The organism is Caldithrix sp. (assembly GCF_056497305.1).
In genome coordinates, this window is the sequence record NZ_JBSMDE010000202.1 from 1 (window position 1) to 46,699 (window position 46,699).

Here is a 46,699-nt window from a genome sequence, read left to right on the forward strand (position 1 = left end):
CTGTTTTAATCACAATTATATTTCGCGCAGATTTAGCAGATATTCGCAGAAATAATTTAAACCAATTCTTCAACACGTCCTCCCTAAAACAGCATAAAAATTTTCGCATCCCGCTGTGGCGGGATTAAATCTTTTGAAGGAAGTATTCTAAGCCAGCAAAGCCGCACCCAAAAACTTCTTTAAATAATGACAGGCCGATGCCGCAGAACCCTTTAACTCTTACACTCTTAACTTTTCCCCTCCAACAGCGGAAGTCTTTTCACGAATTAGCCCTCACCCCCTCGGTCCCCCTCTCCCAGAATAAAAATCAGGGAGAGGGGGAAGACTTGCGTGGGAAATTTTCTTAATTGTCTGGCAGCTACAACCGGTTGGAGCGCAGCGAAAATCCCGATCTTCGGGGACAGGCCCGTCTGTACACCGTACAGGCAAAGCATTCACAAAATAGGCAAATATTGAAAAAACATCTTAATATGTTATAGCATAACTCAGCAAAGCGGTACAATTTGCTCCCCCTTCCCTTTATTAAAAGAAGGGAAGGGGGCCGGGGGGGTTAGGATCTTCAGCACAAAAATTTTCGCACGCTAAAGCATTTTATCTTTTGAAAGAAGTATTCTAAAAAGGAGAGAAACGAAAGGTCTTACAACTTAAAATGAATTTTTGCCATAACAAACCAATCCTTGGGAAATACTTTTCAAGTACAGCCTGGGCGGAAAAAGGGGAAAGTGATCAATATTCGTGCTTTTTAAAAATTTATGCGTCCAAAGTGTTTAAAAAGTAGTCATACCCCTCGACCAATGCAATAAAAGGAGGTTGGGTATGGCGGCTAAGATTCTGCTCATCGACAATGAAGAGTCTACCATTCAATTGTTCGTGCAGGTTGCCCGAGCGTTCAATATCGATTACCAGATACTTTACAATTGGGGTAGAACATCGTCTATTACAAGAAAAAAGGATATTAAAGTCATTTTTGTAAATGTTGAGCTTAACTTCATAGATTTACAATTACTCATGAAATATTTCTATGAAGAGGAGGCGGACGAACAGATAGCCATATTTTTTCTTTTCTCCAAATCCTTTAATAAAAATTATCTTGCTGCGCGGCGATTTCCTCACCAGGGAGAATTAAAAAAACCATTGAGCGCTCAAGACCTTTTTAAAGCTCTGAAATCATCTATTGATCTGGATAACCGTATTGCCTATCCGGAAGGCGAGTTCAGAAAAAAAATACAAGCGTTCAGAGCGTATTATCTCACGACCAAAGAACTGGTTAATAAACTGGAGGCCTATTTTGAGTGAGTCGCAGGGAAATAAGGCAAAGCTTCGTTTGTTCTCATTAATGGGCGGAAAGATTATTTTTGCTGAAAAATTAATGGGAACACCTACCAAAGGGGCGCTGATCAAAGCCTTAAAAAATGCCGGAATGGTGAGTGGTTATCTGCCTGACTCCTTCCCTTTGCTGAGCAGAATCGATGTAACTCAGGTACCCGTTGCCCGGGCTTTTTTTCAGGATGAGCCCCCTTATTTTGATGTGTATTTTGGAATCGATGCTTTTGCCCAAGACATTTTGCAGGCCATTTTGGAGGGAAAGCCTTTTAATAGTTTTGAAGAAAAATTTTTCGTAAAACGAAACGCCACCCTGCTTTCTGTTAAAGAGCCCTTTGTAAAAGTGCTAAAATATCCCAATGGCCGGATTGAAAAGCAGGAAAAACTGGATTTTAATAAACTGGATATTTTCTGCGCCAGGAACAGTGTGGTGATCGATGATTCCATCGTCTCATTAATCGATGGTAGCGCCCACCAGACCAGAGACGGGCGAGTCTTCGTGTATCCGGTGTTAACGGTGAAAGGCGTTGGAGAAATTCATGGCAAGGTAAGTGAAGAAATTGCAGTCAGAGTCGCTGAGGATATTCACAGCCACTCCTATCTGGAAAGCCCTTCCAATGTGTTTGTTGTGGGGGCCATTCATTCCTCCTATATCAAAGCCGGGGGTAATATTCAGGCTCTGGAAGGAATCGACAACACAAAAGAGGTCAGTACAAGCAAGATCATTGCACAGGGTAAAATAATCGCCCCATTTATTAAAAAATATGAGGTTCATGCCAGAGACAAAGTGTTAATCAGTGAGGGCATCCACCATTCTCTGGTCATCTCCCATGATGAAGTCTGGGCTAATTTTATTGATAATTCAGAAATCCGTTGTCGCAAAGGTTTGGTAACCAATAATATCAAAGGAAGTTCGCGTATTTTTTTAGGCCCTTCCTATGTTAAAGATGATGAGATTAAATGGTTTGTCTCTCAAATTGAACAATTTGAAAAAAAGATGCATGCTAAAGAATTTGTGATTAAGGAAGTAAAGGATCGTCTGGAAAAGGAAAAGCAAACGTTATTGGGATATTTTTTACGTCTGAAAGAAGCGGGCAAAAAACGAATTATGCTGGATAGCTCCATTATTCGTCTTTTTGAATCGTTGAAATTGACGTTTGAGAACTACGGCAAAGCCATTGATGATTATGAAAAATTATTCGAGAGTTATCTGGCTAATAAGGCATATCTGATCTCTTGCCAGAGGAGTTATGTCCAGCAAACGCCATCGTTCATAAAAGTGTTGGGTAAAATTGAACCTGGTGTGCTGATTGCCACCCCTGGCCATGTGGTAAAAGTTTCCAGACCTCTGGAACATGTTTTGATTACAGTAGACCCTATTACAGAGCGTTTACGCTTTACCAATGATTTTTCGGCATTTAAAAAGAACGAACAGCAATATTCCTCAAAATTTCAGTTGAATATGGCCGAATCATTGCAGGAAAGTTCATAAACTGTGGAGTGTTCTGGAATGGAATTAAGCAACCCTGAAGACAGAGAGATACTCCTCGATTTTGTTCAGGAAGGTCTGGAAGGCTTAGAGAAAGCCGAAGCTGTTTTGCTGTTCCTGGAGCCTTTGGCCACCAATAATCAGCCTGTGAGTTCGGAATTAATCGATGATCTGTTCCGTGTTTTTCATTCCATTAAGGGTAGTGCCGGCTTTTTAGGATTGAAAATCATCAGTGAACTGACCCACTCCTTAGAATCCTTACTGGACAAATTGCGAAAAGGAGAGATAAGACTCACTAAAACGATGACCGATCTGTTTTTTGAAGCTTGTGATGAGCTGCATGCCCTCTTTAAATATTTAAACCGAACTCTCTCTGAAGACGGCTATCAGGGGAACAATCAGACTGTTTTAACCCGGATTAATGACATGCTAAAGAGTGAGGAAGCTCAGGCGGCCCAACCGACACAACCGGCAGAAAAGCCAGACCAGGAATCACCCATTACCGACGAATTGATTGAACAATTTATTGTAGAAGCAACCGAATTATTGGAAAATCTGGAACAGGAGCTTTTAAAACTGGAGAAAGATGCTAATAATGAGCACAGCCTGCAAAAGGCTTTTAGAGCTTTGCATAATTTGAAGAGTAATGCCGGTTTTTTGAATTTTAAAGATATGGCCGAGGTGGCCCATCAGGCTGAAACGGTGCTCGACCTGGCCCGCAATAAAGAACTCACTCTTTCGACCCGCCAGATCTCGTTAATATTAAAAATTATCGATTTTTTACGCGCTGCGGTTAACAATCTGCTCGATGGCAAACCGCCCGTCATTCCTGGTAAATTGGCTTTAATCGATCTGTTGAGAGAAATGGTACCGCGAAAAGAGGTTGGACAAACGACGGCCGAAAAAGAACAGCCTGCCGGGAAATCCACTTTGGACGAGCTAGAGGAGAAACTGTCGCGCCAGAGTTCAGCAAAGGCTACGACCGAGATGGTACGCGTAAATGTCCAGAAATTGGATAAGCTCATTGATCTGGTGGGCGAAATTGTGATTGCCGAAACCATGCTGTCCATGCATCCTCTGATAAAAACCTCGGAAAATGAATCTTTAGATAAGGCCCTTACTTATCTGCGAAAAAATATCCGGGAATTACAGGACCTGTCGGCTTCCATGCGCATGGTGCCATTAAAAGGACTCTTTTCAAAAATGCGCCGATTAGTGCGCGATATCTCTGTTAAAAGAGATAAAGAAGCAGAGCTGGAAATTGTTGGGGCTGAAAATGAAGTCGATCGTTCCATTATTGAAAATCTTTCCGATCCTTTAATTCATATCTTGCGCAATGCGATAGATCATGGAATTGAGACGCCGGAGGAACGCAAAGCGAAGGGAAAACCTATTACAGGACATATTGTGCTCAGTGCCCAGCAGGTGGGCGGGGAAATCTGGATTGAAGTGAAAGATGATGGGCGTGGACTGGATAAGAAAAAAATTCTAAAAAAGGCTTCAGAGCGTCATTTGCTCCCGGAAGGTCACACCCAACTTTCGGATTATGAAATTTACAACCTGATCTTTAAGCCGGGCTTCTCTACGGCAGATCGGGTAACCAATATTTCCGGCAGGGGGGTGGGCATGGATGTGGTAAAACAGAATGTGGAAAAAATCAGAGGCCATATTTCCCTTGAGTCAAAGGAGGGACAGGGTACGACTATCAAGCTTAAGATTCCTTTAACAACAGCCATTATCGATGGTATGTTGATGCGTGTAAAAGACACCTTCTACGCCATTCCCATGCTGGATATTCGGGAATCTTTACATGTCCAGAAGGATCAGGTCATCGATTTAGTCGATGGGCAGGAGGTGATCAGAGTTCGGGATGAGCTTATTCCAGTTATTCGATTAGATCGCTTACACAATTTGAGTACAGAGTGGATGCCCATAGATGAGGGAATCGTGGTTGTAACCCAAATGGAAAAACAAGCCATTGGCTTTTGGGTTCACGAAGTGGTAGGCGAGCAGCAGTTAGTGCTAAAACCCGTACCCAAATATCTGGGAAAGCTGCAGGGAATTTCTGGATGCGCCATATTGGGAGAAGGAGATATCTGTCTGGTGCTGGATTTAAAAACAATAACGCAAATGATACGCAAAGGAAGTATTTAAAGGAGAAAGGAAATGGCGGCAGAGGATGTACTCGATGAAGTAGAAACTCAGAAAAATAAATATCTCTGTTTTAACTTAGGTTCTGGTGAGTACGCTATTCCAATTCGTTACGTGGTTGAGATCATTAACATTCAACCTATCACCAGAGTGCCGGATGTACCCGACTATGTCAAGGGCGTCGTTAACTTGCGGGGCAAAGTAATTCCTGTGGTTGATGTCAGGGTACGTTTTGCTCTAAGGCAAAGGGAATACGATGAGCGAACCTGCATCATCGTTGTTTATTTGAATGATATTCAAGTGGGATTAATTGTAGACGCCGTTACCGAGGTGTTGAATATCGATAGTCAGCAAATTGAAAGGCCGCCCGAGGTTGGAAGGAAGCGTAGCCGGTTTATTGAGGGACTGGCCAAATTCGATTCGGCGGTTAAGATGATTGTCAATATGAATACCATTTTGTATGACGAAACCTCGGATGAAGAGTCGGTAGGATTACAGCTGGGCCAAAGTGAACAATAGGTTTTTAAAACAAGGAAGTTGTATGGTCAACCAACAAAATAGAAAAGAGTTTAATGAAAATCAGAATCAACTGTCACCTGGGGAACGTGGCCAGGATGAATATTTCGGTTCAGTTGGTCTTTTGGGAGATGATCTTCTATTCCATCAGCCTGAAAGGCTGTGTTGCAGAACTCATAGGAAACAGATGAAGAAATAAGCAAATTCCAGGAGGATTTCCATGAAAAAGAGTATGTTCATAGGTCTAATCATTTTTGTTTCATGGCAGTTCAGTTGGGCCGGGGCCGTTAGCTGGAATCAATATTTTTATGCCATTCGGCAAATTTTCCCTGAGGCCAAACAAATTGCATTGCTCATTAATGAGAGCTTAATCGCCAGTGAGAAAAAACCGATTGCCCGGGCGGCTAAGGCTTTTAATCTGAAAGTCAAATTATTTCCCATTAAAGATACGCGTCAATTGGGGAGCCAGCTCAAATTAGTTGATGATGAGAGTGTTCTTCTTGTTGCTGATGATCCATTATTTATGGAAAAGAGTAGTATGATCTATATTTTATCAAAAGCAAAAAAGAAGAACATTTCTGTGGTTTCCTGCTCTAAACAATATGCCGAAGCTGGCGCATTTTTAACGTTGCTCAAGGACGCGCAGAAGAAATTACACATGGTTGTCAATTTGAAATTCCAACCGCAATTCGCTGCTAAATTCACGCCCGAATTACAGCAAAAACTGGGCATAAGTGAAATCATCAAGTAAAAACAGGGAAGGATACAGTCATGTGGTATTCAAAACTGAGCCTCAAGAATAAATTAATCGTTTTGCTAATTCCCATGCTGTTGGTGATGATTCTTGCCGGAGTTGTGCTTATCCGGAAAATTACTTCTATGGCCTTAGAGCAAAACATGGAGGCTTCACATAAAATAATTGTCAATCTGGCCGTGGAAGCTGTTAAGACTGGACTGGAATTTGGAGATCAGGAATTGATTAAAGAATCGTTAAGTGGATTTGTCAATAATGCTCAAATATCCTTTGTTCGCGTAGTCAACGACAAAGGAGACATTTTTTTCAGTTATGGCCGGGAAAATACCGAAGGCGTTAATCGCTCAACAAATGCCGATATCTGGTATGGACAGGAAGCCTTATTCATGGAAGCGCCCATTGTCAGCAAAGGCAAACCGCTGGGCAAAGTGATCGTTGGACAATCACTGGAAAGTAAGTACAAAGCGCTGCGTTTTGCTACAAACATTCTGATCCTGTTATCATTGTTGGGCATAGGGGCCATCGTTTTGTTTGTCATTAAAATTACCCGGCGGCTCACCATCCCTCTAAAACAATTGAAGAGGCAGGCCCTTAAATTATCAGAAGGTCAATTAGACGTGGCCATCAAGTATCCCTATGATGATGAACTGGGAGCTCTGGTTCAGGCTTTTAATACGATGTCGCAAGCCATTTGGCGCAAGGTAGAAAATGCCCGACAACTGGCCGCAGGCAACATGGATGAAGAGATTGACGTGCTATCTGAACAGGATGAATTGGGCAAAGCCTTAAAGGAAGTGAAGAGCAGTCTGCAAATTATGATTCAGGAATTGAATGCCTTGATCCAGGAGCAGCAAAAAGGACATATTCAGGCGCGTTGTCGTGCCGATCAGTTGTCTGGTGTTTACGCTCAGGTTTTAACAAACCTGAATCAGGCATTGGATGTAGTTGTGGAACCGATTACGCAAACCATCGATATCCTGAACGAATATGCGCGGGGTAATCTGCAAACCATCATGCAAGAATTGCCCGGGCAATTGAGTGGTCTGACCCGCGCCATTTCCGAAATTCATTCCAATCTTACAACCCTGGTGGAAGAAGGAATTAAGCAGGTAGAAGAAGCCAAGAATGGCAATTTGCAATATCGTAGCGATGCCAGTCGGTTGCAGGGTGTGTATCGTGAAATTTTAACGGGATTTAATCAAACGCTGGAGACCATGACTTCGCCGGTCAATGAAATTAAACAGGCTCTAAAAAAGCTGGCAGAAGGCGATTTGCGCATAGAAATTGATGCCGAGCATCCCGGAGAATTTGGCGTAATGGAAAAGGCGCTAAATCAGACGGTAAAGGCCCTCCATGAAGTTCTGCAAGCCATTGTGATTTCCGTGGAGCAAATCCAGGGCGGAGCCAATCAGGTGGCCGATTCCAGTCAGGCTGTTTCGCAGGGGGCAACCGAGCAGGCCAGTGCTCTTCAGGAAACCGCGGCTTCGATTGAGGAAATTGCCTCTCAGGCCCGTCAGAACTCAGAGCACGCAGCCCGGGCCAATCAAATTTCCTCGGAAGCCCAAAAATACGCAGAACACGGCAATTTGCAACTGGAAGAGATGTTAAAAGCCATGGGGGAAATTGAAACTTCTTCCAACCAGATTTCTAAAGTCATTAAAGTCATCGATGAGATCGCTTTTCAAACCAATTTACTGGCTTTGAATGCTGCGGTCGAGGCTGCACGAGCCGGGGTTCATGGTAAAGGTTTTGCCGTGGTAGCGGAAGAAGTGCGGAGTCTGGCTCAGCGCAGCGCCAAGGCAGCCAAAGAGACCGAACAACTCATTCAAAATTCTACGCAAAAAATTCGGACGGGAACCAATATTGCAAACAAGACAGCTGAATCTTTACAATCCATTATTCAAAATACCATTAAAGTCAGCGATTTGATCGATGAAATTACCAGTGCATCGGCAGAACAGGTTGCCGGTATTGAACAGATAAGCGCAGCTCTGAAACAGGTCGATCAGGTGACCCAGGCCAATGCGGCCAGCGCCGAGCAAAGTGCGGCTGCTGCCGATGAGCTTTCCAGCCAGGCAAGCTATTTGCAAAAAATGCTGGGCCATTTCAAACTGATGAATGGTTCTAATCCTATGCGCTTTAATGACATCTATGATCAGAATTTTGATTCAGAGGTGAATAAAAAAGAAAGAAAAAAGGTGGCCGTTTTGAACCGTAATAATGGCAATGGGAACGGTAAGGAAGTTCCGGATTTTGAGGATGGCGATTTTGGTGAATTTTAGTACGGTGGTCCCATGAAGTATGCCTATGGTTTAACAGAAAAATCATTTGCTAAATTACAGCGATTGGTGCATCGCTATTCCGGCATTAAACTGACCGAACAGAAAAAATCGCTGGTCATTGCGCGTTTGCAAAAAGTTTTGCGAAACCATGGATTCACGGATTTTGATGCCTATCTGCGCTATCTGGCTCAGGATGCTAGCGGAATGGCGCTGTCTATTTTGTTGAATCGCCTTTCTACCAATCACACCTATTTCAATCGCGAAGCCAAACACTTTGAATTTTTAAAAAAGCATGCTCTGCCTCCTTTAAGTCGGATGCTTACAAAAAATGGGGGGCGGGAAAAATTACGGGTCTGGTCCGCCGGTTGTGCTACTGGCGAAGAGGCCTACCAACTGGCTATGGAACTCGTCGAATTTTGGGGCTGGAATCTGGCTCAGAAGAGAAGCGCAGTGCTGGCAACCGATATCTCAACCGAAGCTCTGGAACAGGCGGTAAAGGGAGTTTACCAGACCGACAACGTTGCCAACTTACCCGCTCATTACGTTCGAAAATATTTTTTGAAACGGGACGCAAAGCATTACCAGGTTAAGCCAGCACTTAAATCATTAATCCTGTTCAAAAAACTGAATCTCAACCAGAATGACTTTCCGTTTAAAAACCGTTTTCATGTCATTTTTTGTCGCAATGTAATGATCTACTTTGATCAAAATACCAAAGAGCGTCTCTTACAAAAATTTCATCAATTCCTGGAACCCGGGGGATATTTGATGATCGGACATGCAGAAAGTCTGGCTCCACAGAATGCTTTGTTCCGATATCTGCAACCAGCCATTTACCAAAAAGGAGTTGCGCTTGCAGAAAATTAAGGTGCTGATCGTAGATGATTCGGCTCTGGTGCGGCAGGTATTGTCCAGAGGATTGCAACAGGACCCGATGATCCAGGTGGTAGGGGCGGCGGCTAACGGACTTCAGGCCAGACGGTTCCTTCAGCAATTAAAGCCCCACGTTTTAACTCTGGATGTTGAAATGCCAGGCATGAACGGAATTACTTTTTTAAAACAGTTAATGCGCCAAAATCCGCTGCCGGTCATTATGGTCAGCTCTTTGACCGAGAAAAATTCCCGCACAACTCTGGAAGCGCTCTATGCCGGGGCCATTGATATTGTGTTAAAACCGAGCCAGAACATTCGGAACGGGCTAAACAAGTTGCTTTCGGAATTGCGCCACAAAATAAAATCGGCTGCCAGAGCCAATGTCGGCCCTCTGGTTAAAAACCGTTTCCAGCCGACGACCCACACATTAAAATTGGATTGTTCTTTGAAAACAGAACGTACGGTGATTGCCGTTGGAGCTTCTACCGGGGGTACCGAAGCCTTGGGAACTCTGGTCAGCGCTTTGCCTGAGGAAACTCCGGGTATGGTCGTCGTTCAGCACATGCCTGCCGGATTTACGCGTCTGTTTGCTCAGCGCCTGAATGAACAGACCAGGATGTCCGTCAAGGAGGCCCAGAGCGGCGATCTCATCAAAAACGGTCAGGTGCTGATCGCTCCGGGCGATTACCATGTGCAGGTGGTGCGTTACCAGGGCGCCTATCGGGTAATCTGCCGTCGGGGAGAGCGGGTCAATGGGCACCGGCCCTCAGTGGAAGTGTTGTTTCGCTCAATGGCGCGTCATGTGGGGAGCAACGCCATTGGAGTCATGTTAACCGGCATGGGCCACGACGGGGCCGAAGCCATGGCCTTGATGCGCCAGGCCGGAGCGCGGACCGTGGCTCAGGATGAAGCGACCTCGGTTGTTTTTGGTATGCCAAAAGAAGCCTATTTGAGAGGAGGAGCCGAACGTTTGGCAGCCATTGAACGGATTCCGGAAATCATTAAAGCATACCTGGATGGAACGTTGTGAAAAGAGAGTTAATTTGTGGAGTAGGCGACATTGTGGTAACCAATCAACCCGAGGCGCAGATTAAAACCTTTGCCCTGGGCTCCTGTGTGGCCATCATTTTCTATTCAGAATCATTAAAGCTGGCTGCAATGGCGCATGTGGCTTTGCCCGATTCTTCCGTGAATCCGGAACGCGCCCGGCAAAAACCCGGCTATTTTGCCGATACGGCCATCCGAAGTGTGATCGATCGCTTAAAAAAAATGGGTGTGAAGAAGAACAGTCAGGTCTGGATTAAGTTAATTGGCGGGGCCAATATTCTTGATAAAAACGAAAAGTTTAACATTGGAAAACGAAATGTTCTGGCCATTAAAAAGCTCCTCTGGCGGTTTAAATTGGGCGCCATTGCCGAAGATGTGGGAAGCGATTACAGCCGGACAGTCACTCTAAATATGGAGGATGGAAAGATATGGATTACTTCTCCGGGGCAACCGCCGAAAATATTGTAACTTAAAAGACAGGAGGAAATATGGCTCAAGTGCTTATTGTGGATGATTCCAGTACTGCTCGGACATTAATCAAAAAGAGCATTGAAATTTGCGGACTTGAAAACATAACCTTTTTGGAGGCTGGCAATGGCCAGCAGGCCCTGAATTTGCTTCAGCAGAAACCAGTGGATGTGGTAATTACCGATCTCAATATGCCGGAAATGGATGGGACTTCATTACTCAAACGCATTAAAGCCTCTCCCCGGCTAAATCATCTTCCGGTTGTGGTCGTTACCAGCTTAAAAAATCAGGCATCAGAACAGATGCTTCTCCAAAATCATGCGTACGCGGTATTGCAAAAACCGCTTAAATTGCCGGAAGTGTACAAAATACTAAAAGGCATTCTGAATTAAGTAATGGATAAGGGGGATTAGTATGGAAGACGCACAAAAATTTGCCGCACTGGAAAAAGCCATAACACAATCGGCAGAGCAGTTGATTTTTCAGGATTTGTTGCAGGTTCGGCAAGAAGAATTACATCTGGCTTTCAGCAGCGATGATTATCAGGTTGTGGTCGATATCCTGGAACCCTTCCAGGCCAGGTTGTTTCTCTTTTTTTCAAAGGATTTTGCTAGGCAATTGGTAACGGAGATGCTGGGTGAACCGATCTCCCAGGATGAGCAGGTAATGGATGGCTTGAATGAATTGGGCAATACCATTGCCGGTCAATTTATGGCCAATCATATTCAAGAGAAAAGGTTTAGCATCGGATTGCCCCAGTGCAAAACAGGATTGGCCTCAGCTGCTGCTCCTTTTGACAGAATATTTACTTTTTATTTTGATGAAACCAGGATTGGCGCCTTCTTACAGGAACAAATTGACCCCATTCAGGAAAAATTTTCTTCTCAGAAGGAAATTTAAAAGCCGGTGAAGGCCATTTCAGTGCTTTACAAACGGTTTCATTAAATGGCACATTTTTTGAAGCAGTAATCCAAAAACGAGGTATGGCAATGATTGAAGAGAAACGTGTGTTATTTGTAGAAGATTCGCCAACCATGCGCCGGATTATTGCCAATTCATTAAAACAACTGGGCATCAACCATTTTGAAGAAGCAGAAAATGGCGTGGATGCTCTGGAAAAATTACAGGAACAAGAATTTGATCTGTTGATGACCGATTGGAATATGCCGGAAATGAATGGCCGTGAATTGGTCGAGCAGTTACGCAAAATGGAGCGTTTCAAAGAATTACCGATCCTGATGGTTACCACACGTGGAATGGAAGAAGATGTTTTAACAGCTATAAAGTTAGGTGTTAATGCCTACATAGTAAAACCGTTTACACCGGAAATTTTAAGCAAAAAAATACATGATATTTTTAGTCAGAGATAACAGGGAGGAGCCATGGAGCAAGCTCTGGGGGTGGATGAATTGTTGTTAAAAATCGAAAAACTAAAGTTGTCTGCCAGGGTAGATTCCCAAACGATCCCCATTCTCGATGATCTTTTTCAATTTGTTAAAGATATCATCCCACTCATGTTAGAAATCAATGCCTTTATGAGAGAAGGAAAGAACAAAGTGCCCACTGCTACAGAAAATCTGACCAATGTTTCCAGAACGACCGAAATGGCTACCCAGGAGGTGATGGATCATCTGGAACATATCATCGAAGAGTTAGAAATGGTTAAAACAACGCTTTTGAACCAGAGTGCGGTTAAACCGATTGCCCAAAAAATTCAAGCCATCCAGAATGAAGCACAGGACATATTTTACAGTTTCCAGTTTCAAGATATTACCACGCAGCAACTGGAATATGTTAATCGCATTCTGAAGGCTATTTATAGTAAGTTTCTTTACTTTTTCCAGTCTTCGTTGCGGATTAAAGGCAACAGTATTTTAGGGCAGGATGTGATTGACGCCATTGAAAAGGAATTGAGTAAGGGAGAAATAAATGCCTTCTCAGAACACACAGAAGATACCGTAAGAACCAGTCAGGTATCTCAGGAGCACATTGACAAATATTTTAAATAATTGGAAGAGGAATGATTATGGAGAATGAGAGCTCATTCAGCAGGGATCAGAGCAAGGTGTTTCAGGCTAAAAGTGGTTTAAACCCCATACGAAATAAAATAATCAAAAAAGATCAGGTTGTTGTCCATTCCAAACGAAGAATTGAACACGCTTTTCGTGTTTCTGAAACCCAACATGATGGAAAAATCACGCCGGTATTCAACGATGATGACCTGATTGGCATTATTTATGAATGTAGTTGTGGTAAAGTTGCGCAAATTTTGTTCGATTTTGAAGAAGCAAGTGAATCACAAAGACATGCAGCAACAGGTTAATCGTTTTGGAAAAGATCAAGTTAACGCTCAGTAAGGATGAACTTTCTGCCTATGTAACAATCCCTATAAAGGGCGCCACCTTTCCGCACAGGCAGGAATTGTTACAGGCCATTGAACAAGCCGGAATCAAAAAAGGGCTTTTGTGGGATCAAATTGACGATATCCTGAAAAAGCGCGAGCCCGTTTACGAAAAATTGATTGCCAGAGGTCAACCTCCGGTTAAAGGTCGGGATGCCCGCCTGATCTGGGAAATAGCCATTAAAGGTCAGGGACAGGCGCATGATGCTCCTGAGGAAGATGAAACGCGAATTGATTTTAAAAAGGCGCTAACCTTTGTTCCGGTCCAAAAAAATCAATTACTGGTTCGTAAAGAGCCAGCCACAAAAGGCCAGGATGGAGTAACTGTTACCGGAAAGAACATTGCCTCAGACGGACAGGATATTCCGCTTCCTGCCGGAAACAACACCGTGCAATCCGATGATGGGCTTGAGCTTAGGGCGGCCATTGATGGCTCGGCTTATTTGCAAAGAGGGCTGATTCATGTCGATCAGGTGTTGAATATTCATAGCGATGTAAATTACGGTACGGGCAATATCAAATTCAATGGCCCGGTCATCATCGATGGCGATGTGCGTTCTGGTTTTAAGGTAGAAGCGCGTGATTCCATTGTCATCAATGGAAGTGTTGAAGCAGCTCACATCTATTCTCAACAGGGAGATATTACCATAAAATACGGGGTTGTGGGTAAAAAACGGGCTAAAATCTTGGCTGCCGGAAATTTAGCCTGTGGTTTCATTCAGGATGCCACTGTGGGCGTACGGGGCGATGTCCTGGTTTCGCGTTACATAATCAATTCCCATGTGTCCGCCGGAGGTAAGGTTGTGGTAAAAGAAAAAGAGGGCCAGATCCGAGGGGGGAGCATTACATCCGAAAAAGGGATTGAAGTTAAGACGGTGGGCTCAGACAGAAATATTTACACAGAATTAAAGATTTTCTCGGTAGCTGGCAACAGTTCGCAAAAAAAATTATGGGAACTAAGCCGCCTGAGAACCGATCTGGCGCTTCGTTTGTCCACACTCGAAAAACGGTCCAAATTTTTACAGATTCTAAAAAAACAGGTTAAGCAAATTTCCGAAGAAAAGATTCTGGAAATGCAGTTCATCGAGCAGGAGATCAAACGATTGAAATCTCGTCTGGTTCAACTGGACGATGAAGAAATTTTATTGCAAAAAGAGGCCTCGAAAGAACGGTTGAAGAAAGAGATCATTGTGCAGGAATGCCTTTATCCCAATGTACACATTGATATCAATGGGGTGGGCTTTCATTCCGATGAAACATTAAATAGCGTGCGTATCTATCGTTTAAAAGATGAATTAATTGTGGAATCGCTTAAAAAGGTTGAAGATCAGGGATACGATGTTTTCATCCCTACTAATTAAAAGAGACCGAGGTTACAATGACCAATAAAAAGATAGACATAAGTGAAGTGGCCATTCAGTTGAGCGAAGTGGTCTCGCTGATTAATCAGGTAACGGATTTTGGCGTTGCCCTGGATATGATTCTGGATACTCTTGTGGAATATTTTAAAATTCCGCATGTGGGTATTGCCAGGTTCAAAGAAGAAGAAGAGCGTTTTGTGATTGTTAAGAGCCGGAATTTTGATGAAACATTTAAAGAGAGATTACATTTTAATCTCCTGACCCCGATCAACAATTTCATTATTCGCAAAGAACGTCCCTCTGTATTTCGCAATATTGGAGAAAAAATTAAAATTGGAGATGAAGTACATCCTCTTCCCAAAGCCATTAAAACCCTGTACATGTTTCCATTGAGATTTCATGAACAAATTAACGGTTTCCTTATTTTTCATGTCTATGAGGGCGAAAACGATCCATCGCTATCCACGACCAATATATTGACGGTGTTTAGTAATTTGGTCGCTCCGATCTTTCATGTATTTGGCCCGCTAAAAAGACATCGCCGCGGCCTGGAAAATATCATCAGCAAGATCATTAAAGACCGCATCCATGAGGCGAGGTTAGGGTTGGTGCCTGTTTCTTTTGCCATTTTCCGCTTGCAATTCTGGCATGAAATGTTGTCTTCTGTGGCCTTAAATGATGTCGTCCAGAGTTATCAGGCAATCTTTGAGGAAAAGCTTGGCAAATTGGGCGATGTCATCTGGCTGACCCTGGACACCGCCTTTTTCATTTTCCCTAATGCCGATCTGTTTACCATTGAAAGCCTGTGCAGCAGCCTGAAGGAGCAAGTGGAAGGACAATTTGCAAATCAGTCCGATAGTATCCAAATCGCATTGAAATATGTTTCCATAAACTATCCGCAATCCGGTAAGGAGGGCTACGAGATCATTAATCAGCTATGGTTGCGTCTTTTCGATGAATTGCGTACCAATAGCCTGGTCAATCATTAAAAATCATTGCCAACAGACGAACAATAAAGCAGAGAGGCAATTAATTTTTGAGGTAACAGGTGTTTAAAGAAAAATCCATTTTAATTGTTGACGATGACCCTGCCATTGTTGAGATGATCTCCGAAGGCCTACGGGAACATCAGTTCAAGGTTCTGACCGCAGCAGACCCTGAGCAGGCACTGTTACGCGCCCAAAATGAATCACTTGGCCTGGCCCTTTTAGACCTTGATCTCGGCTACCAGAGGATGAATGGTATTGAACTGGGCATCAAGTTGTTAGAAAGGTTTCCCGATTTGATTGTGGTTATCATGACCGGTTACCATAATATCAAATACGCCATTCAGGCCATGCGCGAATTTTCATTCCATTACATGATTAAACCCTTTCGCATTGATCAAATTATTTCTCTGTTTGAAAGAGCCTCGTATGAATTAGAACTCAAATCAGAAAACCAACAATTGAAAGAGCAAATCAAGCGCTTAAAGGAGGAAATTCAGCGTCTCAAAAAGATATTGAAGGAAATTCGTCCCGAGGAAGCCAGCCGGTCTGTGGCCGCTAAAGAGAAAGAATTACGCCAAAAATTAAAGAATAAACAAGCGCTTCATTCTTATCAGCAACAAAAGCAATAATTGCTCGCCGTTTCTAAAGAATCGTCTAAATTTACCGATAGCTAACACAACAATGAATTTTAATCGTGCCAGGAAATCATCTTTAAAAAATGTAGAAAAACGCTATCAGGGCAAGAACAATTCGATTTTGTCTTGTTTCGCAGAAATAAATAGATTGACCTGGCCCGAAGTCAAAACGCTTTACCATAGCCAGGATTTAAATCAAACACGATGCCGTGAATAAAGAAAGTTTAACCGAGTTACTTTTTGATAAGGATGTCAGGAACGTGGAGGCCCATGGAGCAGAATAAAATTCTTGTGGTTGATGATGACGCCCATTTAAGACTGGTCCTGCAGGAGACACTCAAATCGTGCGGTTACCAGGTACTCATTGCCGCTTCGGGTAACGAAGCGCTCAAAATTTTGGATGAACATAAGGTAGATTTGCTGATTACCGATTTAATGATGCCAGGCATTAAAGGGGGGGAGCTTGTTGGTCTGGCCAAAGAAAGGCAGCCCCATATTGGAGCCATTGTTATTACCGCCTATGGCACTATCGAACGCGCCGTAGAATCCATGCAAAACGGCGCCTATGATTTTATTACCAAACCCTTTTCCATCAATCAGATTGAATCCCGCGTAAAACGCTATTTTGAGTTCCGCAATTTACAGAAAGAAAATACTTCTCTCAAAAAGAAATTAGAACGATACAAGGCTAACTTCAAACTGATTGGCCAGAGTGAATCCATTAAAGAGGTTCTGGAACACATCGATATTGTGGCCAATAGCGATGCCACAGTATTTATTCGGGGAGAGAGTGGTACCGGTAAAGAATTGATTGCCCAGGCTATCCATGATCGCTCGGATCGTGCCGATAAGCCGTTCCGCAAAATCAATTGTGCTGCGGTTCCGGAAACGCTATTTGAAAGTACATTGTTTGGACATGAAAAAGGCGCCTTTAGTGGCGCTTACCGACAGCAAAAAGGTATTTTTGAAGAGTGTAATGAAGGCACCATTCTGCTGGATGAAATCAGCGAAATACCTTATGCGCTGCAAGCCAAACTGTTGCGTGTTTTGCAAGAGATGAAAATAACACGCGTCGGAAGTACGGAAGAGATTCCCGTGGATGTGCGTGTAATTGCCACGACCAACAGAAATATTGATGAATTGATCAATTCCGGAAAATTCAGAGAAGACCTGTTTTTCAGATTGAATGTTTTCCCCATTACCCTGCCGCCTTTGCGTGAGCGCAGGGAAGACATTCCACTACTCATCAATCACTTTCTGTCCGCATATAAAAAGAAGTATAAATTTGAGAAAAAAACCATAGCCCCTTCTTTGATGACACGTATTATGGAGTACGACTGGCCGGGGAACGTACGGCAGTTACAACACATGCTGGAAAGGGCTGTTCTGTTTTCCGGTAAGCAGGAAGTGATCAGCGAAAAACATTTTAAATTTGAGGAAGAGGGAGCCAGAACTCCTGCGGGCAGTGATAATGGAAGCGTAGAAGTCATGCCTCTGGCCGAGATGGAAAAGCGATTGATCTTCGCCGCTTTAAAAAAGACCAATAATCATAAAACTAAAGCAGCGGATCTATTAGGCATTACCGTTCGCACGCTCAGAAATAAATTGAACGAATATAAACAACAAGGATGGGTAGACGAATCATGAATCGAATTGAGACCGTTCCTTCCGGAGAATTTTTTGTAACGCGTAAGACGGATATCAGTGCTCAGGCCTTTTTAGGAAGTTGCGTTGGCCTGGTTATTTTCGATCCCGAGTCTGAGGTGGGCGGATTGTACCATATCTTATTGCCCGAGCCATCGAGTGTTGTTAGTGTGCCCGATCCTAAAAAGTATGCCAGCACAGGTTTGCCTCTCTTTCTGGCCGAGCTGGAAAAAGTCGGCGCTCATCCTGAAAACATGAAGGCCTATCTGGCTGGCGGCGCTTTGATGGGAGATGTTTCCGAAATGGACCTTGCTTTCGATTTTGGGGGACGTACCTCCGAATTGGTTGAACAATTCTTGACCGAACAGCAAATTGAGTTAGTGCAGGAAGAAACAGGCGGCTACTTTGGCTACAAAATGACCGCCGATTTCCTGAATTTTAAAGTGGATATCAGTCTAACCGGCTCTAATTTCATGCAGCGCCGCAGACATGATGTGATTCCCGAACTGAAGAGCATTGATGAAGTAATTCATAAAATTAAACCCATCCCCCAAATTGCACTAAAGGTCATTCGCATGATTCATGCTTCCGAGGTGTCTATGGCCGCTATCGGTAAAGAGATCAGGCAGGATCAGGTATTAACGGCCAAAATCATCAACTTGTGTAATTCAGCCTATTTCAATCCCAAAAACAGAATCGATACCATCGACGAAGCGGTTGTCATGCTGGGGGAACGACGTATTTTGTTGCTGACCTTTTCCATTTTTACCGAATATTATTACAAAGATGCGGACAATGGTTATTCTTTGTGCAAAGGCGGCCTGTTTCAACATGCGCTGGGCGTGGCCAAAGCGGCTGAAGAGATTGCCCGCGAAACCCGTAAAATTGAAAGCGAACTGGGTTACACGGCCGGCTTGTTACACGATATTGGCAAAATTGTTCTGGATCAATGGGTTGATCACTTTTATCCCATGTTCTACCGTAATCTTTACAGCGACCAGAAGCTCTCGTTGGTCGAGGTGGAACGCAAAGTATTCCACGCCGACCATACCGAGGCCGGAGCTAAACTGGCCAAATTGTGGGAGCTTCCAGAACGCCTGGCCTACGCCATTGAATTTCATCATCAGCTTGATCAGTTCGATGCCTATCCGGATTTGATGCACATCATTAATCTGGCCAATTTACTGGTTAGTTATTTTAAATCGGGATTGGTGCTCAACAAATTTGAAGAACAGAACTTGATGGCTTCCGTTCAGCATCTTGGACTGACTTCGGACCAGATACTGAACATCCTGGAGCGCATCCCTTTTAACAACCTGCACTCTTTCTCTGAACAATTGCAACAATAGTCCATCTGAATCCCACGATTTTTTACGAGAGCCTTGTACTTTCATTTCAACAGACAGGGCTCTTTTTTTATGTGCATTCCACGCTTTTTTGCATGGATTTTTGAACGCAGGGAAATAATTAATTGTAGTAAAGGAAATATTTTCCCCCAATCCCTTTCTCCGTTCAAATCAATCCGGACGATCAGATAAGTCGAATGTTTTCTAATCCTTTAAAAAACAATTAGTAAAGGTCATTGTTCTGACGCTTCAGAATCCTCTGGCAAAAATTGGCACACGGCTTGTATTAATGAAAGCGGAGGTGAAAGATGAAAGTATTTGAATTACAGAATGTAAATCTACTCAAGAAATCATTGGATGTGTACACCAGGCAACATGAGGCCATTGCCCAAAATATCGCCAATGCCAATAATCCCAACTACCGGAGAGTTAATACCGATTTTTCTTTGGAACTGAAGGCGCGTCTGGAAGGCAGTTTGAAAACCGATAAGGCATGCCACATTGCCACGCCTACGCCTGTGCAAAGCAAAGTAAAAGAGAGCGACAGCGCGCAAAAAGAGGTGGATCTGACCCGCGAAATGAGTGAGCTGGCCATCAATCAAATCCGCTTTGAATTTGCCAGCAAGGTGTTGGGCAATGTGTATCGAATGCTTGGAGCAAGTATTACCGGACGTACACAATAGGAGTGAAAAGCCATGAAGACCAATGGAATTCTTTCAGCCATTAAATGGACCATGTCCGGGCTTAATAGTCAGGTGCGCAAAATGGATGTTATTGCGGAAAATATCGCCAATGCGGAGCGCGCCCCGGATAAAAACGGTAAACTCTACCACAGAAAGATGGTGGTGGAAGAAAAGGGAAGTCGCATACGCCGCCCCGAGTTTTTAAATCAGCTCTCCATGAAATTACGCAAGGGATCTAAAAATCATCTGCCAGCCATGCTGGAAACGGATGGCCCTCTGAAGGCCAAACCCGGTCAGCCTTTAAAAGCCCGGATTGTGGAGGTTAAAGGTGAAAAATTGGTCTACAATCCCGGCCATCCCCGAGCCGATGAGAATGGCTACGTGCGCATGCCCAATGTCAATATTGTGGAGGAAATGGTGGATCTGATTTCTTCTTCGCGCGCCTATGAAGCCAATACCACGGTTCTGAATGCAGCCAAGAAAATGGCTAAACAGGCACTCAACATTTAGGTGGAACTATGAAGATATCATCCAATAATTGGTCCGTCAAACATTTGGAAAAAACGTATCAGCAGGTCAGCCCGGCTGTTAAAAAAACCGAGGTCGCCAAACCTGCTGAGCGTCTGGCAAATTGGACCGGCATCAAAGGTTTGAAAAAAAACAAAGCCTTGATGCCAGCCGACATTTTAAGCAAGGAAGAAAAGATGACTTTAAAACGACTTTTTGAACTGGATACCACCTTTGCCTTTTATGGCAAAGCGAACGGACAAACATCTCTGTCTGGAATGTTACTGGATGTAACAGGTTAAGGAGACAAATTATGGCTGGAATTAACAAATTACAAAGTGTCAATATTCGGGAATTGCAGGGACGCGCTTCATCACCCCTGGAAAAAGACAGTAAAAAAGGCGACCAGATCAAAAGCTTTGGCGACACCATCAGCGAGTTTGTCAAGGCGGTTAATGACTCTCAGAAAAATGCAGCCCAGGAAGTGGCCGACGTTATCCAGGGACGATCCGAAAATTTACACCAGGCCATGGCTACGCTGGAAGAAGCCAAGCTCAGCTTTCAATTAATGCTGGAAGTGCGCAACAAACTCCTCGAATCGTACCAGGAATTATCACGCATGCAGGTGTGAGCTAACTAATAGCGGGAGAATAGGTAAATGAACCAGGTAGCTGGAAAACTCTGGCAAATATTTCAGCAATATTCATTGAAGCAAAGAATGATTATCAGCACTGTATTGCTGGCTTTCATTTCTGCATTGATTGTTCTCATTTTGTGGGCCAATCGCACGGAATACGGTTTACTGTTTGCCAATTTAAATGCCTCGGCAGCCAGTTCTATTGTCAGCGATTTACGTGAATCCAACATTCCCTACCGCATTGAAGACGAAGGAAAAAGCATCTACGTTCCCAAGGAAGCGGTGGCCGAATTGCGTTTAAAATACGCCCAGGCCGGCTATCTCAAAGATACCATTACCGGTTATGAACTTTTTGAAAACAATAAGATGGGTATGACTACCTTCATGCAGCGCTTAAATATGAAACGGGCGCTGGAAGGTGAATTGATGCGCACCATCAATCAGTTCGAAGAAGTGCAGAGCTCACGGGTGCATTTAGTCATTCCGGAGGACCGACTTTTTGAAGAGAACAAAAAGGGCAGCGCTTCGGTAGTGCTTAATTTAAAACCTGGCGCTGAACTGAACAATCTGCAACTCCGCGGCATCGCCTCTTTAGTGGCCAATAGTGTGGAGGGCATTGAGCCGGAAAATGTAGTAGTAATGGATTCACGTGGCGACGTTTTGCTGGAAGGCAAAAAAGAAGATAATCTGTTAACCAATGTCAGTAGTCAGTACCAGATGCAACAGGCCATCGAGAAAGCCTTGCAAGAAAAAGTCAAAAGCATTGTGGGGGGCATTGTAGGACAGGACAACGCCGTGGTGAAAGTGACTGCTGAGCTGGATTTTGACCAGATTGAACGAACGCGCGAAGAATATGATCCGGACAGTAAAGTCCTCTTAAGCCAGGAAGAATACACCGAATCTTCCAATGATCAGGTGGATTCCACCAATAATTACACTGTACGCAAAGTGACTTCCAATTACGAGTTGAGTAAGACCATTGAACGCTATGTTTCCAATTCCGGAAACATTAAACGACTGGCAGTGGCTGTGCTGGTCAACGGCAAGTACAATAAGGAAGTGGGGGAAGATGGCAAGGTAACTCTCAGCTATGCGCCCAGGAGTGAGGAAGAGCTGAATCAGATAGCGGCGCTGGTCAAAAGTGCCGTGGGATTTAATGAGGATCGCGGTGACGTGGTCGAAGTCCAGAATATGCAATTGGTCAATCACCAGCCTGAGGTTAAAGAGCCCAAACTCATCGATCAAATCGGCTTCGATTTCTGGCAACAATTAATTACTTACGGTTTGGTAGCCCTGGGATTGTTATTAGGATTCATTTTACTACGCAATTTACTGAAGACCAGCATCAATAACCTGATCGTTCCTGGTCCGGAAGGAGCGCCTGCATTGGCCAGCGGCGCAGCTTCGGAAAAGCAGCAAATCGCTTCGCCGGAAAAGGAAGGCCAGGCAACAGCCGAGCTTACAGGTAGCGTCAGCGTTGAAGAACCTCCGGCTCTGCCGGCCGACCTGTTCATGAAAAAGCTGAGTCCGGAAGCACGGGCCAAATTGATGGCCAATGATAAAATGACGAATGAAGTGTACCAGTTCGTCAGTGAAAAACCCGACGATGCGGCTAAGTTGATCAGAACATGGCTAATTGAAGACAATAAAAGGTAATAAACCATGGCAGAAGTAGTAAACACAAGAAAGAAAATTTCGCCTGTTCAGAAGGTCGCTTTATTGATGATTGCGCTCGGCGTGGACAAAGCTTCCAACCTTCTTAAAAATTTAAGAGAAGACGAAGTGGAAAAAATTTCACTCGAAATGGCCCGCCTGCAAAATGTACCGGCCGAAATGGTCAGTCAGGTCATCGTCGAGTTTTACGAAATGATGATGGCCAACAAATTCATTGTTCAGGGAGGGATTGATTACGCTAAAGAATTGTTAGAGTCGGCCTGGGGGAAAAAGAGGGCGGAGGAAGTTATTAAGAAGGTGGAAGCAGAGACGGAAGTAAGCGCTTTTTATTTGTTACAAACGGTTGACGACAAACAGCTACTCAACTTTTTACAAAACGAGCATCCGCAAACGGCGGCTCTGATCCTTTCCAATCTCAAACCACGACAGGCGGCGGCCATTATTTCTGAAATGCCGGAAGAAATGCAATATGAAATTGCCTATCGCATTGCCACCATGGAAAAGACCTCGCCCGAGTTGGTGGAAGACATTGAAAATGTACTGCGAGAGCAGTTAGGCAATCTGTTTGGCGGCAATCTGAGCAAAACGGGCGGCGTAGAAACCGTGGCCGAAATTCTGAATTCGGTGAACCGGTCAGCCGAAAAGAACATTTTGACCAATTTGCGGGAACGCGATGCGCACCTGGCAGAAGAAGTCACCAATCTCATGTTCCTGTTCGAAGATATTGTGCATCTGCCCAATGCCACCATTCAGCGCATTCTGAAAGAGATTGATTCCAAGACATTGGCCCTGGCCCTAAAAGCGACCAGCAATGAATTAAAAGAACGCATTTTCAAGAACATGTCCGAAAGGGCGGCCAAGATGTTAAAAGAAGAGCTGGATTACCTGGGCCCTGTTCGCATTAAGGATGTAGAACAGGCGCAAAAGGAAATCCTGGAAGTCGCCCGTCGCCTGGAAGAGCAGGGCGAGATTATGCTGGTCAGAGGCGAAGAAGAAGAATTGATTGAGTAAGGAAAATTCCCATGTTACAATTCAGAATTAAAGTTAAAAAACCGGTTAAAAATATTGAGTCCAAACTTTTTGACACACGAGCGAACAACGAGAGTGGCGCTGCGGATCAGAAAAAAACAGCGGCTCTGGTTGAAACGCAAAAAATCAAGATTTTAAAAGATCGCATCAAGATACTGGAGCTGGAATTACAACGGGCGCGGGAAGAATCGTTTAAAGCCGGTTATGAAGAGGGCAAACAAAATACGCTGCGCGTAGCCAACGAGCGCATTGCGGAAGCCCGAGAGGAAATTGAACGCGTAAGGAAAGAATTTAAGGAGTCTCTGGAAAAAGTTGAAAAGCCTTTGCTGCGCCTGGCCAAGGAGATCGCGGCCAGAGTACTGGATATGCAGCTAACTTTAACCGAAGAGCACGATCGGATTTTACTGGACCAGTTGCGCAAAATGTTGCGCGAGGTGCAGAATGAAAAGCAAGTTAATGTAGAAGTTCATCCTATGCTCCTGCCCGATCTCAAGAGCTCAGACATCAAGGAAGAGCTGCATTTACCCAGAGAGATGGAACTGACTTTTGTGGAAGGTAAAAATTTAAAAAAGGGCGAGGCTTTTATTACCACCAAACAATTTTACGTAGATGGAAAATTTGATGCACAGATAGAAGAATTGGCCAATCAGCTGATTCATGAGGAAAAATAGCCATGCTGACCTTACAGGAACGATTTGAACGGCACATTGAGCGCATTTTTGAGATGAACCCCATTGCCGTGGATGGCAAGGTCAAAAAGATAACCGGGGTGGTCATCGAAGCCACAGGCCGCAATGGAAGCCTGGGCGATGTTTGCGAAATCTTTACCAGGCAGGGACAAAAAATCAAGGCCGAAATTGTGGGCTTTAAAGATGAGACCATCTTATTGATGCCCCTTGGTGAGACCCTGGGGGTAGCCACGGGCAGCCGCGTTAAACGTTCGCCTGTGCCTTTAAAGGTTCCTGTGGGCGATATGCTTTTGGGGCGTGTTCTGGATGGATTGGGCAATCCCATGGATGGGAAAGGCCCCATTATTTCCAAGCAATTCCGCCCGGTGTTCAATTATCCCCCCAATCCTTTGAAACGTAAGCGCATCAACACGCCTTTGACTACCGGCATACGCGCTATTGACGGTTTGATTACCCTGGGTAAAGGTCAACGTGTGGGAATCTTTGCCGGCAGTGGCGTAGGGAAATCTGTTTTATTGGGCATGATGGCCCGCTACACCAATGCCCATGTAAACGTCATTGCTTTAATCGGTGAGCGGGGACGTGAGGTGCGGGAATTCATCGAAAGAGACCTGGGGGAAGAGGGCTTAAAGCGTTCGGTGGTTGTGGTTGCCACTTCGGATCAGGCGGCCACGGTGCGCATTAAGGCTTCGTTAATTGCTACAACCATAGCCGAATATTTTCGCGACCGCGGGCTGGATGTTTTACTGCTGATGGATTCTCTGACGCGTGTGGCCATGGCTCAGCGGGAAATCGGCCTGGCCATCGGCGAACCGCCAACTACAAAAGGCTACACCCCTTCTGTGTTTGCTTTGATGCCCCGTCTATTGGAACGCGCCGGCAATTCGGAGGCCGGAAGCATTACCGGGCTGTACACGGTGCTGGTAGAAGGTGGAGACCTGGACGAGCCGGTCAGTGATACGGCCCGTTCCATTCTCGATGGGCACATCGTGCTTTCGCGGCGCATTGCCACCCGCGGCCACTTTCCGGCGATCGATGTGCTGGAAAGCGTGAGTCGTTTGCGTAATGAAGTGATTAGCCCCCAACAGAAGGCATTGATTCAAAAAATTCTGGAGATCATGGCCATTTACCGTGAATCGGAAGATCTGATCAATATTGGCGCCTACAAAAAGGGCACCAATCCGCAACTCGATGAGGCCATCGAAAAAATCGATGCCATCAACGAGTTCCTTAAGCAAGAAATTGACGAAAGCTCAACCTTTGAGCAGACATTGGAAGCAATGCAACATTTGGTGTAAGGTACCATGGCCCGATTAAAAAATTTTAGATTGCAAAAGGTTCTGGAATTTAAAGAACATTTAGAATCGATGGGAAAGCTGGAATTGCACAAAGCCCGCAGCAAACAGGTAGAAGCTGAGAAAGAGATGCATCGGTTGCTAAAAACAAAAGACGACCTGTTGCTCCAGACTGAGGAGCAGTTTGACAGGCAAGACAGAGTCGATCTGAACGATCTCAAATTGCGTTTCAGCTATCTGGATCAGCTGCAGCACTCCATTGAACACATAAACCAAACGGTTCAGGATCTGAAAAAAGAGGTGGAGCAAAAGCGCAAAGAACTGAATAGCGCCGTCCAGGAACGAAAGATCATCCAGACTTTGAAAGATCAGTTTAAGGACAGGCAAAAGCAGGAAATAAAAAAGGCCGAAAACGGGGCGATCGATGAAATTGCCATCCGCAAAAAGTCAGACGCGAATCAGGAAGGAGCGTAATCCATGGTTCGGGCACTGATTTTCAGCACAATAAGTTTGCCGATCATGGTTCTGGCCATTGTGGGCGCCTTATTTTTGATTAAGCCCATGCCCAATCAACCTGCGCAGACCGCTGTCAAACCAATTTCCAGAAAGGAGAGGCGCCTGCAGATCAAAGCCCACACCATGGATGATTTTTTAAATAAACGATGGGCCGATGTGCGGCACACACTGGACAGCCTGTTTACCGAAATCGATATTTTAAATGATTCCCTGCGCAAGCAGGCCCTGGTAAGAGACAGTCTGGAACAACAGCTTGTGCTGCTGCAATTCAACCTGGAACAATCCAGAAAGGAAATCGAGGGATTGCAGCAAAAATTGGTTTCTGCCGGGCAGCAACAAAAGCGTATTAAAGACCTGGCCAAAACGCTTTCCGGCTTAAAGGGGAAAAGTCTGGCCAATATTGTGGCTAAAATGAAAGACGATGCTTTAATTCAAATTTATCAACAGATGAGTGCAACGGCAAAAAAAAACTTAATGGCAGGTTTACCGCCTGATCGGGCCGCAGCCATCGCACAAAAAATGTTAAAAAATTAGTTGGGTGCAGCATGAAGAATTTTAACTTCAGTCCAATTGAATCCGTTGAAAAGGGATTTACCAAAGGTGTTCGAGGAAGAGCGAAAGGAGCGGCTGCTTCCGGCGTTCCTCTGCCCTGGAAAGAGGAGAACAGCCCATTCTTCCATTTGTGGTCAAAGCAGCAACAAAAGACTGAAACCATTCAATCTTCCAGGTCGCCTATTGTAATCCCGGTGAACAGGACTGCGGCCCGATTTTCACAGGATTCTGCTGTTGACCCTGTCAAAAGCGCCGGGGTTAACAGGAAAGCGGAGGAACAAAAGACCCCAAAGAACGCTTCGACTAAAGCGCAGGCTGGGTCTGGAAAGGCCTTGCTGGAGTTTGTTTTGCCCATCCCGCCTGCATCAGTCGCAGATCATTCCGCCGTGGAACAGACAAAAGGCCAGACTGTGCAGGAACAACTGTTGCTGAAACTGGTACAGGCGGCGCTGAACAGCCGGCAAATGCAAACGCAGTTAGATGGCCTATCGCCAAAAATTTTGAAAGTTAACGTAACCTTCAGGGGCGGGGAATCTGCATTCCGTCTGTCTGGCCTGATGCCGGGCAAAACAAGCGCATTGAAGGTTTCTGCAGGCCAGGGTAAGCTGGCGCATTCTGCTGCCATGATCAACGCAGCGGATCAGGCCCCTGCTGTTTTGCAATCTAAAGACGCTCAGGTAAAGAGTAGCAGCCTTCTGTTCAAAAATTTTTCCGGTCTGATGTGGCAGCCCGTAGAAAATGCGCAGGAAATGGAACAGATTGCTCAGCAATTAAAAGGAAGCGCCATCCGGGAAATTAATCTGCAGTTGAAACCAGCCGCATCGAACGTGTTCGAAGTTAGCTTCGATGCCGCAGAACAGAAAAAAAGCGGGGTGGATGCACTACGTCAGAATTTCAAAGTGGAGAAAAATGGAGTTGCGTCGTCCAAATCTGCGCCAATAAAAGGCCAGATCAAGGCCGCGGGCCAGGAAGTTCGTTCTTTAAAAAACACAATAAACCTTAAAGCAGCGGAACCCATGGGCGCTTTTCAGGAAAATGAACCCGAAGCCGCGGTGCCACAGTCCGATGCTGAACCTCAAACCATTGTATTAAAGGTTCAGGCTCAGGAAGGGGCAGGTCAAAAAGCGGTTGAGGGAGTAGCACAAAACACACAAGTGAAGTTGCTCGGGGTGCAGATTCATCAGCTGGCTCAGGCCTCAAGCTCAACGCCCCATGGCCAGACCATGGGGCTGGTAAAGGGCGCGCCCGCCGGTTCGAACATGGGGCTTTTTGTGGCAAGGATTCAAGAGATGGTCGATCAGGCTCAGAACATGAAGCTGCGCAGCGGGCAAATACGCATGAGTTTGGAAGACACGCCCATGGGCAAAGTGGACCTGAAATTTCAGCGGAGTGAGCATCAGTTAACCGTCGTGGTAGAGAATGAACAGGTGCGTCATGAACTGCTTCGTCTGGCGCCGATCATTCAAAACCAGCTGGCGGAAAAGGGAATTGTGCTCCAGAGTTTTCAGGTGAATGTGGGGCACTTTGAACAATCCACTTCGGGAAGACAATCATCGGAAAAAAGAAACCATTCATTGGCTTCAAGCAATGGAGGAAAGGAGATCGAACATGAATCGCAATCCACCGTAAACAACCGGAAATTTGGTTACAACACAATGGAAATAACCGTTTAGGAGGTAAAATCATGGCAGACATGATTCAATCCATTACCAGCGCGCAACAATCCGGCGTTACTCAGCAGAGCTCGGGGACCAGTAATGTGGAGATGGGCAAATATGAATTTTTGCAGTTGCTGGTCACGCAATTAAAAAATCAGGACCCGCTTTCCCCCATGAAGGGGCAGGAGTTTGCGGCCCAATTGGCCCAGTTCAGTTCGCTGGAGCGCCTGATGGACATCGACAGCAGCCTGCAGCAGGGCATGGACGCGGACATGATGCTGGCTCAAACCATCAACAATACCATGGCTACCAACTTTATTGGAAAAGAGGTGCTGGCCTACGGTAATTCGTTGCCCCTGCTGGCTGGTCAGAGCGCACCCATCAGCTTTGAGGTGCCGACTGATGTGAAAGAGGCGACCATTGAAATTTACGACGCCAACGACAATTTGGTGCGCACCATTAAAGTTACCGAGCTGGAAGGCGGACGGCACACCCAGGATTGGGACGGTCTGGACGAAAACGGCAATGTTTTAAATGGCGGAACGTACCATTTTAAGATTCAGGCCGTGGATGAACAGGACAATCCGGTTACCGTGCAAACTTTTACGCGGGGCATTGTCTCGGCTGTAAAATATGAACAGGGGCAACCCGTGCTGGTCGTCGATGGCAAAGAAATTTACTTTGGCGATGTGGTTCAGATAGGCTGAAGAGGTGCGCCATGAAAGTATCTGAATTACAACTGCAACAGGGGCTCCGACCCGTAAAGCCTGTTGGCCAGAGCGGGCAGGAACAGCAAAAAAGCCTAAAAGCGGCTGACGTCTCTTTTGGCAATGTGTTGCACCGTAAACTGCAAATCCAGACGGGATTGAAGTTTTCGGCACACGCCATGAAAAGACTGGAGAACCGGGCGCTGACCCTGGACGAGAACGATTTACAACGATTGCAGCAGGGCGTTCGACAGCTGGAAGCCAAAGGAGCGCAGAACTCGGTAATTCTGATGGATAACCGGGCCTTTGTGGTGAGCGTAAAGAACCGAACGGTGGTTACCGCCATGACGCAGGATCCGTCGAATCAGAACATTTTTACAAACATTGACAGTTTAGCCATAGTCTGAAACAAAAACGAAACGCAGGGCCGGCCCTGAAAAGGGAGCCCTCAATCCGCTGACTGACAGAGGCGGATGAATAACACAAACAAAGGAGGGTCTTATCATGTTGAGATCATTATTATCCGGAGTATCGGGTTTAAGAAACCATCAAATGCGCATGGATGTCATTGGCAACAATATTGCTAACATTAATACCATTGGTTTTAAAGGTGGACGATTGAATTTTTCAGAGGCTTTAAGCCAGACCATTGGCCTGGCCAACGCTACCTATCTCAATCCCATGCAAATCGGTCTGGGAATGAAAACCACTTCCGTAGAAAATCTGTTTTCCCAGGGCAGTCTGGAACAAACGGGCGTATTGACCGATATGGCCATTGAAGGAGACGGCTTTTTTGTGCTCAATGCCGGCGAAGTAAAGGTATTGACGCGCGCCGGACAATTCTTCTTTGACGCCAACGGCAAACTGGTCAACCATCGCGGTCTGGCTGTTCAGGGCTGGATGCTGACCGATCAGAACAAGTCGTTAGGCTTGGGCACGGGCAATTTAGGCGATATTTCGATTGACATGAACATGGTTTCTGAGGCTCAGGAGACCAAGAATATCTGGTTGTCTGGCAACCTGAATGCCGGATTAAAGACTACAAACGAGGTGTGGACCCTGGGCAGCGCTCTGACCGTTGGCGGAGCGAGCGCAGACCTGACCACCGATTTGAACACCCTGGATCAGATTGCTACGCCGTTGGTTGATGGCGATACCATTGAAATAAGCGGAACCAATCCGGATGGCTCCACTGTAACCGCTACTTACACCTATGCTTCCGGCGACACCATTCAGGATTTGATGGACGCCATCAACGGCGCGTTTAGCGGTACAACGGCCACTCTGGAAGACGGGAAGATTGTGTTAACCGATACCGAGGCTGGAGACAGCTCCACTACCATTCGTTTGACCAATGGAACTGGCAATACCGGGCGCATTGATCTGGCAAATTTTGTGAACACCGTGGTCGGAGAGACCGGTAAAACCAAGACCTCGGTGGTGGTGTACGATTCTTTGGGAGCCAGCCACAATGTGATCTTTGAATTTACCAAGACGGCCACCACCAACGAATGGACCTGGGTAGCCAAAACCACCGGCGATGAGAAAATCCTGTCCGGCGGCAGTGGGCGCGCCACCTTTAATGAAGCGGGGATGCTCACCTCATTCACCTTTGATGATGGCGATACGCAATTGCAACTGGATCCTAAAAACGGAGCCGATATTATGACAGTGGATCTGCATTCGGAAAGCGGTGAAGGGCGCATGGGCTTAACGCAATTCGATTCTCTTTCAACCCTGAGCGTTAAAGAGCAGGACGGTCGCGCTGTGGGACGGCTGGTCAGCCTGACCATTGACAACAAAGGCGTTATCAATGGCACATTTAGCAACGGGGAAAACATGTCGCTGGCTAAAATTGCCCTGGCTCAGGTGCCGAATAGAGGCGGTTTGATCCAGCTGGGCGAAGGCCTGTATCAGGCCAGTGTGGCTTCTGGGCCGGAACAGATTGAAGAGCTGGATGATAAATCGATTACCTCCATCGTCTCTGGTGCGCTGGAGATGTCCAATGTGGATGTTTCCAAGGAATTCACCGATATGATCACCACACAGCGAGGATTTGAAGCCAGTGCGCGTGTGATCACAACGGCCGACCAGATGCTCGAAGAATTGATCCGGCTGAAACGATAACCTTTTAAGATCTGGCAGATCGGGTCGATAACCCGATCTGCTTTACTAACCTTTTAAAACAAGGTTGGGGAATGAAAAGTTAGAGAGGGTAAACTGTGGATTTAGCAACCATAATCGGCATAATTTCGGGTGTGACTCTGGTTGTTCTGACCATAATCATGGGCGGGAGCGCCGCCATTTTTATCCATGTGCCATCCATGATGGTGGTTTTTGGAGGCGCAACGGCAGCCACGCTGATTAGCTTCCAGCTCAAGGAAGTACTGGGCGTCATCAATGTGGTACGTAAAGCCTTTTTTAGCGAAAAAACCGACAATGTAGCCCTGATTAATCAGATTGTTGAGTTGTCGAAAAAGGCGCGTAAAGAGGGCTTGCTGGCCATTGACAAAGAGGTGAGTCAAATCGAAGACCCCTTCTTGCGCTCCGGCATGGAGATGGTGGTGGATGGTACCGAGCCCGAACTCATTCGTAACATAATGGAAACGGAGCTGTCGTATTTAATGGATCGCCATAAACGAGGTCAGGAAATCTTTTCGGCTTATGGCGAATACGCTCCAGCCTTTGGAATGATCGGAACACTCATCGGTTTGATCGGCATGTTGCAGAATCTGAACGATCCATCGCAAATTGGCGGCGGTATGGCCGTTGCCTTGATTACCACCTTTTATGGCGCGCTGGCTGCCAACCTGGTCTTTATACCTCTGGCCGGTAAATTGAAAAACCGTTCCGAAGAGGAAGTGTTGATTAAAGAGATGATAATTGAAGGGGTGCTGTCCATTCAATTTGGCGAGCACCCCAATACCATTCAACGTAAATTAATGAATTTCCTGTCGCCCAAGCAAAGGATTTTTGAAGAGTAAGCTAAGATGAAAAAAAAAGAAGAGGCCCCAAAGAAGGGCGCACCGGCATGGATGACGACCTTTAGCGATATGGTAACCCTATTGATGGTTTTCTTTATCATGATTCTTTCCTATTCCACCATTGAACTGGAAAAATTTAAAGGCGCCATTAGCTCAATGAAAGGCGCATTAGGAATTTTAGACAACATGAGAAATACCATTACCAATGAGCTGGAGAAGAGCAATCAGGGGCGGGAAGACCTGAAAGAACAGGTGGAGAAGAAATTCGGTAAGTTAAAAGAATTAATGGCCAACGAAGAGATCGCCTCGCAAATTGCGATTGAAATGGATGGGACGGGCATTCACATCCGCCTGGGTGACAACATTCTGTTTGATCCGGGTAAAGCCGATTTAAAGGCCCAGGCTTTTCCCATTTTAAAAGCTGTGGCTGATGTGGTTAAAGAAGATTTTAAACAGATATTTGTGGAAGGCCACACAGATAATGTGCCCATTCACACTTCCCGCTTTCCCAGCAACTGGGAGCTTTCAGCAGCCCGCGCCCTGAGCGTGGTGCGCTACCTGCATTATGTAGAGGGCATTGATGCAGCGCGCCTGGCCGCAGTGGGCTATGGTGAGTACCGACCTCTGGTACCTAACACCACGCCGGAAAACAGAGCTAAAAATAGAAGAGTAGAAATTTACATCAGGTTTGATGAATAACAGAAAGGGTGATTATATGAGTGAAGAGAAAACACCAGCAGCAAAAAATCCAACCAAATGGGGATTGATCATTTCCCTGTTTTTTGTGCAGATTTTGGTGGCCATTGCGCTGGTCTATTTTCTGATTCTGCCCCGCTTGAGTCCAGCTTCTAACAGTAGCCCGAGCCAGGAGGTAAAAACGGAGTCTAAAGTAGAATCGAAAGAACCAGGAATCCTGGTAACCATTGATAATTTGACCATTAATCCCAAAGGGAGTTATGGGCGAAGATACGCCGTTTTTGAGGTGGCTCTGGAAGTGCCCAATGAAGAGGCTAAAGAAGAGATTGAAAAATTTAAACCAAAGATCGTTGATGCCTATTTACTCTATTTGCGATCCAAAACCATAGAAGATTTAACCGTTAAGCTGGATATTGAACTCATGAAAAAAGAGATGATTGACAGCGTAAACAAGATTTTAGGACAACCTCTGGTTCAGAATCTCTATTTTACACGGTTTGTTTTAGAATAGGTGGAAAAATCCAATGGCCAAAATTCTTTCACAAGAAGAAATTGATGCCCTGTTAGCCAATGTTAATACGGTGACCTCCTTAATTGAGGAAGAGCCGGGCAAAAAGAAAGTAATGGTTTACGATTTCAAACATCCCAATCTGGTTTCCAAAGAGCAGTTGCGCTTACTGGAAACCATACACGAGGGATTTGCCCGCAATTTTGGCGTCTTCCTTTCGGCGCAGTTGCGAATGATTGTGGAAATGAATTTACTGGCCATTGACCAGATCATGTATTCTGAATTTGTAATGTCCATTGCTCCGCCCAGTTGTATTTATGTGTGCAAAGCGGAAAATCCTTCATCGCCGTTTGTGATGGAAATGAATTCACAATTGGCCATCTTTATTGTGGAACGCCTATTTGGCGGTCCGGGCACCCCGGTGAATGAAGCCCGTCCTATTTCGGTTATTGAACAGAAAGTAATGAAACGCGTCATTGACCGGCTGCTGGAAGAGGTGATTAAAAATTGGGAAATCGTCACGCACTTTGACGCAGCGGTTGAACGGTACGAGAGTAATCCCGAATTCGTGCAGATTGTGCCCTCATCTGAACCGGTCATTGTGGTCTCTTTTGAAATTAAGATTCATGGGCATTCGACCCTGATGAACGTCTGCTATCCCTACATGTGGGTGTCCAGTATTATTTCTTCTCCAGATGTTCAGGAAAAGATTCTGTTTGGCAATAAAGAGGCGACGGCGGATGAAAAAGAGATTATTCAGGAAAATTTATTGCATACCCCGGTTAACCTGAACGTCCTGTTAGGCAAAACCCATATCTCGATCAAAGATTTTCTGGATTTGCAGATCGGCGATGTGATTCTGCTGGAAAACAGAACCGATTCCTTGTTGCCTGTTCTCATCAATAAAAAGCACGCCTTTAACGGTGTGGTCGGCTTGCGGAAAAAACGCCTGGCGGTGCGCATTGATTCCATAGAAAAAGGAGAAAAAGATGAATGAGAACCAATTAACCCTGAAGTACAAAGAGCAGGTGGAGGAGCTCAGACAGGTTCTGACCAAGAGCCTCTCTGATTTGTTCCAGCGCCCGGTCATGCTCGTTGAAGAAGTGAAAACGAGTGACGATATTCAACACTCTTTGTCCAGCATAGAATATCCTAAAATTGCCCTGATGTTCCAATCGGGCAAAGGTAGCCATCCTCTGAACCATCTCATTCTCTTTCCGGATCGGTTTATGTTGTTGTCCTACGCCTGGATGATTAGTGAAGATCCGGCCGAAGCCGTGGATGAAAACCATTTAGATGGCTTGCGGGAAATCTTCAATCAGATTATTGGACAGGCGCGCATGGCCATCCCGGATGACAGCTCCCGTTTTCATATTGAAAACCTGCAGGTTGGCCTGGCCGAATCGCCCAAAGATGTGTACCAGGGGGCCAATGGATTTTTTGTGCTGGAAGGCCATTTTAAACTGGACTCAGAAGATGAAACGTTCGAAATTCAGCATCTGGTCTGGAGCGATCAATGGAAGGTTGGTCAGGATGCTGAGGGCGAAGAAGAGGCGCAATTGGATGAAAATGAAATGGGACAGGTTGCTGTGGATCGGGTGGAATTTGGTTCTTTGGGCGGCAATGGTCAGGTGTACGAGAACAATCCCAATATTGAGATGTTACTGGATGTCGATCTGGAGATTGCGGTGGAATTGGATCGGAAGTCCATCCTGGTTTCTGATTTGCTTAAAATGGGTAAGGGATCCATCATTGAGTTCAATAAGTCAGCCGGTGAGCCTCTCGATATTCTGGTAAACGGGCGAAAATTTGCCGAGGGCGAAGTGGTTGTGATTGACGATAAATTCGGTGTACGCATCACGCAACTGATGAGCCCGAAAGAACGATTGAAAACTCTAACTTAAACATCGATCTTATTGAGGAGTTGGTCATTGTCTTTGCGGAATTGGCTTTTGATGGTATGTTTGCTGGCTATGCTGGTAGCCATGGGTGCAGCGCAAACGCCGTCTGTTTTGTCTGACACCAGCGCGCAAATGTCCGATACTACTGTTCAGGCCGTGCAACAGTTTAATCAAAGGCCTTCATTAACCAGGCATTACATTAAACTGTTGATGATTACATTTGCGCTGCTGGTTATTTTTTACCTTGCTCTGCGGTTCATGCGCAAACTGCAATTTGGCCCAAATAGCAAGGCCACCGAAAAAGTACGGGTCCTGAGTAAAAGTTATCTGACCAATAAACACAGTTTGTGGCTGGTAATCATCCAGGGCAACAAATATTTACTGGGCGTCACCGATCATTCCATCAACCTGATCGATCATTTGGGACCTGCCAGCGAAGAAGAAATGCAGAATTCCGTCAGCTCTGCTTTGCCTGCTTTTGGTAATTTTTTGGAAAAGCTGCACAAAACGCGCTAATTCCTCCATTAGAATGCATCATACGCGCTCTGTTTGGCGCACCGATTCTCCCACATCTAAAAGCCTGCATCCTGTCCTCAATACCTGCAAATGGCCGATCAGCGCCAGATAGCCCTTCAAATTAATTGCATCCTTTAGTTGATTTTTAGTAAACTAATATTGTGCTTGTACAGAGAGGGAAAAAGGAGGCATGTGCCTGTTCAGGAATTCAGAGAACACGACACAGTATGGCATTGTCAACGGCGCTGATGCTTGTTGGGTAAAGATCGATCAATTCAGAAAAAGCAGGTAATTAAGTATGCGAATCTGGGAAGTAAAAAAACAGATCATTGAAGTAGGCCGCCGAATGTGGCTTAAAAATTTTGTGGCCGCCAACGATGGTAATATCTCGGTGCGCCTTTCAGAAAACGAGATACTCACCACGGCCACGGGCGTTAGCAAAGGATTTATGACCGAGGAAATGATGGTACGCGTTGATCTGGAAGGACGCCTCTTAGATCGCAATGCCGCGCACAAACCTTCCAGCGAAATAAAAATGCATCTGGAGGTGTATCGGCAAAGGCCAGATGTGGGGGCTGTGGTGCATGCCCATCCACCGTACGCGACCAGTTTTGCCGTGGCAGGCATCCCCCTGGATCGTTGTGTGTTGCCCGAAGCCGTGGTCATGTTGGGTGCGGTGCCCATTGCGCATTTTGGTTTGCCTTCTACCGAAGAGGTTCCGGAAAAGATCAGACCCCACATTCAAATCGCGGACGCTGTGTTGCTGGAAAACCACGGCGCCTTAACTCTGGGCCCGGACTTGATGAATGCCTATTTTAAGATGGAGACCCTGGAGCACACGGCACACATCATCTGGAATGCCCTTCAATTGGGCTACGTAAATGTGCTGTCTGAAGAGACGGCCAAACGACTGATGGACTTGCGTCAGCGCTACGGACTTTCCGGCAGCATTACCTCTTGCCAGTCGAGTCCCTTCCAACCTCCGGCCCGGTCGGATGAGACCGGCAGTTTAAGCGAAAGGCAAATCCAGGAAATCAAAGAACGGGTTTTGCAGCAACTTAAGAACAGAAAACTTTAATAAAACCGGAGCGACTGCCGGACAAGTTAGGATAAAACATGCACAATACATTTGTCAATAATTAAATAATTCACTATATTATTGAAAAAGAAACAAAAACTCCGAGCCAAAGAACCTACGTTCTGGTTTTTCAGAATAGGGTTCGCGGCCGAGGGCGAAAAGCCCCTCTCCGCAAATGGAGAGTAGGGTAGAACCGGAAACGGTTCTGCCTCCCGTGTTTGGAAAGGAGCGCTTATGGAAAATAACACTACGGCTACCTACCGCACCCCGGCCTTGATCGATGCTCAGGGACGTCAACTCAATTATTTAAGAATCGCTGTTACCGACCGTTGTAATTTACGCTGTACCTATTGCATGCCTGCCCGCGGACTGCCGTTTATCGAACATGAACAGATCATGCGTTTTGAAGAAATTTTACGTATTGTCCGACTGCTTTTAGCGGGGGGCTTAAAAAAGGTGCGCATTACAGGCGGAGAGCCCCTGGTGCGCAAGGGCGTCGTTCCCTTTTTGCAGGAGTTACGCCGGATGGCTCCGGAATTGAGTTTGCACCTGACCACCAACGGGCTTTTGCTGGAAGACGTTGTGCCAGAATTGCAAAATTTGAAACTGAATGGGATTAATCTTTCACTGGACACTCTGGATGCCCGGAAATTTGCTAAAATTACGCGACGCAACCATTTTGATAAGGTGTTTCGTGGATTGCAAAAGGTTTTACGCAGCGGCATCCCCTTAAAAGTAAATATGGTGGTACAGCGGGGCGTAAACGACGATGAGATCATCGACATGGCCTTCCTGGCCCGCAATCATCCCATTGAAGTACGCTTCATTGAACAGATGCCTTTTGACGGGCTTTCCAATACGGTAGAACATCCCTTAACAGGAGCGGAAATTCTGGAAATTCTGCAGCGCGCCTTTGGCCATCTAAGCTATGTTGAGAGCAAACAGTCAACAGCGCAACGGTTCAGTTTGCCTGGTTTTGCGGGACGTTTGGGGATCATTGCCGGGTACAGCCGAACCTTTTGCAGCACCTGCAATCGTCTGCGTCTGACTTCCACCGGCTGGCTTAAGACCTGCCTGTACGATCGAGGACGGGTCAATTTGCGCGATTTAATTCGCTCCGGGAAAAACGATCACCAGATTCTGGAAGCGATTTTAGGAGCGCTGGCCCGGCGCCACGCCAACGGTTTTCTGGCGGAGCAAGAAAATTTCGGCGATCAACAACTTTCCATGGCACAAATTGGGGGGTGACATGCGACGCTGGTTGAAACAAATTGGCTTTCTGACTGAGGAAAAGAAAAAGCCTGTGAACCGTTTTGGCCCGAATGAGTGGTCCGGAGCGGTAGGCGATTTAGGTACCCTGCTTCCCCTGACCTTTGCCCTGATTGTCTTTAACGGCTTTTCCGGTGCTTTAATCTTCTTTCTGGTGGGCGCGGTTTATCTGGTCAGCGGCTGGTTTTATCGCGTTCCTGTATCTGTGCAGCCTTTAAAGGCCATGTCTGTCATTGCCATTGCCCAGGGCTTTTCGCCGCAGTTCCTGGCTGGCACGTCCTTTTTGTACGGCATGCTTTTGATCTTTCTCTCCTTAACCGGCTTAATTCGCTGGATGCAACGCTGGTTTTCGCCGGCCTTAGTGCGCGGCATTCAATTCGGAATTGGTTTAATCCTCACCAAAAAAGCCCTGGAGTTGGTCTGGCAAAACGGTCTTTTACTCCATCTCAAGAGCAATGCGCTGACTCTGGATCTCATTTTACTAATCGTTTTTTTGGGGATCATCTGGTATTTTCAAGTACAGAAAAACAAACCGATTGCTTTGCTTTTGATCCCTTTTTCCATAGTCATCCTCACTCTGTCCGGATTTTCGCCTCCAGCTGAAATGGGACAGAAGCTTTCCCTGCAGGTAGTGCCTCCGGATTTCAGTTTGTGGAAGGAAGCCCTGATCTTCTTAATCATTCCGCAATTGCCACTGACCCTGGGCAATGCCGTGTACGCTGCCTCTGATTCCTGCCACACCCTGTGGGGCAAACAGGCGCAGCGTGTGAATCCGACCAGGCTGGCGGCCAGTATCGGTTTAAGCGATGCCTTTATCGGCCTGTTGGGCGGTTTTCCTGTTTGTCACGGCGCCGGGGGCATGGGCGCGCACGCTCAGTTTGGCGCGAAAACCGGTGGAGCCACCATCATCATGGGCGCTCTGTTAATCTTAAGCGCATTAATCCCTTCCATTCATAAATCCATCTTCTTAATCCCTGTACCCCTACTGGCTGCCATGCTGATTTTAGACAGCTATCGCATGATGAGCATGATCCGCCGGCTGGTTGGCTGGCAGGCCATGACCAGCGCCTTGCTGGTGGGCCTGGTGGCCTTTGTTTCCAAAAATTTAACCCTGGCCCTGGCTCTGGGCCTGTTAAGTGAATGGGGATTAAAAAGAGTGTTTAGCCCGGTAACCGAAAACGTTAAAGAGGTAAGTCATGATTGATGTAAGTCCAAAAAGTAACACCCTACGTTATGCCAGAGCTGGTGGCAAACTGTTTGCCCAGCCAGAGACCATTCAGCGCGTAAAAGAGAAAACCGTGCCCAAGGGCGATGTGTTGCAGGTGGCGCGGGCAGCCGGAATTATGGCGGCCAAACAAACGGCCGATTGGATCGTCTTTTGTCATCCCATCCCCCTGGATTGGGTGGAACTGGACTTTGAACTGAACAGCGATCACATTCAGGTGTTTAGCGAAGTGAAGAGCGCCTGGAAAACCGGGGTGGAAATGGAAGCGCTGACTGCCGTGCAGGTGGCTCTGATGAACATGTACGACATGCTCAAACCCCTGGATCAGACCATGTCCATGAACGACATCCGACTGCTGGAAAAGAGAGGGGGAAAATCGGATTTTAAAGAAGACTTTGTTGACCGGATTAGGGCGGCTGTGCTGGTCATTTCTGATTCCACCTTTGCCGGAAAGCGAGAGGATCGTTCCGGAAAAGTGATTCAAAAGTTTCTGGAAACACAGCACATCAAAACCGAGGTTTATGAAATTTTGCCCGACGATCTGCAGCAGATTCGCGAGCGCGTAAAAGAATTGGTCGATGATCAAAAAATAGACCTGATCTTTACCAGCGGAGGAACGGGGTTTGGTCCCAAAGACGTAACGCCGCAGGCCATTAAGCCCTTGCTGGAGAGGGAAGCGCCAGGTATTGCAGAAGCGATTCGACGCCATGGCAAAGACCGCACGCCGTTTGCCATGTTGTCGCGCGAAATTGCCGGCGTACGGGGCCAGAGTTTAATTGTTACCCTGCCGGGTAGTTCCCGTGGCGCGCAGGAAAGTCTGGAGGCGCTCTTTCCCGGCTTGTTGCACATCTTTCCCATGTTGTGGGGCGGCGGACACGATGCCAGCGGGAGGGCCAGGCTATGATTTCCATTGAGCAAGCCATTGAACGCATTCGCCAGAATTTGCCGCCAAGGCAGGAGGAGAGCGTAAAACTGGACGAGGCCCGGGGACGTATTCTGGCCTGGGATGTGCAGGCTGTGGAAGACGCGCCACGGTTTACCAATAGCGCCATGGACGGTTTTGCCCTGCGCTTTGACGACCTGCAAACATTGCCCGCTGAACTGAGAGTAGTCGGCGAAAGCCGCGCCGGAGTTCCTTTTCGGGGGCGGTTAATGCCCGGCCAGGCTGTGCGCATTAGCACCGGCGCTGTTCTGCCCCATGGAGCCGATAGCGTAGTACCCATTGAGGATTGCCAGTGGGCTGAAGATTCTGTAAAAGTGCTTACAATAAAAAAACGCGGGGCTAATGTCCGGCTTAAGGGAGAAGAGATTACCAGGGGCCAGCTGCTCCTGAAAAGCGGAAGCGTTCTCTGCCCGGAGCAATTGGCTTTGCTGGCGGCGCAGGGTATTGCACAGGTAGTGGTCTTTCGCCAGGCCAAAGTCGCTTTGCTCAGTACCGGTACGGAGGTCAAACCTTTTGATCAAGCGGTAAAGGAGTATGAAATTCGCGATTCAAACCGCGTTATGCTGGGCTACGGCATTCAATGTTCCGGCGCCCGCTTGTCGGTGGCTGCACATCTGCCGGATGATCTGTCCTTGACGGTGGCCAGGTTGAAAGAGGTTGCCAGTGGTGTGGATGTGGTGATCTTTTCCGGTGGAGTTTCAGTTGGTCCGCACGACCATGTAAAAACCGCAGCCGAAGAGGCCGGATTTCAGCCAATCTTCTGGAAGGTTAACCAGCAACCGGGCAAACCTCTGTTTTTTGCCAAAAAAGAGAATACCCTGTTGTTTGGCCTGCCAGGCAATCCGGTTTCCAGCTTCATGAGTTTTGTGCACTATGTGTTTCCTTCATTACGTTACTTACAGGGGGCGGATTTTGCCTGGCCTGTCCTGGAAGCCCAGAGTGTGGAAAGGGTGGAAATCAACAAAAAGAGACCGCAATTGTTGCGCGTTAGCTGGCGAGAAGAATCCGGCACGTACAGGTTCCGCGTTCTGGCGCAACAGGGCTCGCACATGATCTCTTCCATCAGTCAGGCCAATGGCTACCTGGTTACAGCCCCTTCAGAACGGATTGAACCAAAGGAAAGCCGTACCATTTACCTTTTTCCCTGGAGGACAAAGTATGGGATATGTTGAAGCCATTTGCATCAGCCATAAAAAAGGAATTGTAAAAAAAGAGATTGGCAAAGCGCGATTTATTACGGATTTTGGGATTGAGGGAGACGCCCATGCCGGGAAATGGCACCGGCAGGTCTCCTTGCTGGCCGGAGAGAGTATTGATCGCATGAAGGAAAAAATCCCTTCGCTGAGTCGCGGCGCATTTGCCGAAAATGTGATTGTGCGTGGTCTGAATTTGAGTCAGGTGCGCGTTGGCGATTACCTTCGCCTGGGCCAGTCGGTTTTGCTGGAAATTACGCAAATTGGTAAAGAGTGCCACACGGCCTGTGCCATTAAAGCCTTAACCGGCGATTGCATCATGCCCCGCGAAGGATTGTTCGCGCGCATTATTGAGGGCGGAGAGGTACAGGCAGGCGATCGGGCCGAGTATCTTGCAGCCGATGGTTTGCAAAAGAGGCCTGCGCTTAAAGCCTGCTAAAGGCCAATTCGACCGATGCATCCAGCAAAAGTGAGGGACAGAGCGGAAAAATCTTTATCAGGCGTGAGGGCGAAGCATTTGTCTGCAAGGCTATGTAATGACTTTATTGTTCTTGATGTAGGCTTTGCCAGGTCAATTTGAAAGATTTTTGTTAAAATACGAATTTAGTTTACGATGGTGCAAAATAATCGGGAATAACCCATTTAACCAATATTTTTTCTATCTTAGGGCAATAAATCAAGAGTACATCTTATTCAAGTCTCAGAATGGGAAAATTAAATCTCTACTCAAAAGATTCTTAGTAGAGACAAAAAATTAATTACATATCCGTGTTCAACCGTTGTCTGAACTAAAATAACCAAGGCAGCAAAGCCGCAACCAAAAAATTTCTTTAAAAAATGACAGGCCGGTGCCCCGGAACCCTTTAACTCTTACACTCGTAACTCTTCCCTTCCAACAGCAGAAGTCATTTCACAAATTAGCCCTCACCCCCTCAATCCCTCTCTCCCAGAATAAAAATCTGGGAGAGGGGGAAGGCTTGCATGGAAAATTTTCACATGTATTGGGGATTCCTTACCCGAGCCCCATTCACGACCAATGGTCGGCCCGATGCTCATTCAACAATTTAACCATTCAACCGTTTTACTCCCTATCTCGGTCCGTGGGGAGCATCAATGTTTTTGTGTTTTGTTTTTACCGCCGTTGAAACGGCGGGCTATTGTCATTCGTCCCTAAAGGGACGGGGACGGTGGTAGTGTGAGACATTGTTCCCACCGATGAATCGATGGGCTATTGTCAGATGTCCCCTGCAGGACGATTTGGTTGGAGATAATGTGGCGTGCGGGAACCATCCCGTAGGGACATTTGAATGATCAATCCACCCTGGTTCAACTGTCCTCAAATTTGTAGCGCGACTCTCCAAACTTGCTTTATTCAACCGCAGGCCTGAAGCCAGCGGCTACCGGTACTGAATCCTGCTGTGCGCCTTTGCTGCAGTAGAACGTTCAATGGAATTGTTCTATTAAACATGCGGACCATTCCCATAACAGAAGAGGAAAAAAGGCGTTTTCAATGAGGAACATAAGCAGAGGATGGTTAGAAAGCCTTTGTCAAAAAAAAACGGGCCCTACGGAGATTGGTGAGGCCCGATTGAATTTTAGTGGTTCAGGTTCCCATTTCCCAGGAGGAAAGGTAGTGCTTCTGTTCTTCAGTTAGCTCATCGATCTGAATACCCATGGTTTCCAATTTGGTCAAAGCGATCCAGTTTTCAATCTCTTCAGGAACTTCGTGCACGGCAACCGGAATATCGTTTTTGATGGCAAATTCGGTGGTTAAGGCCTGGGTGGCAAAACTCATGTCCATTACACTGGCCGGATGACCTTCGGCAGCGGCTAAGTTAATCAAGCGCCCCTGGGCCAGTAAATAGATTTTCCGTCCATCTTCCAGAGTGTACTCATCCACGTTATTTTTCACCCCTTCGCGTTTTTCTTTGGCCATGCTCTCCAAATCTTCAATATTGATTTCAACGTTAAAATGACCGCTGTTAGCCACAATAGCGCCGTCTTTCATGACTTCAAAATGTTCCTTACGAATCACATGAATGTCGCCGGTAATGGTCACAAAAAGATCCCCAATTTTGGCTGCTTCGCTCATGGGCATGACCCAGAAGCCGTCCATGGCCGCTTCCAGTGCTTTAATGGGGTGCACTTCGGTTACAATCACGTTGGCGCCCATGCCTTTCATGCGCATGGCAAATCCTTTCCCGCACCAACCATAGCCGGCGACCACGACTTTTTTACCTGCTACCAGAAAGTCTGTAGCGCGAATGATTCCGTCAACGGTGGATTGGCCCGTACCATACCGGTTGTCAAACAGGTACTTGGTTTCGGCATCGTTCACAGCAAAAACCGGAATCTTAAGCGCCCCGTCTTTGTGCATGGCGCGCAGGCGAATGATGCCTGTGGTGGTTTCCTCCATGGAGCCTTTAACATTTTTCAGCTTTTCCGGATATTCGGCATGCAACGTGGAAACCAGATCGGCCCCATCGTCCATGGTGACCTGAGGATCGTGTTCAATGGCTGTACGAATATGGTCATAATAGGTTTTATGATCTTCGCCGCGAATGGCAAACACTTTGATGCCGTAATCTTTGACCAGCGAGGCCGCCACATCGTCCTGAGTGCTGAGCGGATTGGAAGCTACCAGCACCAGATCGGCGCCACCGGCCTGTAAAGTGCGAGCTAAATTGGCGGTTTCGGCAGTGACGTGTAAACAGGCCGACATGCGTTTGCCTGCCAGGGGTTTCTCTTTTTCGAAACGTTCACGAATTTTGCGCAGTACGGGCATGTCGTTGTCTGCCCATTCAATGCGTTTTTTACCCTGAGCTGCCAGACTCAGGTCCTTGACATGATGCTTAACCATAATTTTCCTTTCTATTTGGTTGATATTTTACTCTACGATCTGAGAATATTTTTTTACATGCTCTCTGTCTGATTGCCCCCTCTGGTTTTTTGCAAACGGTAGGCTACACAAAAAGCAACTATTTTCCTCTCATGCGTTCACACAAAAATGTAGGGAAGTGTTGTCAATTCTAACAGGAAATCATTGTTAATGAGCCTGACGCGTTATCGGTTTTCTTTATGGAAAATGTACCAGCGCACGGGGGTGTCAAAGCGACTGACCCACTGATGGTCAGCTATCAATTTTAGATGGCTCTGCCTGGCCCAGCGCTGAATGATTTGCGGAGCAAAGCCCAGCCAGAGATCGTGCATGGTGTCGGCCAGTTGTTTATTGTGGTGCCTCTCAAACTCGACGACGATCAAATGTCCGCCTCTGGTCAATAGGCGCCCGGCCTCTTCAATCCATTTGTGGGGCTGGGGTAGGTGATGCAACACCAATACGGTAAAAATCAGATCCATCGATTGAGGTTTAAAGGGCACGCGTCTTAGATCGCCCTGGACCACGCTCAAATGAGTCAGAGCAAGAATTTGCTGGATTCTTTTTAGCTGTTGGGCAAACTGGCGGTTCAGATCGAGGGCAATCACCTGCCGGGCCTTCAGGGCGCAATGAAGCGCAACCATGCCCGTGGCGCTTCCGGCATCGAGTACGCGTTTGGCCTTTAAATCCGGCAAGTAATTGAGAATGTGTTGCAAGTGTTCACGGGTAAAGAACTGCCGGCGCACGCCGTCCCACCTGGCCTGCATCTGGCTAAAGTATTGCTGACTGCGCTGGAGCACGCTTTTAAGTACTGGCTGATCCGTTACTTCCGGTTTTACGAAGCGCAACAGATCATCGATGGGCGTCTGGTGTGCTTCTTTTTTTAACCATTCTGGTAAAAAAAATAATTGATACTGTTTTTTGAAATTATCCCTGGCACGTTTGAGCAGGGAAGTAGCGGCTGCTTCACTGAGTTGTAATGTTCTGGCCAGTTGAGCGTAATCCAGCTCTTCCAGTTCGCGTAACAGCAAAATTTTGCGCTGTCGTTCCGGCAAAGCCCGCAGAGCAAATTGCACCGCTTCAGTATCAACCTGCCTTTGCTGATTGGCATCTATGAGATGTTGCTCTTCAAAATCAATGCGTTGCCTGCGCCTGTGGTCCCGGTAAAAATTAAGAACTTTATTACGCGCTACGGTGTAAAGCCAGTTTTTCAAAGAACGATCGGCCCTTAATTGCGAAAGATTCCGCCAGGCCTGGTAGTAAACTTCCTGAAATAGATCCTTAGCTACTTCGCCGTCTTCAACCGAACGTTTTAAGTAGCCTAAAATTTCTGCCTGATAGCTCAGTAACTGTTGCCAAATTTTCTGATCCTGTTTATTCATATACACCTGAATCGTCTATTTCTTTCGGGCTAATTTAAAATTTTTTCAAAAAGAATAAAACCAGCGCGCGAGTTGAAGATAGATCATGATTTCTTCCCCAGACGTGCAGATCGGTTTAAAACTGAGTGGGATAGGCGTGGGACGCCTCAGGAGGCAGCCGGCTATTCGCCTGGTCTGCCATCAATTAGTCATGCGGAAAGGGTCTGTAGCGCGTTCGTTCTTATCTAAAAATTGTCCCGAGGCTTTGTCTTTTATCCATAGCAGCAAGCGGTATTGTCCTTCAACCTGGTCAGGATTGAGTGAAACTTGAGGGATGACGATGTCAAATTCCAGGCGTTCTCCAATCAAAATTTCAAAAGGGCTGCCTGTGGCGGGACATTCCTGGAGGTACACCGTGTTCCATTTTCCAACAATATTTTTCTGTAGATCAAAGCCCGGATTCTCTCCGCAATTTAATAAGATCAGGTCTTTGTCCGTTTTGTTATTAATGGTCAGATGGGCCACCTCTTCGGGCTTATAAACGCCTTTATTCAGGTTAATGATCAATTTGTTGTATTCAATGATGTCTATGTCGGCTCCTTTGTCCTTTTTACAACTGGTTATGGTCAACAGAAAAAGTAAACCGAAAATCAAGAACACGTTATTTTTCATGTCTATTCCTTTTAATAATGGTTACTGCCAAAATTTAACAAAAAATAGGCAAGTACCAAACTTTTCGTTGATGCAATAAGGGTACAGGATTAGAATGCTTCCCTTAAAAGATCTAGTCCCGCCACAGCGGGATGCGAAAATTTTTGTGCGGGGTGAAGAAACAAAACCGTTGAATTGTTGAATTGTTGATTGGTTGAATGATTGAATAAGCATCGGACTAACATTCCCAATTCCCATTGATCGTGAATGGGG

The 46,699-nt window shown here is 46.2% G+C and carries 49 protein-coding genes and 1 riboswitch; of the genes, 46 read left to right on the forward strand and 3 right to left on the reverse strand.

The features are described 5' to 3' along the window. The first annotated feature begins 816 nt into the window (after positions 1–816). The 46 genes from ACWB0I_RS16665 to ACWB0I_RS16890 all read left to right on the forward strand — a co-directional run bounded on the left by ACWB0I_RS16665 (position 817) and on the right by ACWB0I_RS16890 (position 41,978). Positions 817–1,296 (forward strand): hypothetical protein, encoded by a 480-nt coding sequence (locus ACWB0I_RS16665; protein WP_479389216.1) that lies wholly within the window; start codon positions 817–819, stop codon positions 1,294–1,296. Then, positions 1,289–2,815, forward strand: a complete 1,527-nt coding sequence (locus ACWB0I_RS16670) for a FapA family protein (RefSeq protein ID WP_479389217.1) — start codon at positions 1,289–1,291, stop codon at positions 2,813–2,815. The genes ACWB0I_RS16665 and ACWB0I_RS16670 overlap by 8 nt, the downstream gene beginning before the upstream one ends. 18 nt (positions 2,816–2,833) lie before the next feature. Further along, positions 2,834–4,966 (forward strand): chemotaxis protein CheA, encoded by a 2,133-nt coding sequence (locus tag ACWB0I_RS16675; RefSeq protein ID WP_479389218.1) that lies wholly within the window; start codon positions 2,834–2,836, stop codon positions 4,964–4,966. Between the two features lie 12 nt (positions 4,967–4,978). Beyond that, entirely contained in the window at positions 4,979–5,482 is a 504-nt protein-coding gene (locus tag ACWB0I_RS16680) for a chemotaxis protein CheW (protein WP_479389219.1), read from the forward strand. Between the two features lie 53 nt (positions 5,483–5,535). Beyond that, positions 5,536–5,670: a hypothetical protein gene (locus ACWB0I_RS16685; protein ID WP_479389220.1), complete on the forward strand. Its 135-nt coding sequence runs from the start codon at positions 5,536–5,538 to the stop codon at positions 5,668–5,670. Between the two features lie 29 nt (positions 5,671–5,699). Then, positions 5,700–6,230: a hypothetical protein gene (locus tag ACWB0I_RS16690; RefSeq protein WP_479389221.1), complete on the forward strand. Its 531-nt coding sequence runs from the start codon at positions 5,700–5,702 to the stop codon at positions 6,228–6,230. A gap of 20 nt (positions 6,231–6,250) precedes the next feature. Next, on the forward strand, positions 6,251–8,515 hold the full coding sequence (locus ACWB0I_RS16695) for a methyl-accepting chemotaxis protein (RefSeq protein ID WP_479389222.1): 2,265 nt from the start codon (positions 6,251–6,253) through the stop codon (positions 8,513–8,515). 12 nt (positions 8,516–8,527) lie between these two features. Beyond that, positions 8,528–9,382, forward strand: a complete 855-nt coding sequence (locus tag ACWB0I_RS16700) for a CheR family methyltransferase (protein WP_479389223.1) — start codon at positions 8,528–8,530, stop codon at positions 9,380–9,382. Then, positions 9,369–10,418: a protein-glutamate methylesterase/protein-glutamine glutaminase gene (locus ACWB0I_RS16705; protein WP_479389224.1), complete on the forward strand. Its 1,050-nt coding sequence runs from the start codon at positions 9,369–9,371 to the stop codon at positions 10,416–10,418. The genes ACWB0I_RS16700 and ACWB0I_RS16705 overlap by 14 nt, the downstream gene beginning before the upstream one ends. After that, positions 10,415–10,903, forward strand: a complete 489-nt coding sequence (locus tag ACWB0I_RS16710; RefSeq protein WP_479389225.1) for a chemotaxis protein CheD — start codon at positions 10,415–10,417, stop codon at positions 10,901–10,903. The genes ACWB0I_RS16705 and ACWB0I_RS16710 overlap by 4 nt, the downstream gene beginning before the upstream one ends. A 20-nt stretch (positions 10,904–10,923) precedes the next feature. Then, a complete protein-coding gene (locus ACWB0I_RS16715; RefSeq protein ID WP_479389226.1) occupies positions 10,924–11,295 on the forward strand; it encodes a response regulator in 372 nt (123 codons plus the stop codon). Between the two features lie 22 nt (positions 11,296–11,317). After that, positions 11,318–11,803, forward strand: coding sequence for a chemotaxis protein CheX (locus ACWB0I_RS16720; protein ID WP_479389227.1), 486 nt, complete (start codon positions 11,318–11,320; stop codon positions 11,801–11,803). Between the two features lie 89 nt (positions 11,804–11,892). After that, positions 11,893–12,273 carry a response regulator gene (locus ACWB0I_RS16725; RefSeq protein WP_479389228.1) on the forward strand — a complete coding sequence of 127 codons (381 nt, stop codon included), beginning with the start codon at positions 11,893–11,895 and terminating at the stop codon, positions 12,271–12,273. Positions 12,274–12,285: 12 nt separating this feature from the next. Continuing rightward, positions 12,286–12,912, forward strand: a complete 627-nt coding sequence (locus ACWB0I_RS16730; protein WP_479389229.1) for a hypothetical protein — start codon at positions 12,286–12,288, stop codon at positions 12,910–12,912. A gap of 11 nt (positions 12,913–12,923) precedes the next feature. Continuing rightward, entirely contained in the window at positions 12,924–13,226 is a 303-nt protein-coding gene (locus ACWB0I_RS16735) for a hypothetical protein (protein ID WP_479389230.1), read from the forward strand. A 5-nt stretch (positions 13,227–13,231) separates the two neighbouring features. Next, positions 13,232–14,665: a DUF342 domain-containing protein gene (locus ACWB0I_RS16740; RefSeq protein WP_479389231.1), complete on the forward strand. Its 1,434-nt coding sequence runs from the start codon at positions 13,232–13,234 to the stop codon at positions 14,663–14,665. Positions 14,666–14,682: 17 nt separating this feature from the next. Next, the gene (locus ACWB0I_RS16745; protein ID WP_479389232.1) at positions 14,683–15,654 is read left to right on the forward strand and encodes a GAF domain-containing protein; all 972 of its coding nucleotides are present in this window, start codon (positions 14,683–14,685) and stop codon (positions 15,652–15,654) included. A gap of 59 nt (positions 15,655–15,713) precedes the next feature. Further along, complete coding sequence (locus ACWB0I_RS16750; protein WP_479389233.1) at positions 15,714–16,283, forward strand: response regulator; 570 nt, start codon at positions 15,714–15,716, stop codon at positions 16,281–16,283. A 276-nt stretch (positions 16,284–16,559) separates the two neighbouring features. Next, complete coding sequence (locus ACWB0I_RS16755) at positions 16,560–17,936, forward strand: sigma-54-dependent transcriptional regulator (protein ID WP_479389234.1); 1,377 nt, start codon at positions 16,560–16,562, stop codon at positions 17,934–17,936. After that, on the forward strand, positions 17,933–19,282 hold the full coding sequence (locus ACWB0I_RS16760; protein ID WP_479389235.1) for an HDOD domain-containing protein: 1,350 nt from the start codon (positions 17,933–17,935) through the stop codon (positions 19,280–19,282). The genes ACWB0I_RS16755 and ACWB0I_RS16760 overlap by 4 nt, the downstream gene beginning before the upstream one ends. Before the next feature lie 305 nt (positions 19,283–19,587). Beyond that, entirely contained in the window at positions 19,588–19,962 is a 375-nt protein-coding gene (locus ACWB0I_RS16765) for a flagellar basal body rod protein FlgB (protein WP_479389236.1), read from the forward strand. A 12-nt stretch (positions 19,963–19,974) separates the two neighbouring features. Beyond that, positions 19,975–20,472, forward strand: a complete 498-nt coding sequence (flgC, locus tag ACWB0I_RS16770; protein ID WP_479389237.1) for a flagellar basal body rod protein FlgC — start codon at positions 19,975–19,977, stop codon at positions 20,470–20,472. A gap of 8 nt (positions 20,473–20,480) precedes the next feature. Next, positions 20,481–20,771: a hypothetical protein gene (locus tag ACWB0I_RS16775; protein ID WP_479389238.1), complete on the forward strand. Its 291-nt coding sequence runs from the start codon at positions 20,481–20,483 to the stop codon at positions 20,769–20,771. 11 nt (positions 20,772–20,782) lie between these two features. Continuing rightward, positions 20,783–21,100, forward strand: a complete 318-nt coding sequence (fliE, locus tag ACWB0I_RS16780; protein WP_479389239.1) for a flagellar hook-basal body complex protein FliE — start codon at positions 20,783–20,785, stop codon at positions 21,098–21,100. 27 nt (positions 21,101–21,127) lie between these two features. Continuing rightward, positions 21,128–22,762, forward strand: coding sequence for a flagellar basal-body MS-ring/collar protein FliF (gene fliF, locus ACWB0I_RS16785; RefSeq protein ID WP_479389240.1), 1,635 nt, complete (start codon positions 21,128–21,130; stop codon positions 22,760–22,762). Positions 22,763–22,768: 6 nt separating this feature from the next. Further along, the gene (gene fliG / locus ACWB0I_RS16790) at positions 22,769–23,791 is read left to right on the forward strand and encodes a flagellar motor switch protein FliG (RefSeq protein WP_479389241.1); all 1,023 of its coding nucleotides are present in this window, start codon (positions 22,769–22,771) and stop codon (positions 23,789–23,791) included. Between the two features lie 11 nt (positions 23,792–23,802). Then, positions 23,803–24,480, forward strand: coding sequence for a FliH/SctL family protein (locus ACWB0I_RS16795; protein WP_479389242.1), 678 nt, complete (start codon positions 23,803–23,805; stop codon positions 24,478–24,480). Positions 24,481–24,482: 2 nt separating this feature from the next. Continuing rightward, a complete protein-coding gene (fliI, locus tag ACWB0I_RS16800; RefSeq protein ID WP_479389243.1) occupies positions 24,483–25,796 on the forward strand; it encodes a flagellar protein export ATPase FliI in 1,314 nt (437 codons plus the stop codon). Positions 25,797–25,802: 6 nt separating this feature from the next. After that, positions 25,803–26,267: a flagellar export protein FliJ gene (gene fliJ / locus ACWB0I_RS16805; protein WP_479389244.1), complete on the forward strand. Its 465-nt coding sequence runs from the start codon at positions 25,803–25,805 to the stop codon at positions 26,265–26,267. A gap of 3 nt (positions 26,268–26,270) precedes the next feature. Continuing rightward, on the forward strand, positions 26,271–26,843 hold the full coding sequence (locus ACWB0I_RS16810) for a hypothetical protein (RefSeq protein ID WP_479389245.1): 573 nt from the start codon (positions 26,271–26,273) through the stop codon (positions 26,841–26,843). Between the two features lie 11 nt (positions 26,844–26,854). Further along, complete coding sequence (locus tag ACWB0I_RS16815; protein WP_479389246.1) at positions 26,855–28,534, forward strand: hypothetical protein; 1,680 nt, start codon at positions 26,855–26,857, stop codon at positions 28,532–28,534. A gap of 11 nt (positions 28,535–28,545) precedes the next feature. After that, a complete protein-coding gene (locus ACWB0I_RS16820) occupies positions 28,546–29,226 on the forward strand; it encodes a flagellar hook assembly protein FlgD (RefSeq protein WP_479389247.1) in 681 nt (226 codons plus the stop codon). A gap of 11 nt (positions 29,227–29,237) precedes the next feature. Continuing rightward, complete coding sequence (locus tag ACWB0I_RS16825) at positions 29,238–29,633, forward strand: TIGR02530 family flagellar biosynthesis protein (protein WP_479389248.1); 396 nt, start codon at positions 29,238–29,240, stop codon at positions 29,631–29,633. Between the two features lie 97 nt (positions 29,634–29,730). After that, positions 29,731–31,353: a flagellar hook protein FlgE gene (locus ACWB0I_RS16830; RefSeq protein ID WP_479389249.1), complete on the forward strand. Its 1,623-nt coding sequence runs from the start codon at positions 29,731–29,733 to the stop codon at positions 31,351–31,353. 95 nt (positions 31,354–31,448) lie between these two features. Then, positions 31,449–32,210: a motility protein A gene (locus tag ACWB0I_RS16835; protein WP_479389250.1), complete on the forward strand. Its 762-nt coding sequence runs from the start codon at positions 31,449–31,451 to the stop codon at positions 32,208–32,210. Positions 32,211–32,216: 6 nt separating this feature from the next. Further along, complete coding sequence (locus ACWB0I_RS16840) at positions 32,217–32,909, forward strand: OmpA/MotB family protein (RefSeq protein WP_479389251.1); 693 nt, start codon at positions 32,217–32,219, stop codon at positions 32,907–32,909. Positions 32,910–32,925: 16 nt separating this feature from the next. Continuing rightward, the gene (locus ACWB0I_RS16845; protein ID WP_479389252.1) at positions 32,926–33,417 is read left to right on the forward strand and encodes a flagellar basal body-associated FliL family protein; all 492 of its coding nucleotides are present in this window, start codon (positions 32,926–32,928) and stop codon (positions 33,415–33,417) included. A gap of 13 nt (positions 33,418–33,430) precedes the next feature. After that, complete coding sequence (gene fliM, locus ACWB0I_RS16850) at positions 33,431–34,411, forward strand: flagellar motor switch protein FliM (protein WP_479389253.1); 981 nt, start codon at positions 33,431–33,433, stop codon at positions 34,409–34,411. Next, positions 34,404–35,318 carry a flagellar motor switch protein FliN gene (fliN, locus tag ACWB0I_RS16855; protein ID WP_479389254.1) on the forward strand — a complete coding sequence of 305 codons (915 nt, stop codon included), beginning with the start codon at positions 34,404–34,406 and terminating at the stop codon, positions 35,316–35,318. The genes fliM and fliN overlap by 8 nt, the downstream gene beginning before the upstream one ends. A 51-nt stretch (positions 35,319–35,369) precedes the next feature. Beyond that, positions 35,370–35,831: a FliO/MopB family protein gene (locus tag ACWB0I_RS16860; protein WP_479389264.1), complete on the forward strand. Its 462-nt coding sequence runs from the start codon at positions 35,370–35,372 to the stop codon at positions 35,829–35,831. 298 nt (positions 35,832–36,129) lie between these two features. Next, positions 36,130–36,909 carry a class II aldolase/adducin family protein gene (locus ACWB0I_RS16865; RefSeq protein WP_479389255.1) on the forward strand — a complete coding sequence of 260 codons (780 nt, stop codon included), beginning with the start codon at positions 36,130–36,132 and terminating at the stop codon, positions 36,907–36,909. Between the two features lie 87 nt (positions 36,910–36,996). Beyond that, a riboswitch (molybdenum cofactor riboswitch) is annotated at positions 36,997–37,154 on the forward strand. Further along, positions 37,144–38,157, forward strand: coding sequence for a GTP 3',8-cyclase MoaA (gene moaA, locus ACWB0I_RS16870; protein WP_479389256.1), 1,014 nt, complete (start codon positions 37,144–37,146; stop codon positions 38,155–38,157). (Overlaps the previous riboswitch by 11 nt.) 1 nt (position 38,158) lies before the next feature. After that, the gene (locus ACWB0I_RS16875) at positions 38,159–39,382 is read left to right on the forward strand and encodes a putative sulfate/molybdate transporter (RefSeq protein WP_479389257.1); all 1,224 of its coding nucleotides are present in this window, start codon (positions 38,159–38,161) and stop codon (positions 39,380–39,382) included. Continuing rightward, a complete protein-coding gene (moaCB, locus tag ACWB0I_RS16880; RefSeq protein ID WP_479389258.1) occupies positions 39,375–40,307 on the forward strand; it encodes a bifunctional molybdenum cofactor biosynthesis protein MoaC/MoaB in 933 nt (310 codons plus the stop codon). Before ACWB0I_RS16875 ends, moaCB begins: the two co-directional genes overlap by 8 nt. Further along, positions 40,304–41,518, forward strand: a complete 1,215-nt coding sequence (locus ACWB0I_RS16885) for a molybdopterin molybdotransferase MoeA (RefSeq protein WP_479389259.1) — start codon at positions 40,304–40,306, stop codon at positions 41,516–41,518. The genes moaCB and ACWB0I_RS16885 overlap by 4 nt, the downstream gene beginning before the upstream one ends. Next, on the forward strand, positions 41,505–41,978 hold the full coding sequence (locus ACWB0I_RS16890; RefSeq protein WP_479389260.1) for an MOSC domain-containing protein: 474 nt from the start codon (positions 41,505–41,507) through the stop codon (positions 41,976–41,978). The genes ACWB0I_RS16885 and ACWB0I_RS16890 overlap by 14 nt, the downstream gene beginning before the upstream one ends. A gap of 1,164 nt (positions 41,979–43,142) precedes the next feature. Here the strand turns inward: ACWB0I_RS16890 and ahcY are convergent. From ahcY to ACWB0I_RS16905, 3 genes are all read right to left on the reverse strand, one after another. Continuing rightward, positions 43,143–44,399, reverse strand: coding sequence for an adenosylhomocysteinase (gene ahcY / locus ACWB0I_RS16895; protein WP_479389261.1), 1,257 nt, complete (start codon positions 44,397–44,399; stop codon positions 43,143–43,145). Between the two features lie 203 nt (positions 44,400–44,602). Beyond that, the gene (locus ACWB0I_RS16900; protein ID WP_479389262.1) at positions 44,603–45,796 is read right to left on the reverse strand and encodes a sigma-70 family RNA polymerase sigma factor; all 1,194 of its coding nucleotides are present in this window, start codon (positions 45,794–45,796) and stop codon (positions 44,603–44,605) included. A gap of 180 nt (positions 45,797–45,976) precedes the next feature. Further along, positions 45,977–46,447 carry a hypothetical protein gene (locus ACWB0I_RS16905; RefSeq protein ID WP_479389263.1) on the reverse strand — a complete coding sequence of 157 codons (471 nt, stop codon included), beginning with the start codon at positions 46,445–46,447 and terminating at the stop codon, positions 45,977–45,979. Positions 46,448–46,699: the final 252 nt, after the last annotated feature.

What these genes read in the sequence shown, in the direction of transcription:
- ACWB0I_RS16665 (WP_479389216.1), top strand. Translation starts at nt 817, where the DNA reads ATGGCGGCTAAGATTCTGCTCATCGACAATGAAGAGTCTACCATTCAA.
- fliI (WP_479389243.1), top strand. Translation starts at nt 24,483, where the DNA reads ATGCTGACCTTACAGGAACGATTTGAACGGCACATTGAGCGCATTTTT.
- ACWB0I_RS16720 (WP_479389227.1), top strand. Translation starts at nt 11,318, where the DNA reads ATGGAAGACGCACAAAAATTTGCCGCACTGGAAAAAGCCATAACACAA.
- ACWB0I_RS16890 (WP_479389260.1), top strand. Translation starts at nt 41,505, where the DNA reads ATGGGATATGTTGAAGCCATTTGCATCAGCCATAAAAAAGGAATTGTA.
- fliN (WP_479389254.1), top strand. Translation starts at nt 34,404, where the DNA reads ATGAATGAGAACCAATTAACCCTGAAGTACAAAGAGCAGGTGGAGGAG.
- ACWB0I_RS16675 (WP_479389218.1), top strand. Translation starts at nt 2,834, where the DNA reads ATGGAATTAAGCAACCCTGAAGACAGAGAGATACTCCTCGATTTTGTT.
- fliG (WP_479389241.1), top strand. Translation starts at nt 22,769, where the DNA reads ATGGCAGAAGTAGTAAACACAAGAAAGAAAATTTCGCCTGTTCAGAAG.
- moaCB (WP_479389258.1), top strand. Translation starts at nt 39,375, where the DNA reads ATGATTGATGTAAGTCCAAAAAGTAACACCCTACGTTATGCCAGAGCT.
- ACWB0I_RS16885 (WP_479389259.1), top strand. Translation starts at nt 40,304, where the DNA reads ATGATTTCCATTGAGCAAGCCATTGAACGCATTCGCCAGAATTTGCCG.
- ACWB0I_RS16865 (WP_479389255.1), top strand. Translation starts at nt 36,130, where the DNA reads ATGCGAATCTGGGAAGTAAAAAAACAGATCATTGAAGTAGGCCGCCGA.
- ACWB0I_RS16765 (WP_479389236.1), top strand. Translation starts at nt 19,588, where the DNA reads ATGAAAGTATTTGAATTACAGAATGTAAATCTACTCAAGAAATCATTG.
- ACWB0I_RS16680 (WP_479389219.1), top strand. Translation starts at nt 4,979, where the DNA reads ATGGCGGCAGAGGATGTACTCGATGAAGTAGAAACTCAGAAAAATAAA.
- ACWB0I_RS16905 (WP_479389263.1), bottom strand. Translation starts at nt 46,447, where the DNA reads ATGAAAAATAACGTGTTCTTGATTTTCGGTTTACTTTTTCTGTTGACC.
- ACWB0I_RS16825 (WP_479389248.1), top strand. Translation starts at nt 29,238, where the DNA reads ATGAAAGTATCTGAATTACAACTGCAACAGGGGCTCCGACCCGTAAAG.
- ACWB0I_RS16875 (WP_479389257.1), top strand. Translation starts at nt 38,159, where the DNA reads ATGCGACGCTGGTTGAAACAAATTGGCTTTCTGACTGAGGAAAAGAAA.
- ACWB0I_RS16830 (WP_479389249.1), top strand. Translation starts at nt 29,731, where the DNA reads ATGTTGAGATCATTATTATCCGGAGTATCGGGTTTAAGAAACCATCAA.
- ACWB0I_RS16755 (WP_479389234.1), top strand. Translation starts at nt 16,560, where the DNA reads ATGGAGCAGAATAAAATTCTTGTGGTTGATGATGACGCCCATTTAAGA.
- flgC (WP_479389237.1), top strand. Translation starts at nt 19,975, where the DNA reads ATGAAGACCAATGGAATTCTTTCAGCCATTAAATGGACCATGTCCGGG.
- ACWB0I_RS16775 (WP_479389238.1), top strand. Translation starts at nt 20,481, where the DNA reads ATGAAGATATCATCCAATAATTGGTCCGTCAAACATTTGGAAAAAACG.
- ACWB0I_RS16760 (WP_479389235.1), top strand. Translation starts at nt 17,933, where the DNA reads ATGAATCGAATTGAGACCGTTCCTTCCGGAGAATTTTTTGTAACGCGT.
- ACWB0I_RS16735 (WP_479389230.1), top strand. Translation starts at nt 12,924, where the DNA reads ATGATTATGGAGAATGAGAGCTCATTCAGCAGGGATCAGAGCAAGGTG.
- ACWB0I_RS16690 (WP_479389221.1), top strand. Translation starts at nt 5,700, where the DNA reads ATGAAAAAGAGTATGTTCATAGGTCTAATCATTTTTGTTTCATGGCAG.
- ACWB0I_RS16725 (WP_479389228.1), top strand. Translation starts at nt 11,893, where the DNA reads ATGATTGAAGAGAAACGTGTGTTATTTGTAGAAGATTCGCCAACCATG.
- fliE (WP_479389239.1), top strand. Translation starts at nt 20,783, where the DNA reads ATGGCTGGAATTAACAAATTACAAAGTGTCAATATTCGGGAATTGCAG.
- ACWB0I_RS16730 (WP_479389229.1), top strand. Translation starts at nt 12,286, where the DNA reads ATGGAGCAAGCTCTGGGGGTGGATGAATTGTTGTTAAAAATCGAAAAA.
- ACWB0I_RS16840 (WP_479389251.1), top strand. Translation starts at nt 32,217, where the DNA reads ATGAAAAAAAAAGAAGAGGCCCCAAAGAAGGGCGCACCGGCATGGATG.
- moaA (WP_479389256.1), top strand. Translation starts at nt 37,144, where the DNA reads ATGGAAAATAACACTACGGCTACCTACCGCACCCCGGCCTTGATCGAT.
- fliM (WP_479389253.1), top strand. Translation starts at nt 33,431, where the DNA reads ATGGCCAAAATTCTTTCACAAGAAGAAATTGATGCCCTGTTAGCCAAT.
- ACWB0I_RS16845 (WP_479389252.1), top strand. Translation starts at nt 32,926, where the DNA reads ATGAGTGAAGAGAAAACACCAGCAGCAAAAAATCCAACCAAATGGGGA.
- ACWB0I_RS16815 (WP_479389246.1), top strand. Translation starts at nt 26,855, where the DNA reads ATGAAGAATTTTAACTTCAGTCCAATTGAATCCGTTGAAAAGGGATTT.
- ACWB0I_RS16695 (WP_479389222.1), top strand. Translation starts at nt 6,251, where the DNA reads ATGTGGTATTCAAAACTGAGCCTCAAGAATAAATTAATCGTTTTGCTA.
- fliF (WP_479389240.1), top strand. Translation starts at nt 21,128, where the DNA reads ATGAACCAGGTAGCTGGAAAACTCTGGCAAATATTTCAGCAATATTCA.
- ACWB0I_RS16685 (WP_479389220.1), top strand. Translation starts at nt 5,536, where the DNA reads ATGAAAATCAGAATCAACTGTCACCTGGGGAACGTGGCCAGGATGAAT.
- ACWB0I_RS16715 (WP_479389226.1), top strand. Translation starts at nt 10,924, where the DNA reads ATGGCTCAAGTGCTTATTGTGGATGATTCCAGTACTGCTCGGACATTA.
- ACWB0I_RS16860 (WP_479389264.1), top strand. Translation starts at nt 35,370, where the DNA reads ATGGTATGTTTGCTGGCTATGCTGGTAGCCATGGGTGCAGCGCAAACG.
- ACWB0I_RS16700 (WP_479389223.1), top strand. Translation starts at nt 8,528, where the DNA reads ATGAAGTATGCCTATGGTTTAACAGAAAAATCATTTGCTAAATTACAG.
- ACWB0I_RS16820 (WP_479389247.1), top strand. Translation starts at nt 28,546, where the DNA reads ATGGCAGACATGATTCAATCCATTACCAGCGCGCAACAATCCGGCGTT.
- fliJ (WP_479389244.1), top strand. Translation starts at nt 25,803, where the DNA reads ATGGCCCGATTAAAAAATTTTAGATTGCAAAAGGTTCTGGAATTTAAA.
- ACWB0I_RS16900 (WP_479389262.1), bottom strand. Translation starts at nt 45,796, where the DNA reads ATGAATAAACAGGATCAGAAAATTTGGCAACAGTTACTGAGCTATCAG.
- ahcY (WP_479389261.1), bottom strand. Translation starts at nt 44,399, where the DNA reads ATGGTTAAGCATCATGTCAAGGACCTGAGTCTGGCAGCTCAGGGTAAA.
- ACWB0I_RS16810 (WP_479389245.1), top strand. Translation starts at nt 26,271, where the DNA reads ATGGTTCGGGCACTGATTTTCAGCACAATAAGTTTGCCGATCATGGTT.
- ACWB0I_RS16795 (WP_479389242.1), top strand. Translation starts at nt 23,803, where the DNA reads ATGTTACAATTCAGAATTAAAGTTAAAAAACCGGTTAAAAATATTGAG.
- ACWB0I_RS16745 (WP_479389232.1), top strand. Translation starts at nt 14,683, where the DNA reads ATGACCAATAAAAAGATAGACATAAGTGAAGTGGCCATTCAGTTGAGC.